We start from the raw sequence: 57,671 nt of genomic DNA on the forward strand, positions 1-57,671 counted from the left end.
CGAAGGCCGGGTTCTCGAACTTGTGTTCCAGGCCGCCGTCTGGCTTCTTGCGCCAGATCTGCTGGCAGCCGAACAGCTGCTGCACCACGTCGAAGACGCTGCCGAAGGCCCACACCCCCTTGGCCGGGTCGGTGGCCTTCTTGCCGATCTCATACAGCTCGTCGGGGGTGGTGGGGGTGGCCAGGCCGGCGGCGTCGAACAGGTCCTTGCGGTGGAACATGGCCCACGCGAACGGCCCGTCGGTGGGGAACGGCACGGCGTAGAGCCGTCCACCCCAGACCGAGTACTCCCAGGCGCCGCTGGGCAGCGAGGCGAGGTACGGGTACTTCGCCGCGTTGTCGCCCTGGAGGTGGTCGGTCAGGTCGGTGAACAGCGCCTTGACCGCGTCGGAGAACCGGGCGACCTTGTCCACCTCCCAGTTCGGTGCGCAGAGCAGGTCCGGCACGTCCCGGGCGCCGAGCATGGCGTTGAGCTTGTCGGAGTAGGTGTTGCCGTCCTGCAGGCTCGGGCTGACCTCCACGCCGAGCTTGCCGTTGACCGCGGCAAGGTACGCGTTGCGCCCCAGCGGCGGCGGGGTCGGGCCCCACCACGGGGTCATCGTCTGGATCGGGGGGCCGCCCCGGCCCGGCTGCTCGGTGACCGCGTCGACGAGTTGGCGCGGGTAGCTGAGATAGCCGTCCGGGATCGGGCCCTCGCCGGGGATGTCCGGCTTGAGCAGTTCGACCCGCTGGTAGGTGGGCAGCACCGCCTTGATGGCGTCGGCGCCGGTGGCGCTGCCCTGGCTGCCGGCTTCCTTGCTGCATCCGGCCAGGGCGCCGCCGCCCACGGTCGCGGCGGCGCCGAGGCCGACCAACCGCAGCATGGTCCGGCGGTCGGTGGATGTGCGCGTAAGAGGCGTCACGGCGCACTCCCTTCGTCATCGATAACGGTTTGCGGAGCGGGGGACTCCGGCTAGGATTAGTTGGGGTTCTAGCCGAACAAACTAATCGACGGCTATCCCGTCCCACAAGACAGGGCGTGCCGGCGGCCCGGACGGCGTGGCCGGTCCCGCCACGGCGGTACGCGATGATGGACGCGCGCGCCACGACACCGGCGCAGGGAGCGGGCAGATCGTGATCAGCATCCAGAACGAACCGCAGCCGACCGACCTCGGTGACGTGCGGGTCGCCAACCGCGCGGTGGTCCTGCGGCACGTCCGCCTGCACGCCCCCTGCTCCCGTGCCGACATCGCCGCCCGCACCGGCCTGAACAAGGCCACCGTCTCCAGCCTGGTCAGCGAACTGATCGACCAACGACTGGTGCGCGAGACCGGGCTCACCGAGAACCGGGTCGGCCGCCCGGCGACGATGCTGGTGCTCGACGGCGAACCGTACGCCGCGCTCGGCCTGCAGATCGGCGCCGACGAACTCGTGGCGGTCGCCATCGACCTCGGCGGCAACAGGCTGCTCACCTGGCGGCGGGCCTTCGCTCCCGGCACGGTCCCCCCCGCCGAGACGCTACGCGCGCTGACCGCCCTGGCCCGCCGCGCGATCGGCCGGGTCACCAGCCAGGGCCGCACCGTGCTCGGCCTCACCGTCGGGGCGCCCGGGCTGGTGGACGCCGCCGGGACGGTCCCGCTGTCCGACGCCCTGGGCTGGCGGGACGTGCCGGTCGCCGCAGACCTGCGCGCGGCCCTGCGCGAGCCCGCCTTCGCCGTCGGCGTGGACAGCGTCGCCAACCTCGCGGCCCTGGCCGAACAGCGACACGGCCCGCACGCCGGCACCACCGACCTGGTGCACCTGACCGGCGGCATCACCGTCGGCGCCGGGATCATCGCCGCCGGCCGGCTGCTGCGCGGCGGGCGCGGCCTCGCCGGCGGGATCGGCCACCTGCCGGTGGACCCGTCCGGGCCGCCCTGCGACTGCGGCGCCCGGGGCTGCCTGACCGCGCTGGTCGGGCTGCCCGCCGTGGTACGCCGGCTGTTGCCCGACGCCGAGGCCGACGGCCCGGTCACCGACTACCTGCCGGAGCTGACCCGGATCGTGGCCCTGGCCCGCCAGGACGACCCCACCGTGCGCAGCGGTCTGGCCGAGACCGGCCGGCACCTCGGCCAGGGCGTGGCCGTCCTGGCCGACCTGCTCAACCCGGAGGCGGTGGTGCTCGGCGACCACTTCGCGACCCTGGCGCCCTGGCTGCTGCCGGCGGCCCGGTCGGAACTCGCCGCGCGCGCCCACGCCCCCGCGGCCGGCGGCGCGCGGCTCGACGCCTCCACCCTGGACACCGCGGCGGCGCTCGGCGGGGCCACCGCGGCCCTGGCCGTCGTCGAGGCCGGGCGGTTACCGACCCGCTGACCTGGGCGCCGCGCACCGAGTCTTGACCGGACCGGTCGATGGCGCCAACCTCGAAGCGAGCCGCCCCGTTCGGGCACCCGGGGCGGCTTGTTCTCCGCGGTTCGTCGAAGCGCTTCGCCTGCGTCCGGGCCGGCGACCGTCACCCCACCGTCACCTGCGATGCCGCTCGGCCATCCGCCGTCGAAGCGCTTCGACCTCCGGCGCGCCGGGCACTGGAAGGCGATCCACCATGACCGACCGCACCCTGCCCGCATCCCGGGACCGGATCGATGACCTGCTGGCCCGGCTCACCCTGCCGGAGAAGATCGGCCTGCTGCACCAGTGGCAGGCCCCGGTCCCCCGGCTCGGCCTGCCCCCGTTCAAGACCGGCACCGAAGCGCTGCACGGCGTCGCCTGGCTCGGCCCGGCCACCGTGTTCCCCCAGGTCATCGGCCTGGCCAGCAGTTGGGACCCCGACCTGGTACGCGCCGTCGGCGTGGCCGTCGGCACCGAGGTACGCGCCAAGAACCACGCCGACCCCGACCGCGTCGGCCTCAACGTCTGGGCCCCCGTGGTCAACCCGCTGCGCGACCCGCGCTGGGGCCGCAACGAGGAAGGCTGGTCCGAGGACCCGTGGCTGACCGGGCGGCTCGCCACCGCGTACGCGCAGGGGCTGCGCGGTGACCATCCCGAGCGGCTGCGGACCGCCCCCACGGTCAAGCACTTCCTCGGCTACAACAACGAGACCGACCGGGCCACCACCTCCAGCGACCTGCCGCCCCGGGTGCTGCACGAGTACGAACTGCCCGCGTTCCGCGCCCCGATCGCCGCCGGCGCGGCGGTCGGCGCGATGGCGTCGTACAACCTGGTCGACGGGGTGCCGGCGCACCTGAGCCCGCTGATCGACGCCGAGCTGCGCAGGTGGGCGCCGGACGAGGTGCTGGTGGTCGGCGACGCCGGCGCGATCGGCAACCTCGCCGACCTGCAGGGCCACGCCCCCGACCACGTCCACGGGTTCGCCGCCGCGCTGCGCGCCGGGATCGACAGCTTCACCGAGGACCACACCGACAGCGCACCCACCCGGCGGTGGCTGACCGAGGCACTGGACCGGGGCCTGATCTCCGAGTCCGACGTGGACCGGGCGGTACGGCGCATCCTGTCCGTGCGGCTGCGCCTGGGTGACCTGGACCCGCCGCACGACGACCCGTACGCCGCGACACCCGCCGACGTCGTCGACTGCCCGGCCCACCGCGACCTGGCCCGGCAGGCCGCCCGCGAGTCCGTGGTGCTGCTGCGCAACACCGGTCTGCTGCCCCTGGCGGCCGGTACGCGGGTCGCCGTGCTCGGTCCGCTGGCCGACGCCGTCCACGAGGACTGGTACAGCGGCACCCTGCCGTACGCGGTGACCACCTACCAGGGGCTGGCCGGACGGCTGCCGCAGGTCACCACCCACTCGGGCGCCGACCGTGTCGCGCTGCGGGTCGGCGACCGGTATGTGGGCTGCCCGGACACCGCCGACGGCGGCCCGCTGACGCTCGGCGCCGACGCCACCTGGTTCGACGTGTTCGACTGGGGTCGTGACACGGTGGCGCTGCGGGCTGTCGGCAACGGCCGGCACGTCGGCGCCGACGACGACGGCGCCCTGCGCAACGACCGGCCCGGCCCGGGCGGCTGGGTGGTGCGCGAGACGTTCCAGTTCGACCCGCTGCCCGCCGGCACCGTGCTGCTGCGGCACCTGGCCACCGACCGGTACGTCACCGCCGACGACCAGGGGCGGCTGCGGGTCGACGGCGACGACCGGCAGGCTGCCACCGCCTTCGGTATCGACCTGGTGATCGACGGCGCCGCCGAGGCCGCCGCGCTGGCCGCCGACGCCGACGTGGCGGTGGTGACGCTCGGCAACCACCCGATGGTCAACGGCCGCGAGACCGAGGACCGGGTGGACCTGGCCCTGCCCGCCCGGCAGGAGGCCATGCTGCGCGCCGTGCACGCCGCCAATCCCCGGACGGTGCTGGTGGTGACCAGCAGCTACCCGTACGCGATCGGGTGGGCGCAGCAGCACCTGCCGGCGGTGCTGTGGTCCGCCCACGGCGGGCAGGAACACGGCCGGGCCCTGACCGACGTGCTGCTCGGCGACGCCGACCCGGCCGGCCGGCTCACCCAGACCTGGTACGCCGACACCGCCGACCTGCCCGACCTGCTCGACTACGACGTGATCGGCGCCGACTCCACCTACCTGTACTTCCGGGGCGATCCGCTGTACCCGTTCGGTCACGGGCTGTCCTACGCCCACTTCGACTACGCCGACCTGCGATTGAGCACCACCACCGCGACCGTCGGCGACACGGTGGAGGTGAGCGTGGACGTCACCAACACCGGATCCCGGCCCGGCGTGGAGGTGGTGCAGCTCTACACCCGGCAACGCCGCTCCCGGGTCAAGCAGCCGCTGCGGCAACTGCGCGACTTCGGCCGGGTCACCCTGGCCCCCGGCGAACGCCGGACGGTGACGCTGCGGCTGCACACCGCCGAGCTGGGCTGGTGGGACGCCGAACGCGACGGTCTCGTGGTCGAGGACACCACCCACACCGTGCTGGTCGGACGCTCCGCCACCGACGTACGGCTGGTCGGCGCGGTGGACGTACGCGGCGACGCGGCGGCACGGTCGGCGCGGCTGCACAGCACGAGCGGGGTCCGGTGAGCCGGCGCGGTCGGGTCGCGTCGGGCCAGCCCACCATCGCCGACGTGGCCCGGCACGCGGGTGTCGCGGTGAGCACCGTGTCGTACGTGCTCAGCGGCAAACGGGCCATCTCCGAGCTGACCCGCAACCGGGTGCTGGCCAGCATCCGGGTCCTCGGCTACCACCCGAACGCCGGGGCGCGGGCACTGGCCAGCCGCCGCTCCAACGTGATCGCCCTGGTGCTGCCGCTGCGCCCGGGCATCCAGGTGCCGGTGGTGATGCAGTTCGCCACGGCGGTGGTGACCTCGGCCCGCCGCCACGACCACGACGTGCTGCTGGTGACCTCCGACGAGGGGCCGGAGGGGCTGCGTCGGGTCGCCGCCGGGGCGCTCGTCGACGGGGTGCTGGTGATGGACGTGGAGCTGCACGACGTACGGGTGCCGCTGCTGCGGGAGCTGGGGCGCCCCAGTGTGCTGATCGGCGTACCCGCCGACACCACCGGCCTGACCTGTGTGGACCTGGACTTCCACCGGGCCGGTCAGGTGTGCGTGGAGCACCTGGCGGGGCTCGGCCACCGGCGGGTGGCGCTGCTCGGCGCGCCGGCCGCCGTCTACGACCGGGGCACCGGGTTCGCGCACCGCACCCGGGCCGGGGTGGTGGAGGCGGCCGGGCGTCACCGCGTCGACGCGGTGACGCTGCCGTGCGAGGAGAACGCCGCCGACGTCCGCCGACGGGTGGTGGAGCTGTTCGCCCGACATCCCGACCTGTCCGGCCTGGTGATGCAGAACGAGGCGGCCGTCGGTGCGGTGCAGGCCGCCCTGGCCGGGCTGGGGCGGCGGGTGCCGCACGACGTGTCGATGGTGGCGGTCTGCCCGGACCAGTTCGCCGAGCACGCCGGTCCCCGGCTCACCTCGGTGCCGGTGCCCGCCGAGGAGATCGGCCGGCAGGCGGTGGCGGTGCTGATGCGCAAGCTGGCCGAGGAGCCGGTGCCGGAGACGACGCTGCTGGAGCCCCGACTGACCGTGCGGGACAGCACGGCCAGCCCGGTGGTCGACACCGCGACGTACGGTGGCCCGACGCCGGTGCGGTGACGCCGCCGGTGGGGCGGCCCGGCGCGGCTCACTAGACTGCCGGTTCGATGGACGTCCAGCCCGCCCCCACCGCTGACACCCGCCCCTGCGCCCACTGCGGACGTGACGTGCCGCAGCGCGTCGGCGCGGGTCGCCCGTTCCGCTACTGCCGGGACAACGACGGCGCCTGCCAGCGGGCGTCCCGCAACACCCGGATGCGGCACCGCAACGCCCCCGGCCTGCCCGGGCAGGTGGCCCGCACGTGGGAGGCGGTGGACCGGCTGGACCAGATCGTCGAGACGCTGACCGAGGCCCTGCACGCCGAGTTGTCTCCGTCTGGGGTGCAGCGCCAGGTGGCGCAGGTCCGCGCGGAGACCGCCGGTGAGGTCGCGGCGGCGCAGGCCGAGCGCGACGAGGCGCTGCGGGCGGCCGAGGACGCCGCCGCCCGCGCCGAGCGGGACCGCCGGGCAGCCGAGTCCGCCGCCGCCGACCGGCACGCCGCGCGGGCCGAGTCCGCCGAAGCCGCCGCGCGGGCTGCCGGCGCCGATCAGCGGGCCGAGGCTGCCGAGTCGGCCCGCGACGAGGCCCGGCGCGCGGCGGTGGCCGCCCAGGCGCTGCGGGCGCAGGCCGAGGCCGACCGGGACCTCGCCCGGGCGCAGGCGGCCACCCTGCGGGCCGAGCGGGACACCGCACACCGCCGGGGCGCCGACCTCACCGCCGAGCGGGACACCGCGCGCGCCGACGCCGAACGGGCCACCCGTGCCCTCGGCGAGGCCGGCGCCGAGGCCGAGCGGTCGCGGATCGAGGCGGAGCGGTCGCGGGCCGCCGCCGACCAGGCCCAGGCCCAGCTCGTCCAGGCCCGCGCCGACGGGGAGCAGTACAAGGCCGAGGCGGCGCAGGCCCGTGCCGCCGCCGACCGGGACCGGGCCCAGGTGGCGGCGGCCCAGGCGGAGCTGGCGGCGGTGCAGGCCGAGATCGAGCGGACGCGTACCCAGGCCGCCGCCGACCGGGACCGGGCCCAGGCGGTGGCCCGGCAGTCCACCGGGGACCTGGCCGCGGCCCGCGCCGACGTCACCACGCTGCGCGCCGACCTGACCGCCGCCCGCGCCGCCGCGAGCGTCGCCGAACGCGGGCTCGACGACGCGACGGTACGGCTGCGCGCGACGGAGGCCGACCGTGACGACGCCCGCCAGCGCGTGGCCCAGCTGGCCGCCCAGGTCGCCGACCTGGCCACCGCCCTGACCCGCCGCGCCACCTCCTGACCTCCCCGCTCCGCGTCCTCCCGCCGGCCTTCCGGTCCCGATGGGCGACGATCCGACGCCCCGCACATCCCCGGTTGATCAATTTGGGCGCGGATGCCGGGGAGACCACAGCCGAAACCTCTTGATCAACCGGCCTGGGTCTTCACCGCCACCGCGCCGCCGAGACGACCCGGCGGGCGGACCCGACCGGGTGCGCGCTGCGGCCCGCTACCCTTGACCACGCACCCGCCGTGCTGCGGGACGTCAGGACTTGGCCGCGGGAATGGCTCGGCGACGGCGGACCGTTACACCGATAGGACCAGCACCACCACAGAGGGGAAGTCGATCATGGGCGAGCGCATGCTGCGCGGTAGCCGACTGGGCGCGGTCAGCTACGAATCCGATCGCAACACGGAGCTCGCGCCGCGGCAGACCCGCGAGTACCTGTGTGCCAAGGGTCACCAGTTCGAGGTGCCGTTCGCCGTCGACGCCGAGGTGCCGACCACCTGGGAGTGCAAGTTCGACGGCAGCGTGGCCCGGCTGGTCGACGGCAACGAGCCGGAGCAGAAGAAGGCCAAGCCGCCGCGCACCCACTGGGACATGCTGCTGGAGCGGCGTTCCATCGCCGAGCTGGAGGACATCCTCGCCGAGCGGCTCCAGGAGGTCCGTACCCGCCGCGGTCGCGCCTGACCCGTCAACCACCGGCGCCCCGGGAGGTCATCTCCCGGGGCGCCATCGTGCCTTGAGGTGTCGCTCGCGGTCAGCGCGGCTCCACGATCTCGCCCTCGATGGCGCGGCCGTCATCCACCACCGGCGGCGCCGCTGCCGACGGCTGCTGCGGCGCGGGTTGCGGTGCGGGGGCGGACTGCTCGCCGGCCGGCTGCTGCGGCGCACCCCGGTACACGTGCACCCGGCGTGGCCCGAACAGGTCACCGGCGGCCATCGACGACACCCGGCGTTCGGCGGAACGCTGGATGCCCCCGCGTGCGATCCGACGCACCGGAGGCAGCAGCAGCACCAGCCCCACCACGCCGCTGACCAGGCCCGGCGTGGCCAGCAGCAACGCGCCGAGCAGACCGATCAGCCCGTCGGTGACCTGGCCACCGGGCGGCCGGCCGGACTGGGCCGCGTCCCGGAAGCCCCGCCAGGCGCGGATCCCCTCGCGGCGCAGCAGGACCAGCCCCAGCAGTGAGGCCGCGAACACCAGCAGTGTCGCCGCGCCGAAGCCGATCGCCCGGCCCACCACCACGAACACGGCCAGTTCCGCTGTCAGAGACAGCAGCAGGGCCAACGGTACGAACTTCACTGTCCGGCGCATATCACCCCATCCGCCTCGCGGCGCTCGTCATCGGACGGCGCACCCGGCGGGGCGCAGCCGTCCCGTCCGTCCAGCATGACACGCTCCTGCTCACGGCCACCGGGCCCGCCCCGTCGTCGCCCCCTGCCAGCCCTGCCGCACCGCCGTACGCCGGTCGCGTACCGCCCAGCCGGTGATCCGCCACAGCGCCTCGGCCACGATCAGCGGGCTCATCTTGCTGTCGCCGCGTTCCCGCTCGGCGAACGTGATCGGCACCTCGACGATCCGCGCCCCCGCGCGATGCGCCAACCGGGACAGCTCCACCTGGAACGAGTACCCCTGCGAGCACACCGACTCCAGGTCCACCGCGTCGAGCACACCCGCCCGGTACACCCGGTAGCCGCCGGTGGCGTCGGCCACCGGCATGCCCAGCGCCAGCCGCGCGTACAGGTTGCCGCACCGCGACAGCAGCAGCCGCCGCAGCGGCCAGTTCAACACCCGGGCGCCCCGCGTCCACCGCGACCCGATCACCACGTCGGCGTGCCGGGCGGCGGCCAGCAGCGCCGGCAGGTCCTCCGGGGCGTGCGAGCCGTCGGCGTCCATCTCCACCACCGCGTCGTAGCCGCGCTTCCGCGCCCACGCGAACCCGGCCAGGTACGCCGCGCCGAGGCCCTGCTTACCCTCCCGGTGCAGCACGTGCACGTGACCGTCGGCGCGGGCCAGCCCCTCGGCGACGCGGCCGGTGCCGTCGGGGCTGTTGTCGTCGGCGACGAGGATCTCCACCTGCGGCGCGGCGCCACGGACCCGCCGCACGATCGCGCCGACGTTGTCAGCCTCGTTGTAGGTCGGGATGACCACCAGCACCCGACCCACGCCGGGCACCCCGGTCGCCGCCGGGCGGATGTCGGTCCTGCGCATCACCGCTGCCCCTCTCCGGGCAGCCGCCGGCTATCCGGATCGGCCGCCCCACCGGCGCCGCACCAGTGCCGCCCCGACCAACGTGGCCACGGACAGCCCGGCCAGCACCACCTCGGGCAGCACCCCGACCCGGGTGGCGAGGGTGCGCCCCTCGGTCAGCCGCAGCTCACGCACCACGACCGCCTGGGTGTTGAACCCGGTGGCATCGCTTACCCGCCCGTCGGGGGCCACGAACCCGGACACTCCGACCGTGGAGGCCATCAACGCGGGGCGACCGTGCTCGACCGCCCGCAACCGGACCATGGCCAGCTGCTGTCGGGCCTCGGCCACGTCGAAGGTGGCGTTGTTGGTCTGCACCACCAGCAGTTGGGCCCCACCGACCACGGTGTCGCGCACCAGCCCGTCGTAGGCCACCTCGAAACAGATCACATCGCCGAGCACCGCCGCCGGGGTCCGCACCACCCCCGGCTCGGTGCCGGCCACGAAGTCGGCGCGGACCCGGTCGACCTGGTCGCTGACCATCCGGGCGATGCGGCGCAGCGGCACGTACTCGGCGAACGGCACCGGATGCCGCTTGATGTAGAGCTGCTCCAGGTCGGGGCCGCTGCCCGGCCGCCACAGCAGCCCCGCGTTGCGCACCTGCCCCTGCCCGGGGCCGGTCAGCACCGCACCGACCAGGATCGGTACGCCGATCGCGTCGGCGGCCTCGGAGATGCGTATGTTGGCCGACTGGTTGCGCAGCGGGTCGATGTCGCTGGAGTTCTCCGGCCACACCACCAGGTCCGGTCGGGCCCGGGTGCCGGCGGCCACCTCACCGGCCAGGGCGATAGTGGCGTCCACGTGGTTGTTCAACACCGCCTGCCGTTGGGCGTTGAAGTCCAACCCGAGGCGCGGCACATTGCCCTGCACGATCGCCACGGTCACCGTCTCACCGGTCCCCGCAGTGCTCACCGGCACCAACAGTCCCCCGCCGAACAGCAGCACCAGCACCGCCGCGCATCCGGCGGCCGGAGTCCACCACCGGGTGTCGGTGGCGGCCCGGCGGGCCCGCAGCGTCCACCACACGCCGGCCACCAGCAGCCCACCGGCCGCCGCCACCGCGAACGTCACCAGCGGGGCGCCGCCGACGGATGCCAGCCGCAGCAGCGGCGAGGTGTCCTGGCCGAACGCCAGCCGCCCCCACGGGAACCCCCCGAACGGGGTCCGGTCCCGCAGCGCCTCCTGCCCCACCCACAGCACACCGGTCACCGCCGGCCACACCGCCGGGTACCGGTCGGCCAGCGGCGACACCCACGCGGTGGCCACGCCCAGCAGCGCCAGGTAGCCGGCCTGCAACAGCGACAGCAGCACCCACGGCAGGTAGCCGGTGTGCAGGTTCGTCCAGGACAGCAGCGGCGCGAACAGCGCCAGCCCGGTCAGGAACCCCAGACCGGCGCCGGCCCGCAGCCGCCGCCGATGCGTCGCGGCGGCCAGCAGCGCCACCCCGACCGGCGCCAGCGGCCACCACCCGTACGGCGGAAACGCCACCAGCAGCGCCAGCCCGGCGGCGACCGCCAGCACCACCGCCACCGGCAGCCGCAGCGGCCGGGACGCACCGTCGGGCCGGCTCGCGTCGGCGGGCACGGCGGCGCGGTCCACGGTCGTCACGGTGGCGTCAGGCGGGGTCACGCGCCGAAGGCTACCCGCCCGGCGGACCCCGACACCGGGGGCGGTCACCGGCCGGGCGATCCTCCTGTCGACGTCCGGGACCGGTACCGTTCCTCCCAGGCCGCCTCGGTGAACATCTCCTCCCGCTGCTGGCGGCGCGCGGCCAACCGCTCGGCCCGCTCGGCGTCCGGACCCGCGTGCCGCACTCCGTCGCCAACCCCGACCCCGCGCCCGCCGAGGTGCTCAACCTGCACGTCCGGGCCCGACCCGCCACCGACTGAGCACACGAAATCGGGGCGCGGCATACGCCGCGCCCCGATGCTCCCAGGCCCTTCCCAGCCGGTGCGGCGGGAATGAGGCACGCCGACCTTCGGACCGACCAGACGGTGACTGGCTGTCCCCGTCGGGCCGTTGTCTACTGGCCGTGCACCCCACCCTGCCCGTACACCGGTAACCGCAGCCGGTTCGCGCCGCCCCGCCGACCCCCGCCCGCTGGACCTGGCCGCCGCGACAACCGTCGCTCGGCCAGCGGACGAAGGGACGAAGCGAACAACAGCCGCTTCCCGTGGTAGGACTCAAAGACGGTACGTGGCCCACCCCCGACCTTGTCAACCCACCCCGGACGAGTCGCCACACCCCCACGGCGTGTCGCGCTCACCGTCACCGTCCGAAACCGACCCGACACCGGTCACGCCGAGGTCAGCGGCCCCACCCTTGCCGGCCGAGAACCCACCACCTCAGTCACGACGCCCCTTCCTCATAGATCACCTCACCGCGCAACACCGTCGCCCGGCACTCCGGCAACGGCGTCGGATCCCGCACCCCCCGCACCTGCGGATCCTCGGCCGCCAACACCGGCAACCCCCGCTGGACCCCCGCCGGCGACGACCACACCGCGAACGTCGCCGGCGCCCCCAACGCCAACACCCCCTCACTGTCCCGATGCACCGCCCGCCAACCACCCCGCGTATGCGCCGCGAACGCCGCCCGCACACTCATCCGCTGCACCGGGTTGTGATGCGCCACCGCAGCCCGCACCGACCCCCACGGATCCAACGGCGTCACCGGCGAATCCGACCCGAACGCCAACGCCACCCCCACCCCGTGCATCGCCCCCATCGGATTCGACGCCAACGACCGCGCCAACCCCAACCGCGCCTCGTACATCCGACCCGCGCCACCCCACAACCGGTCGAACGCCGGCTGCATCGACGCCACCACCCCGAACTCCACGAACCCGGCGATCAACCGCCGATCCACGATCTCCGCGTGCTCGATCCGATGCCGCGCCGCACGCACCCGCTCCGTCCCCACCTTCTCCGCCGCCCCCGCGAACCCCGCCAACACCGTCGAGATCGCCGCATCCCCGATCGCGTGGAACCCGCCCTGCATCCCGTGCGCCGCACAGTCCAACAAATGATCACGAACCTGTTCCGCCGTCAGATACCCGTGACCACACCCCTGCCCGTCCACGTACGCCGCCGACACGTGCGCCGTCCGCGACCCCAACGCCCCGTCCGCGAACAGATCCCCACCCGCACCCACCGCACCCAACTCCCGCGCCCGCGCCGCACCACCCAACTCACCCCAGTACCCGTACACCTCCGGCACCCCCACACCCGACAGCGACAACAGGCCCGTGAAGTCCTCCTCGTCCGAGATCTCCGGCCCGCCACACTCGTGCACCGCCGCGATCCCCAACGACGCCGCATGCCGCAACGCCACCCGGTGCGCCGCCACCCGCTGCGCCCGCGTCACCGACGCCCGCGCCACCGCCCGCACCACGTGATGCGCGGCCCGCCGCAACCACCCCGACGCGTCGTACCCGGGCGCCGCCACCGCCTCCGGACACGCCGCCAACAACGCCGACGACACCACCGCCGAATGGATCGACGCCTGCGACAGATACACCCGCCGCCCACCGGCCGCCCGATCCACCTCCGCCGCCCCCGGCGGCACCGGCACCGACCACGTCGACTCGTCCCACCCGTGCCCCAGCACCACCGCGTCCGCCGGCAACCCCGCCGCGAACGCCGCCACCGCCGCCAGCAACGCCCCCGCCGAGCGCACCCCGGACAGATCCAGCCCCGACAACGCCAACCCGGTGTCACTCACGTGCACGTGCGCGTCCACGAACGCCGGCGTCACCAACGCCCCGCCCAGATCCACCACCCGGTCCGCGGCCGGCGCGTCCGCCCCGGCACCCAACCAGACGATCCGCCCGTCCCGCACCAACAGCGCCGTCGCGGACGGATCCGCCGGGCAGTGCAACACGCCGGCCCGGTACAACGTCGAGGGGTTCTTCGTCATGGCCTCAGTCTGCCGCCAGCCGGGCCTCGAAGAGCCCACGCACCCCCGGCACGTCACGCAGCAGCCCCAACGCCAACTCCGCGTGACTCGGCACGTACCCGTTACCCACCAGCATCGTCACGTCCGCTTCAGCCGCTCGACCGAGATCCGCACCTCGTTTGCAGACCTACTGGTGACGTCACGCCAACCTCCCTGTCCGACCGCCCAAAGCCCCGACATCAACTCGCATGACGGGAAAACTTCCGGCAGAATAATTCCTGTACCGAATATTTTCCAGTAACCTTCGGTCCGCCGACGACCCCGGATCGACCGACACCCAGGTCGGACGACCACCGACACACCCGCAGGAGGGGCCGTGACCCAGACCCAACCGCCGGTGCACACCGCCCCGGCAACACCCGAGCCGGCCCCCACCACCGCACTGACCGGCCAACCGTACGAATACCGCCGCCACCGCCTCGTCGAACCCGACTGGACCCGCTTCCCCGGATGGCGTCACGTCACCCGCGACCAGTGGGAAAGCGCCCAGTGGCAGCGCGTCAACTGCGTCAAGAACATCAAGCAACTCCGCACCCTGCTCGGCGGCACCGTCGACGAGCACTTCTATGCCGACCTCGAAGCCGACCAACGCGCCCTGGCCACCATGTCCATGCTCGTACCACCCCAAATGATCAACACCATGGTGCCGGACGCCCCACCCACCACCGAGGCGTTGCTGGCCGACCCGATCCGGCGCTACATGATTCCCGTCGCCTCGGACCGCCGCACCGACTGGCCCTCCCACCCGTACGCCACCCGCGACTCGCTGCACGAACACGACATGTGGGTCGCCGAGGGCCTCACCCACCGCTACCCCACCAAAGTCCTCGCCGAACTGCTCTCCACCTGCCCGCAGTACTGCGGGCACTGCACCCGCATGGACCTGGTCGGCAACTCCACCCCCGCGGTCGACAAACTCAAACTCACCCTCAAACCCGTCGACCGGTACGACGCGCACATCACCTACCTCAAGGCCCACCCCGGCGTACGCGACGTGGTGGTCTCCGGCGGCGACGTGGCCAACGTCCCGTGGCGCAGCCTCGAGTCGTACCTGATGCGCCTGCTGGAGATCGAGACCATCCGCGACATCCGGCTCGCCACCAAGGCGCTCATGGGCCTGCCCCAGCACTGGCTGCAACCAGACGTCGTGGAGGGGCTGGAACGGGTCGCCCGAACCGCCGCCCGACGGGGCGTCAACCTGGCCATCCACACCCACGTCAACCACGCCCAGTCGCTCACCCCGCTGGTCGCCAAGGCCACCCAGACCGCCCTCGACGTCGGCGTACGCGACGTGCGCAACCAGGGCGTGCTGATGCGCGGCGTCAACGCCAGCACCACCGACCTGCTCGACCTCTGCTTCGCGCTCCAGGGCGAGGCGGGCATCCTGCCGTACTACTTCTACATGTGCGACATGATCCCCAACGCCGAGCACTGGCGGGTCCCGGTCTGGCACGCCCAGCAACTCCAGCACGACATCATGGGCTACCTGCCCGGCTACGCCACTCCCCGGATCGTCTGCGACGTGCCCTTCGTCGGCAAGCGCTGGGTGCACATGGTCACCGAGTACGACCGCGAACGTGGCATCTCCTACTGGACGAAGAACTACCGCACCTCCATCGAGTCCGCCGACCTGGAGGCCCTCAACAAGCGGTACGCGTACCACGACCCGATCGACACCCTGCCGGACACCGGCCAACAGTGGTGGCGGACCCACCGCGACGACTGACCCGACCGGGCGTAGCCCGGTCGGTACCTCCTCCACCGACTGACGCCACGCCGCGAAGCGGGCCACCGGAGCTTTTCCGGTGGCCCGCTTCTGCGTGCGGTCACTTGGTGAAGGCGTCCTTGGCGTTGCGGCCGGCGTCCTTCACGTTCTCACCGGCCTTGCGGGCACGGGCCTCGGACTGCTCGGTGGCGCCCTCGGCACGCATGCGCTCGTTGTCGGTCATGTCGCCGACGCGCTCCTTGGCGGCGCCGCTCAGTTCCTCGACCTTGTTCTTCGCCTTGTCGGTGAAGCTCATGTCGCCTCCCTGCCTGCCTCGGCGGCGCAGCGATCCGCTGCGCTCCTCGCGGTTGTGTCCCCGCACCCGATCATCTGAAACTGTTCTGGGAGCGGTGGTGCCGTGCATATCCGCTAGGGTGTCCTAGGAAGCTAGGTATGGTGAACTTCGCTGGTCGCGCCCACCTCTGCGGTCCCCTGCCTACCGGTTGAGCCGCTGTCGAGCTGAGCCGTTCCTGCTGTCACCGGACCTTCTCTGCGGGGACCTCCTGTCCCGGCGCCTGCACCGGCGCCTGTGACGACGGGCCGCCCCGGGCTCGCCGTGCCAGCCGACGACGCAGCACCGGGGCGAATGTGCTCGCCCGCGCCGACCAGCGACGAAAGTGCCAGCAGGGACGACCAGTGACAACAGAAACGACCAGGGGACAGCAAGGATGCCTTCGGCCCCGCAGCAGGCCCCTCACGAGCCGCCAAGACCGCACAAACGCAGGGTTTGCACATCTGTGCAAACCCTGCGTGGATCGCACGGACCCGCCGGTCGCACGATCCGTCCATGCCGTCAGCTCGACAGCGCCCGAACCCGACAGGTATAGGCCGGTCCGGTAAGGCGCCGACGCCCGGGCACAGACGGCACCGTCCGGTGGAGAGCAGGCCGCGACGGCCGGTGGTTTTCACCCGCGCCGTGATGCCCACCGACCCACCGCAGGGCACGGCGACCCGACTCGACGTCGTCGGCGTGTTGCTGGTCGCCCCGCTCGGTATCGGCGGCGCACTCGCCGCGCCACTGGCCGGACGGGTCAGCGACCGCATCGGTTCCCGCAACCTCGCACTGGCCGGTGGATTTCATAACCCGCGCTGTCGGGTGCCCGGCTCGCCCCTCAGGGCGACTCCTCGGCGGCTCGCAGCGACAGGATCGGCCAGTCCGCCAGGTCGGCGAGCATCTGGCGGTCGTGCGTGGCGACCACCACCGCCGCCGAGGTCTCCCGCAACGCGTCGGTCAACTCGGGTCCGCAGCTCGGGCCAGCGCAGGCGCGGCGGCGGCTCGGGCACAGTGAGCCGGTGCGCGTCGAGGTCCTCCTGCCTGCGACGCAACGCCTGCACCACCCCGGGAGCCCGGGACTGACGCTGGTGCTTGCCGTGCCCCTTCTCCGGCCGCCAACCGGTGCGAGGAAGGCCAGGCTGTCGGCGTCGAGATGGTTGGTCGGCTCGTCCAGCATCAGCAGGTCGTGCCGCGCCCCCAGCAGGCAGGCCAGACGGACCCGGTAGCGCTGGCCGACCGACAGCGTCGACAGCGGGCGCTGCCGGTCCGGGCAGGCGTCGGCCGCCTCGTCCAGCGCCCGCACCGCCTCCAGCGCCTGCCGGGCCACGCCGATCGTGCCCGTTCGTTCCACCGTGTCGTCTTGCCCTGGCCGTTCTCGCCGATCACGGCAAGCCGCGAACGGGCGGAGACGGTCACGCTGACGTCGGACAGCACCACCCGTCCGCCCAGCACCACGCGTACGCCTTCGGCCCGGACGTGCGCCCGGTCACCTGCCGGCAGGACGGTGGACGGGGTCTGGGTGGGATTCAACTCAAGATTGTTCACTCTGCTCTTCGGCTCGTCATGGAGCCGGGCAGCACGAACACGCCGCCCGGCGGGAACACCAGGACGACGGAACAGAGTGGATCTTAGGAAAAGCCGGTCAACCCTGCCGCCGTCAGCGGCGGAACCAGGGCTTCATCGTGAAGGCGCGGCAATTCATGGCGCCATCCTAACGCATCGGGCGGCGGGTCATCCTCCGGTGGAACCAGCCGTCTCCCCCGCCGGCCGGGACCGCTGCCGGGTCGACGGCTCGCCACTGATCTTGGGAGGACGCCCCTCGTACGGGGTGGAGAGCACCACCGTCGTGCGGGTGGTGACGTTCGCCGATGTCCTGATCTCCTGGAGTACGCGTTCCAGGTCGACCGGACCGGCCACCCGCACCAGCAGCAGATAGAAGTCCTCCCCCGCCACCGAGTAGCACGAGTCGATCTCGGGCAGGTGCGCCAGCCGTACCGGGGCGTCGTCCGGTTGCGACGGGTCGAACGGCCGGATCGCCACGAACGCGGTCAGCGGCAGGTCGAGCGCCTCGAACGAGACCCGGGCGGTGTAGCCCTTGACCACACCGCGCTGCTCCAGCCGGCGTACCCGTTGGTGCACGGCCGAGACGGAGAGGCCCACCTTCTCCGCGAGATCCGTGTACGACTGTCGGCCGTCCGTGGTCAGTGCGGCGACGATGGCCCGGTCGATCTCCTCCACGGCGTGCAACCTACCGGGAAAGGCCCGTCCGCGCGACGACGAAACCACCGGAGGTCACGCGCGGTCAGTCCTTGGCCAGGGCGCGAGAGATCACCAGGCGCTGGATCTGGTTGGTGCCCTCCACGATCTGGAGCACCTTCGCCTCCCGCATGTAGCGCTCCACCGGGTGGTCGGCCACGTAGCCGGCGCCACCGAGCACCTGCACCGCGTCGGTGGTCACCCGCATCGCCATGTCGGTGGCGAACAGCTTCGCCTTGGCCGCCTCGATGGAGTACGGCCGACCGGCGTCGCGCAGTCGGGCCGCGGTGAGGGTCAACGCGCGGGCGGCGGAGATCTGGGTGGCCAGGTCGGCGAGGGTGAAGCCGAGTCCCTGGAAGTCAATGACGGCGCGGCCGAACTGGCGGCGTTCCCGCGCGTAGCCGACCGCGTAGTCCAGCGCCGCCTGGGCCAGCCCCACCGCGCACGCGGCGATACCGAGCCGACCGGAGTCCAGAGCGGACATGGCGATGGTGAAACCGGCCCCCTCGCCGCCGATCAGCCGGTCCGCCGGCACCCGGGCGTCGTCGAACGCGAGCTGCGCCACCGGTGACGACCGCAGTCCCATGGTGCGTTCGGCGGCCTGCGGGTGGAGACCGGGAGTGGCCCGGTCGAGCAGCAGGCAGGAGATGCCCCGGGCGCCGGGTCCGCCGGTACGGCAGAAGACGTTGTAGAAGTCGGCCACCTGGGCGTGGGTGATCCAGGCCTTGGTGCCGGTGACGACGTACGCGTCGCCGTCGCGGACCGCCTTCGTGGTCAGCGCGGCGGCGTCCGACCCACCCTGCGGTTCGGAGAGGCAGTACGCGCCGAGCAGCTCGCCGCCGATCATGTCGGGCAGCAGCTTGCGCTGGGCGTCGTCGCCGAACGTGGCGACCGGGTGGCAGGAGAGCGTGTGCACGCTGACCGCCTCGGCGACCGCCAACCAGCGGCTCGCCAGGATCTCCAGCACCTGGAGGTAGACCTCGTACGGCTGGGCGGCCCCGCCGTACTCCTCCGGGTAGGGCAGGCCGAGCAGGCCGGCCCGGCCCAGGGTCCGTAGCAGCTCGCGGGGGAACTCGGCGCGCTGCTCGAACTCGACGGCCTTGGGCGCGAGTTCCCGGTCGGCGAGTTCGGTGGCCAGCTCCAGCAGGTCGTGGGCCTCTTCGGTGGGCAGGATCCGGTCGACAGTCATAGCGCGGTGAGCTCCGTGGGATGGTGGTGAGCCGTCGTACGCCGTGGCAGCTTCTGGCTCCCACCCGCCCAGCTTAACGCTCGTTCGGGTGACGGGCGCGGACGGTGCGGGTCGTGTCGGCCACCGACCGGCCTCGCGGTCAGTCCATCAGCCACAGGCAGAACGGGTGGCCGTCCGGGTCCAGGCAGACCCGCACGTCGTCCTGCGGCTGGAACTCGGCCAGCGTGGCGCCGCAGGCCAGCGCGTGGTCCAGGGCGGCGGCCAGGTCCTCGACGCCGATCTCCAGGTGCATCATCATCTGCTGCCGGTCCGCCTCGGCGGGCCAGGTCGGCCGCACGTACGCCCGCTCGCGCTGGAAGGAGAGGCCCACCCCGCCCTCGGGCGCGCGCAGGATGACGTCGTCGGCCTCCTCGACCTCCACCGTCCAACCGAGCAGGCACGCGTAGAAGCGGGACAGCGCCGCCGGGTCGGGCGTGTCCAGGTTGACCGTGGTCAGCGCGAGTCGGGTCGTCGTGGTCATCGCGTCCTCCTGGATTGCGGCATCGACGTGCCGTCGACCGCGAACGTCGGTGGGATGTGCCAGGCTGTCGGGCGTGGCACAGCAGACCCCGATCATGCTCGTCGACGCGCCCAGTCTCTACTTCCGGGCCTACTTCGGCATTCCCGAGTCGGCCGCGCGGACCGCCGACGGACAGCCGGTCAACGCCGTACGCGGGTTCCTCGACATGCTCGCCCAACTGGTCCGCACCCGTCGACCGGGCCGGATGGTGTGCGCGATGGACCACGACTGGCGACCGGACTGGCGGGTCGCGCTGCTGCCGTCGTACAAGGCGCACCGGGTGGCGCCCGAGGGCGGCGAGGTCGTGCCGGACACCCTCAGCCCGCAGGTGCCGATGATCCTCGACGTGCTCGACGCACTCGGCGTCACCGTGGTCGGCGCGGCCGGTTACGAGGCCGACGACGTGCTGGGCACCCTCTCGGTCACCCAACCCGGTCCGGTCGAGGTGGTCTCCGGCGACCGTGACCTGTTCCAGCTCGTCGACGACGCCCGTGGGGTGCGACTGCTCTACATCGGGCGGGGCGTGGCCAAGCTGGACGACTGCGACGACACGGCGGTCCGGTCCCGCTACGGGGTGGCCGCCGACCGGTACGCCGACTTCGCCGCGCTGCGTGGCGACCCCAGCGACGGGCTGCCGGGGGTGGCCGGTGTCGGCGAGAAGACCGCCGCCCGACTGATCGAGCGGTACGGCGACATCGACGGCATCCTGGCCGCTCTGGACGATCCGGCCTCCGGTTTCGCGCCCGGCCTGCGCACCAAGCTCGACGCCGCCCGCGACTACCTGGCGGTGGCGCCGAAGGTGGTCCGGGTCGCCCTGGACGTGCCGCTGCCGCCGCTGCCCACCGAGCTGCCGGCCGCGCCGGCCGACCCGGAGCGCCTGGTCGAGCTGGCCGAGCGGTGGAACCTTGCCGGTTCCACCCGCCGCCTGGTCGACGCCCTCGCCACCCGCACCACGACGGCTTAGCGCTTGGCCGACGTCCTCAACACCAGCAGGTCCATGCGGGCACCCCACGGAGTCGTCGTATCGCCCACCTGCACCCAGCCTGCTCGTGCGTAGATGGTGCGGGCAGCCGAACGCGGATTCGACGCGAGCGTCGCCACCGGCTCCGATCGGGCATCGAGTAGTCGCCGCATCAACTCGGCACCCACGCCCCGACCGCGCTGTGCCGGGCGCACGATCCACTCCATCACGGCGAACTTGTCCGCCTCACGCACGTCGGCGGGCGGGTCCTGCCCGGCGCGTCTCCACCAGCGCCCGGAGCCCATCGTCCACCCGTAGGCGGCCCCCACCAACACACCCTGGTCGTGGGCCGTGATCAGGGTGAAGCCGGGCCGACGCGCCTCCTCGGGCAGACCGTTGCGGAATCCGGCCACTTCCTCCGGGCCCTCCCCGTACGGCGGCTCGGCATAGACGATGCCGTACAGGTCGGCCAAGGCGTGAACTTGTTCGGGCGTCATCGAGGTGTGGAGGCGGTAGGTCACGGCCACGGTCCGCAGCCCTTTGCGCCGACGATGGCAGTCAGGTCCCCGTACGCGGGCCGCCGACGTTCACTCCCCGGAACGGCGTCCACTACTTGACGGGCCACCGTCAGTAACAGCTCGTTGCGGTGCTCGCCAGGCAACGCGTCGAGCAGGTCTGTGGCGAGTCGCAGCCCGTCAGGGATGTCGCCTTCGCGGATCAGGCAGACCGCCTGGTGCAACTGCACCTGAGCGCGGAGCCGCGCCTGAGACTGCGGGTACAGGGCGAGCGCCAGGGACTGCGCCCGTGTCGCGTCAGCGAACCGACCAGCGTGCGTAAACACCCACGACGCCGTGTAATGCAGCCGGTGTTCCGGCCAGCCCCAGACCGATTCCACATCGGTGATGACCGACCTGGGTAGCTGAGATGCGAGGTCCGAAAGCCGTTCGACCGTGGCGACTGCTTCCGTATGGCGGCCGGCCAGGGAAAGCGCTTGTGCCCGTCCGGCCAGTAGGCCACACGTAGCCGCCGACGCCCGCTGATGCAGCAGCGGCAGGGCTTGGTCGGACATTTGCACGACCGTGTTAGGGTCCCGGCCGTCGTAGCAGCCATTGACGACATCCCACGCCCACCCCGCCACGACCGAGTCCGGGTCTCCGGAGTTGTCCGCGAGTTCGCGCGCCGACCGCCACCATCGGGCGGCTGCCCAGCCTTGCCCTGCGGCGACCATTCCGAATGCGACCATCAGCGAGAGCTTCGACGCGGCCCGCAACAACCCTGCCCGCTGAGGCCCGTCAGCCGCCGCGAGTTGATGTTGCAGGACGGTCATGTCGACGGTGAGCTGGCGGTCCAGTTGGTCTGCGGGCAGCCGGTAGTAGTCGTAGCCGTAATCTTCGACGATCCTGTCCCATTCATCGGCGTGCCCGGCGGCGACACCGAAGCCATGACGGAGGGATTCCAGGCCGACGAGCGGTGCCACGGCCGGCGCTACGGCGAGGGCGCCCATCGCGCCGAGAATCTTCCGCCTCCGCATGTCGGTCTCACCTGCCTGCCGCTGCCATGCCCGTACGAGCGCACCGGCCGCGCTCAACGCATCGTCGCACGCTTCCGCGAGTGGCCGGGTTGGCGGCCTTACGCCCCGCTCCACCTGAGACAGGTAGGAGAAATCGAGACGAGCAGCCGAACCCAAGGCGCGCAGCGACAACCCGGCGGCGAGCCGGTGTTGTTTCAGTGTCTCCCCAAAACGTCCCATCGGCATCCCTGCGATGTGGGCAATTGTGTGGGCCCACTGCTCACACCTACCCCACACGCAGAGTAGCGACAAAGCTGTGTTTAGGTCCCCCGACGGGCCGGGCGGACCGACTGGGATAACGCGCCAACGGTCACTGACATCGATGTCGAGGCCGGGTGGCCTGCGGTCGTCCCTCGGGCTGCGGGATCGCGACGTCTGCACGGAGGTCTCCAGTCTGGCGGCTATGCGATCCCGCAGCCCTTCCGATTGAGGCAACAAGGGAGTACGAATGCGAGTCGATTCAGCGATCGCCCCTGGCACGTCAGCGCACTGGGTGCCGTACGACAATGGGTAGCGAGTTGTTGCCGATCGGCCGGCGGGTGGCGTACTGGCGGGGGCGGCGGCGGATGTCTCAGCAGGTGCTCGCCGATCGGTTGGGCAAGTCGAAGAGTTGGGTCGACAAGGTCGAACGTGGCGTCCGATCACTGGACAAGGTATCCACGATCGCAGAGGTTGCCGCAGTGCTCCGGATCGACCAGGCCACCCTGCTCGGTCGGGACCGTCAGCGCTCCGCTGTCGACGTCCGAGCAGACGGTGTGGAGCGGATCCGGGCGGCACTGTCGACGTACGACATGACCCTCGGTCGTCGGGCGGCGGCCCGGGATGCCCCCTCGGTAGCTCACGTAGCCCGCAGCATCGGGCATGCGTGGACCACCTACCAGCACGCGCGGTATCCGCAGTTGATCAGTGGGCTGCCGGAGCTGGTGGTCGGGGCGCAGCGCTGCTACACCCTCGATCCGGGAGCGGGGCGGGTGGCACTGGTGGAGGCGTACCGGGTGACGGCCGCTCTGCTCGTCAAACTCGGTGAAGGCGAGCTGGGCTGGCTGGCCGTCGACCGCGCGATGACCATCGCCACGGACGACGCGGAGTTGGTCGCCGCTGCGGCGGTGCAGCTAGGACAGGTGCTACGTGCCACCGGTCGGGCGGGCTCGGCGGTGTCGGCCATGCGGACAGCGGCGTACCGCATCGTCCAGGCCGACCTCGACGGCGACCAGCCGGCGCACCTGTCGCTCTGCGGCACGCTGCTCGTGCAGGCCGCCCTCGCCGCAGCTCGGCAGGGGGACGAGCGCGCCACGGCGAGCCTGCTCGACGAGGCCGCCGACCTGGGTGGCCGGGTGGGCGACGGCCACGACCACCACCGCACCGCCTTCGGGCCCACAGCAGTCGCCGTGGCGCGGGCGGTGGCGGCGCTGGAGTCGGGCGACGCCGGTGAGGCAGCCGCCTTGCACCAGGAGGTCGTACGCCGTGACGGCTGGCGGTGGCTGCCCACCGAGCATCGTGCCGCGTACCTGCTCGACGCCGCCCGCGCTCATCTCCAGGGCGACGACCCGACCCGCGCCGCCCGGATCCTGCTTGAGGCCGATCAGACCGCGCCTTCCGAGGTACGGCACCGGCCCTCCGCCCGAGACCTGCTGAACCAGATGATCCGACACCCGGACGCCCCGATGCCGATCATTCAGCTCGCCACCACCCTCGCGGTGGGTCGAGCATGACCGCGCCGTTCCTGTCCCTGGCCCAGATCCTCAACCGACTCGCCATCACTGCCCGGCAGCCACCGTCGCCCGCGACATCCTCGACACGATCAGGCAGATGCGCTGGCGTGATCGCGGTGACGCATCTGGTCGTCAGACGACCTCGCGCAGGTAGCCGTCGATCGAGGCGGTCAGCACCTCCTCGCCGGGACGTGCCCACACCTGCGCGTTGAAGACCTCCACCTCGATTGGGCCGGTGTAGCCGGCCGCGTCCACCGCCTCGCGCAGCCGGCGCAACTCGATGCAGCCGTCGCCGGGCAGCGCCCGCCCCAGCAGCACGCCCTCGGGCAGCGGGGTGATCCAGTCGCAGACCTGGAACGAGGCGATCCACTCCCCCGCGCGCGTGATCTGGTCGTAGACGGTGTCGTCCCACCACACGTGGTACGCGTCGACCACCACGCCGACCACGCTCGGGTCGAACCGTTCGGCGATGTCGAGGGCCTGGCCGAGGGTGGCGATGACGCAGCGGTCGGCGGCGAACATCGGGTGCAGCGGCTCGATGGCGAGCGTCATCCCGGCGGAGTCGGCGTACGGGGCCAGTTCGGCGATGGCGTCGGCCACCCGGGCGCGGGCCCCGTCGATGTCCTTGCTGCCCGGCGGCAGGCCGCCGGAGACCAGCACCAGCACCGGCGCACCGAGGGTGGCGGCCTCGTCGACGGCGCGCCGGTTCTCGTCCCACCAGTCGTCGGCGGTGAAGAACCCGCCCCGGCACAGCGTGGTGACCGCAAGGCCGGCGTCGCGGACCAGCTTGGCGGCGCGGTCCAGCCCGTACTCGGCGACCGGCTCACGCCACAGGCCGACGCCGGGAACTCCGGTGGCGACACATCCGGCCACCACGTCGGGCAGGGCCCAGTGCTTGGCGGTGGCCTGGTTGAACGAGAAACGGGCCAGCTCCGCCCGCTCCCCGGTCACTGGGCCACCCCGGCCACGGTGAAGAAGGCCCGCGCCCGGGCGGCGGCCAGCTCGGCGTCGGGCAACAGACCGGCGGCGTCGGCCAGGGTGAGCAGGGTGGCCAGGTGCTCCGGTGACCGGCCGGACTGCAGGCCACCGACCATGGTGAAGTGGTCCTGGTGGCCGGTCAACCAGGCGAGGAAGACGATCCCGGTCTTGTAATACCAGGTCGGGGCCGCGAACAGGTGCCGGGCCAGCGGCACGGTCGGCGCGAAGATCTCGTCGTACGCGGTCAGGTCGCCCCGGTCGAGGGCGGCGAACGCGGCCGACGCGGCCGGGGCGATCGCCGCGAAGACGCCCAGCAGCGCGTCGGAGTATCCGACCTCGTCGCCCCGGATCAGCTCCGGGTAGTGGAAGTCGTCGCCGGTGTAGAGGCGTACGCCGGCCGGCAGTCGGCGGCGCAACGCCACCTCGCGTCCGGCGTCGAGCAACGACACCTTGATCCCGTCTACCCGGGCGGCGTGCGTCTTCAGCAGCTCCACCACGGTGTCGGCGGCCAGGTCCAGGTCGGTCGAGCCCCAGTAGCCGGTCAACGCCGGGTCGAACATCGGGCCGAGCCAGTGCAGCACCACCGGCCGGTCGGCGGCGGTCAGCAGATCGTCGTACACCCGCAGGTAGTCTTCGGGGCTCCGGGCGGCGGCGGCCAGGTGGCGGCTGCACATCAGCACCGGCACCGCCCCGGCGGCCTGCACGTCGTCGAGCTGCTCGCGGAAGGCGGCGGTGACCTCGGCGAGGGAGACCGGGCCGGCCGGTAGCTGGTCGGTGGCGACCCCGGCGACGATCCGCCCGTCGGCCGCCCGGGCCTCCGCCGCGCTGCGCCGGATCAGTTCCCGGGTGGCCGGGTAGTCCAGGCCCATGCCGCGCTGCGCGGTGTCCATCGCCTCGGCCACCCCCAGGCCGTACGACCAGAGGTGGCGACGGAAGGCGAGGGTGCTCTCCCAGTCGACGGCGGCCGGCGTACCCGGGGTGTTGTCGGCCTGCGGGTCGGCCACCACGTGCGCGGCGGCGTACGCGATCCGGCGGCGCGGCGGGCCGTCGGGCCTGGGGTGTCCGGCACCGCCGGCCAGCCGCAGTCGCCGGCCACCGGGCAGGTTGACCTCGGCGCTCACAGCGACAGCTCCGGAATCTCGACGCGGCGGCCCTCGCGGGCCGACACCAGACCCAGCTCGGCCAGTTGCACGCCGCGCGCCCCGGCCAGGAAGTCCCACGGGAACGGCTCGTCCGCCACGACGTGCCGCAGGAACGCCTCCCACTGCACCTTGAAGCCGTTGTCGAAGTCCTCGTTGTCCGGGACCTCCGTCCACTGCGCGCGGAAGTCGTCGGTGGCCGGCAGATCGGGGTTCCACACCGGCTTCGGGGTGACGGCCCGGTGCTGCACCCGGCAGCGGCGCAGGCCGGCCACGGCGCTGCCCTGCGTGCCGTCGACCTGGAACTCGACCAGTTCGTCGCGGTGCACCCGGACGCACCAGGAGGAGTTGAGCTGGGCGATCACGCCGCCGGCCAGCTCGAACACGGCGTACGCGGCGTCGTCGGCGGTGGCCGGGTAGGTGCGACCGGCCTCGTCGACGCGCTGCGGGATGTGCGTGGCGATGGTGGCGGAGACGCTGCGTACCTCGCCGAACAGCTCCGCCAGCACGTAGTGCCAGTGCGGGAACATGTCGACCACGATGCCGCCGCCGTCCTCGGACCGGTAGTTCCAGGACGGGCGCTGGGCGGGCTGCCAGTCGCCCTCGAAGACCCAGTAGCCGAAGTCGCCGCGCACCGACAGCACCTGGCCGAAGAAGCCGCCGTCGAGCAGCCGCTTGAGCTTGCGCAGCCCGGGCAGGAATAGTTTGTCCTGCACCACGCCGGTGCGGATGCCGGCGGCGTTCGCGGCACGGGCCAGGTCCAGGGCGGCGGCGGTGTCCTCGGCCAGGGGCTTCTCGGTGTAGATGTGCTTGCCGGCCTCGATGGCCTGCCGGATCGCCTTCTCCCGCTGCTGGGTGACCTGCGCGTCGAAGTAGATCTCGACGTCGTCGCGGGCCAGCGCGGCGGTCAGGTCGGTGGTCCAGTCGGTGAGGCCGTGCCGGTCGGCGATCTCCCGCAGCTTGGTCTCGCTGCGGCCGACCAGCACGAGATGCGGCACGACGGTGGCGCCGTCGGGCAGCCGCACGCCGCCGGACTCGCGGATGGCCAGCAGGGAGCGCACCAGATGCTGCCGGTATCCCATCCGGCCGGTGACGCCGTTCACGATGATGCCGATCGACCTGCGGGTCATGGGGGTCCTTCCGTCACACACGCCTAGGTAAGCGCTTTCCTGCGTAGCCTAGGCCGCGGCGCCGCGCCGAGGCAAGCGCTCTCCCGACCGGGATGATTCCGATCACCGCCATCCGCCGGCCGCTGCCACGGCATCGGGCGCTCCACGCCGATCAGGGCTGTGACCAGCTGCGTGAGCTGCCTGAACGCCCCCCCGGTGAACAACCCTGACTGCGGTACGGTGACGCTGGCCGCCGGGCGCGCGGCCGGCGCGATCTCAAGGGGGCGGTACGTGGCGACTCTGTCCGATGTGGCCCGGCGGGCCGGCGTCTCGCCCGCCACCGCCTCTCGGGTGATCAACGGCAGCAGCAAGCCGGTCACCGACGAGTTGCGGGAACGGGTGCTTCAGGCCGTCGCCGAGTTGCAGTACGTGCCCAACGCCCACGCCCAACTGCTCGCCCGCTCGCATCGGGGCGCCGTCGGCGTCATCGTGCACGACGTCTCCGACCCGTACTTCTCGGAGATCACGCGGGGCCTGCAACGGGTCGCCACCGCCCAGGGGCGGCTGCTGATGATCTGCAACAGCTACCGCGACCCGGGACGCGAGCTGGAGTACGTCGAGCTGCTGCGCGGGCACCAGGTGGCCGCCATCATCCTGGCCGGCTCCGGCTACCACGACGCGGAGTTCACCCGCCTGCTCAACGGAAAGCTGGCCGCGTACGAGGCGACCGGCGGGCGGGTCGCGGTGATCGGCCGGCACGAACACTCCGGCGACGCGGTGATGCCCGACAACCGCAGCGGCGCCCGGCTGCTCGGGCAGGAGCTGTGCCGGCTGGGCCACGAACGGATCGGGGTGGTGGCCGGTCCCCAGGTGTTGACCACCACCACCGACCGGTTGACCGGGCTGCGCGAGGGGCTCACCGCGCACGGCCGGGACCTCCCGGAACACCGCATCCGGTACGCCGAGTTCGACCGCGACGGTGGTGCCGCCGCCACCGCCGCCCTGCTCGACGCCGAACCGGAACTGACCGCGATCGCGGCGCTCAACGACTCGATGGCGATCGGCGCGCTGGCGCTGCTGCGCTCGCGCGGACTGGCGGTGCCCGACCGGGTCAGCGTCGTCGGCTTCGACGACATGCCGATGGCCCGGGACGTCACCCCGACGCTGACCACGATCCGGCTGCCGCTGGTCGAGATGGGCGCCCGCGCGATGGCGCTGGCCCTGGACCCGGGCGCGGACCGCCCCCGGGTGGAGTCCCTCGCCGCCGAGCTGGTCAGCCGGGACAGTTCCGGCCCGCCCCCGGCCTGACCGGACGCCTAGCCTGGTCCGGTGCCGCCGAAGCGGCCCAGCGGGTTGGGCAGGGCGCCGACGAGTTGCAGAGCGGCCGACGGGTCGGACAGGTCGACCATCTGCTGGTTGTCGCGCAGTTGCAGCCGGTTGAGGCAGGACAGCGCGAACTCCGGGGCGAACAGGTCGTAGCGGGCCAGCCGGTCGGCCAGGTGCGGCACCTGGTCGGCGTACTCGGTGGCGCAGTCGGCGACGGCCCGCCAGAACGTCTCCTCGTCGACGACGCCCTGCGCGACGAGGGTGGCGCTGAGGAAGCGGAAGAAGCAGTCGAAGACGTCGGTGAAGATGGAGAGCAGCTTCATGTCCTCCGGGATGTCGGCCCGGACCCGCTCCACGGCCGCCGGCAGCTCCGCCTCGGCGCTCATCACCACGATCTCCTCGGCGATGTCCTTGAAGATCACCCGTTCGACCGCGCCGTCCCGCAGCACCATGATGACGTTCTCGCCGTGCGGCATGAACGCCAGGTCGTAGGCGTAGAAGGCGTGCAACAGCGGGGTCAGGTAGGCGTTCAGATAGCGACGCAGCCACTCGGTCGGGGCCAGCTTCGAGGCGGCGACGAGTTCGGCGGCGAACGAGCGGCCGTCGGCGTCGACGTGCAGCAGCGACGCCATGGTGGCCAGCCGTTCGCCGGGGGCCAGGCCGGGCACCGGGCTCTCCCGCCAGAGCGCGGCCAGCATCTTGCGGTACGGCGAGTAGCGGTCGGTGGCCGCCTCGTACTGCCGGTGCCGGTAGCCGACGGCGGCCCGCTCCCGCAGGAGCGTCAGGCCGGTGGCGCCGAACACCGCGTCACCGGCGACCAGCTCGGCTAGCCAGTCGTTGATCGCCGGGGTGGCCTCCATGTACGCGGCCGACAGCCCCCGCATGAAGCCCATGTTCAGCACCGACAGGGCGGTCTTGACGTAGTGCTGCTGCGGTGCGCTGACGTTGAAGAAGGTCCGGATGGACTGCTGGGCGAGGTATTCGTCCGGCCCCTCGCCGAGGTGCACCAGGCGGCGGCGGGCCACCTCACCGGCGAAGGTCACCGACAGCTTGTGCCACCACTGCCACGGGTGCACCGGCATGAGCAGGTAGTCGTCCAGGTCCAGACCGAGCTCACGCATCGTCGCGGCGAACCGGTCAAGGGTCGCCTCGCCCAGTTCCGCCCGCAGGAAGCTCGGGTACTCCAGGTCGGCGGCGCAGGTGAAGGCGGCGTGGTCGCGGTGCGCGGCCACCCAGACGAGCCGTACCGGGTGGGCGGCCTCCGGGGCGTATCGGTGGTACTCGTCGACACCGAAGCCGAGCCGGCCGTTGTTGGCCACGAAGCACGGATGGCCCTCGGTCATCGACGTCTCGATCACCTGGAAGTCGGCCTCGACCAGCTCGGCCGAGGTCGGCAGCGCGCGGTCCAGCTTGTACGCGGCACCGGCCAGGGTGGAGGTGATCTCCTCCAGGTAGACCGGCAGGATCCGGTCGGCGAGCCCGAGCGCGTCGCGCAGTTCCAGGCAGAGGTCGACGGCGTCCAGCGGCAACGACTCGTCGCCCCGATGCCGGGTGATGCTCTCCGGGTCGATGTCCCAGTGCTCCAACGCCAGTACCCTCGCCGCGAAGCGGTAGCGGACCGCGCCGGAGTCGCCGGTCACCGCGTACCACCGGCGGCCGTCGGCGTCGGCGGGCCCGGCAGTCGGGTCGACCGGTTCGGGGGTCAGCAGCCGCTCGTGGGTGAACTCCGCGAGGGCCTTGCGCACCAGCAGCCGGTTGACCCGCTCCCAGGTCTGCGGCCGGAGATGGGCCACCGGTGACGCGGTCGGCGGGGCGGGGGTGGTCACGATGATGCTCCTTCGCTACGCGTCGCGGCGACGAACCGCTCCCGGGTGCAGATGCTCAACAGGGCCGTCTTCTCCGGCTTGGCGATCGGGCCGACCGCCTCGAACCCGACCGCCGCGTTGAGCGCGTGCACGGCGGTGTTGCGCACGTCCGGCTCGACCACGACCCGACGGGTGGCGGGGTCGGTGAAGAGCCAGGCCATCACGGTGGTGATCACGGCGGTGGTGAAGCCGTGCACGGGGGTGTCGGTGGGCGCGCAGAGGAAGTGCATGCCCACGTCACCGGGCTGCGCGTCGTGCAGGCCGACCAGCTCCACCCGGGCCGGGTCGTACCGTTCGGCGAGGAACGCCGGTGTGTCACGCCACAGCCCGAGGTAGGCGTCGTGGTGCGGGTGGGCGGCGAGGGCGCCGTACTCGGCCGCGACCCGGTCGAGGTCGGCGTCCTGCATCATCCAGAAGGCCGCCTTGGGGTGGGTGACCCAGCGGTGCAGCAGGGGTGCGTCGGCGGCCACGTCGAGCGTGCGCAGGGCGAACTCGCCCAGCCCCGGATCGTGGCGGGTGAACACCACCTCGGTCACGAGGGCACCCCGAACTCCTGGAACGTGATCGACTTTTCTATCGGGTACGGCTCCCGGCCGAGCAGCTCCCGGATGATCCAGGCGTTGCGGTACGGACCCATCCCGAGGTCGGGCGAGGTGATGCTGTGCGTGTGCGTACCGCCGTTCTGGAGGAAGACGCCGCGCCCGGTGTGGTCGATGCTGTAGTTGCGGGCGACGTCGAGCCGACCGTGCCCGTCGAAGCGCAGCCGGTCGCGGATCGGGTCCAGGTACGCCGGCACCCGGAAGTGGTAGCCGGTGGCCAGCACCAGTCCCTCGGTCTCCAGGGTGCAGTTCCGTTCCTGCTCGACGTGGCGCAGCGCGAGCGTGTGCACCCCGGCGGCCTCGTCGTAGGTGACCTCGGTCAGCTCGGTGTTGGTCAGCAGGCGGGTGTTCACCGGACCGTGCACGCTGGTGGCGTAGAGCAGGTCGAAGATGCCGTCGATCAGGTCGGCCGAGATCCCCTTGAACAGGCCCTTCTGCTCGGCCTCCAGCCGGTAGCGGGTCGCCTCGGGCAGGGCGTGGAAGTAGTCCACGTAGTCCGGTGAGGTCATCTCCAAAGTGAGCTTGGTGTACTCCAGCGGGAAGAACCGGGGTGAGCGGGTCACCCAGTTCAGCCGGTAGCCGTGGGTGTGTATGTCGCCGAGCAGGTCATGGTAGATCTCGGCGGCGCTCTGTCCACTGCCGACCACGGTGATGCTCCGCTTGGCCCGCAACGCGTCCCGGTTCTCCAGGTAACGCGAGTTGTGCACCGCGTCGGAGGTCAGCCCGGCGCAGGCGGGGGGCAGGTGCGGCGGGGTGCCGGTGCCGAGCACCACGTGCCGGGCCCGATGCGTGACGGTGCCGCCGTCGACGGTGGCGCTCACCACGTACCTGTCATCGGCCGGGTCGTACTCGACGGCGGTCACCTGGTGGCCGAAGCGCAGGTTGGACAGCTTCCCGGCGGCCCACCGGCAGTACGCGTCGTACTCCACCCGCAGCGGGTAGAAGTTCTCCCGGATGTAGAAGGGGTAGAGCCGGCCGATCTCCTTGAGATAGCTGAGGAAGGTGTACGACGAGGTGGGGTCGGCCAGGGTCACCAGGTCGGCCAGGAACGGGGTCTGCAGGCGGGACGACTCCAGCAGCATCCCGGGGTGCCAGGACACGTCGTCGCGGGCCTCCAGGAACAACCCGTCGAGGTCGGCTATCGGCGCGGTCAGGCAGGCCAGGCCGAGGTTGTACGGGCCGAGGCCGATCCCGATGAAGTCGTAGCTGGACATCCGGCCCTCTTTCTCCGGTGGCGTGGTCAGCCGACCGGGCAGGTCAGGTCAACGGCGGGCGTGCCGGCGTGGGTGTGCACGTACCGGCCGGCGTGCTCGGCGATCAGGTCCAGCACGTACCCGACATCCTCGCGCGTGGTGCGCGGATTGAGAACGGTGAACTTGAGGTACTGCCGACCGTCCACCCTGGTTCCGGCGACGATCGCCAGGCCGGAGGCGGCCAGCGCCTCCCGGGCCCGCAGGTTGGCCGCGTCGGCCAAATCCCGGCCCGGGCCGGTGGGCCGCCAGCGGAACACCACCGTGCTCAGCGGCGAGCGGGTCAGCACCTCGAAGCGGGGGTCGGCGGCGACCAGGTCCCAGGCGTCGTCGGCCCGGTCGCAGACCTCGTCGAACAGCTCGCCGACCGCGTCCGGGCCCATCACGCGCAGGGTGAGCCAGAGCTTGAGGGCGTCGAAGCGGCGCGTGGTCTGCATGCTCTTGTCGACCTGGTTGGGGATGCGCTGGGCGACCATCCGGGCCGGGTTGAGGTAGTCCGCGTGCCAGGTCACGTGCCGCAGCGTCCGCCCGTCGCGGACCAGCACGGCGCTGGAGCTGACCGGCTGGAAGAACGACTTGTGGTAATCGACGGTCACCGAGTCGGCCCGCTCGACGCCGTCGAGCAGGTGCCGACGGGTGGGCGAGACCAGCAGTCCGCAGCCGTACGCGGCGTCGACGTGCAGCCACACCCCGGCGGTGGCGCACACCTCGGCGATCTCGTCGAGCGGGTCGATGGTGCCGAAGTCGGTGGTGCCGGCGGTGGCGACGACCGCCATCACCGGCAGTCCGTCGCGACGGCAGCGGGCGATCTCGTAGCGTACCGCGCCGGACCGCATCCGCCGGTCCGGGCCGGTCTCCACCAGCACGATCGCGTCCGGGGCCAGGCCGAGCAGCTTGGCCGCTTTCTGCACGCTGAAGTGGCCGGCCGCGGAGGCGATGATCCGCAGCCGGGGCAGCAGGATGCGCCGGTCGGCCGGGGTGGCCCCGGCCAGGGCCTCCTCCCGGGCCAGCAGCAGCGCGTGCAGGTTGGACTGGGTGCCGCCGCTGGTGAACACCCCGTCGGCGGTCGGACCGAACCCGATCCGGGTGGCCGTCCAGTCGATCAGCCGGCGTTCGATGAGGGTGCCGCCGGCGCTCTGGTCCCAGGTGTCCATCGAGGAGTTGACCGCGCTGAGCACCGCCTCGCCGAGCAGCGCCGGGATGACCACCGGGCAGTTCAGGTGGGCCAGGTAGCGGGGGTGGTGGAAGTAGACCGCGTCGCGCAGGTAGACCTCCTCCAGCTCGTCCAGCGCGGCGGTGGCGTCACCCAACGGGCGGTCCAGGTCGACCGCGCCGACCAGCGGCGCCAACTCGTCCGGGCGTACGCCGGTGCAGGGTCCGGTCGCCTCGGTCACCCGCCGGGCCACCCGGTCGACGCCGGCGGCCACGGCACGCCGGTAGTCCTCGACTGTGCCCTCGTGGAGCAGGTGGGACCGGGCTGTGGTGGGCCCGGGTGTCGGCCGGGTCGGCGTTGCCTCGGCGGTGTGCACCGGCAGGGTCATGGACGTCCTCCACGCTCGGCGGTTCGGTTGTCGGGCAGCCGGAAGCCGCCGCTCGCACGGGAGCGGCGGGTGCTGCGGTCTCGGCGGGTGGTGGGAGGGGCGGACCGGCGGGGTGACGCGCGGATCGCCCGGAGGCGTCAGGTGAGCTTTCTCGCACCCGGGGGTGCCGGGGCGGAGGTCGTCTGGAGGCCGGAATACGGTGCACGCGAAGCGAGGTCGGCCTACGCTCCGGCGCGCCGGAGTCCGAAAGTGATCAGCGTGTCGTCTCCGCCACGACCGGCGGGCACGGCGACCGCGACGGCAGGGTCGACGGCGACCGGGCCCCGGCGCACGGCACGGCGAGTGGAGACGGGATCAGGCATCACGTCGTCTTTCGATCAGGGTCGAGGGGACCTTGGACAACGCGGTTAGGCTAACCTAACTTAACCCCCTGTCAAGTCCCGATCCGCGTTTCGCGCCACACTGGAGCTCGCACTGTCCGTTATCGAGTCACCACCCCACGAGACGGCGAACCGCCGCCCCGCCCGGCAGCTTCGGTCATCGTCGGCCGGCACCCGCCCGACTGCCGGCGAGTCGCGAACCGGTCCCCCACCGCCGGCCCCCGCCGGCCCGCTGCGTACCGGTACGGTTACACCGTGAACGAGCGGACGGCTGCCGGATCATCCGCACACAGTGGACGGCGCTACCGGGACCGCCACGGCATCCCGCACCTGCGCGCCGACGACCCGGGCTCACTGGCATACGCGCAGGGCCTGGTCACCGCGCTGGACCGGGCCTGGCAGATCGAGGTGGAACGACACCGCTCGCAGGGCGCCAGCGCCGCCTTCCTCGGGCTGGACGCGCTGGCCTGGGACCGGTTCGCGCGGCAGGTCCGGCTCGCCGACACCGCGCAGCGCTGCTACGCGGCGCTCGACCCGGCGACCGCCGAGTGGGTGGGCCGCTACGTCGACGGCGTCAACAGCGGTCTCGCCGCAGGCGCGGCGCGGGCCCCCGAGTTCGCCGCCACCGGCCTGTCCCCCGGCACCTGGCAGCCGTGGACACCGCTGGCCGTCTGGCTCGGCCACCACGTGCTCTTCGCCGGGCTGCCCACCAAGCTCTGGCGCGAACACGTGGCGCGGCGGCTCGGTGCGGCGGCGGCCGGCCTGTTCGCCGTCGACGGGCAGGTGACCTCCGGCAGCAACGGCTGGCTGGTCACCGGGGACCGCACCGCCACCGGCGCGCCCCTGATCGCCGGCGACCCGCACCGGTTCATCGAGGCGCCCGGCATCTACCAGCAGATCCGCCTGGCCTGCCCGGAGTACGACGTGCTGGGGTTCGCCGTGCCCGGCGTGCCGGGCCTGCCGCACTTCGGGCACGCCGGTGCGGTGGCCTGGGCCATCACCAACGCGATGTCCGACTACCAGGACCTGTACGCCGAGCGGCTGCGCCGCCGGGGCGACGCGGTCGAGGCGTACGGGCCGGACGGGTGGCGGCCGGCGTACCAGCAGGTCGAGACCATCGAGGTGGCCGGCGCCGACCCGGTCGAGGTCGAGGTGATCGAGACCGAGCGGGGGCCGGTGGTCTCCGGCGGCCCCGACGACGACCCGGAGCTGACCGTCAGCCTGCGTCAACCGGCCCGGGTCGCCGGTGACCTCGGCTTCGCCGTGCTGCCCGCGCTGCTGCGCGCCCGTACCGTCGACGACCTGGACGCCGCCCTGGACGGTTGGGTCGAGCCGGTCAACGTGGTGCTCGCCGCCGACACCGCCGGTGGGCTGCTGCACCGGGTCGCCGGCCGGGTGCCGCGACGGCACCCGGACAACGGGCTGCGGGTGGTGCCCGGCTGGTCGGCGGAGCACACCTGGCAGGGCTGGCACGACACCCCGGAGTCCCCGGTCGACGGGATCGCGGTGATGGCCAACGAGCGCGGCATCTCCGCCGAACTCGGGGTGGAGTTCGCCCCGCCGTACCGCGCCGACCGGATCCGCGCGCTGCTCACCGCCGGCACCGGCTGGCGCGCGGCGCAGATGGCCGCCGTACACGCCGACACCCACCTGGGCGCGGCCGAGCCGCTGCTCACCGTGCTCGCCGGCCTGGACGGGCTGAGCGCCGACGCCGACGCGCTGCGGACCCGCCTGCTGGCCTGGGACCGCCGGATGGCGGCCGACAGCGTCGACGCGGCGGCTTTCGCCGACCTGCGCGCGGCGGTGGCGCGGCGGCTCGCCGCCCACCCGACGCTGGCCGTGCTGGCCGAGCCGCCCGCCCACCCCGAGGTGTTCCAGCCCTGGCTGGCGCTGGTGCCCCGGGTCGGGTACGCGGTGGCCCCACTGCTGCACGCCGACCTGCCCGGCGTGGACCGGGACGCGCTGGTGCGGGCGGCGGCCGAGGAGGTCGCCGCGACCGGCGACACCCGCCGGTGGGGCGAACGGCACCGCCTCCTGCCCTGGCAGGCGCTGCCCGACCCGGCCGCCCCGCCCGGGCCGGAGCTGCACGGCGACAGCGACTGTGTGCTGGCCACCTCCAGCGTGCCCGGGGTCACCGACCTGTGCCTGCGCGGGCCGACCGCCCGCTACGTGTGGGACCTGGCCCGGCGCGAGGACAGCCGGTGGGTGGTGCCGCTCGGCGCCACCGGTGCCGGCCCGCACCGCGACGACCAGCTCCCGCTCTGGCTGCGGGGCGAGCTGGTCGAGGTGACCTGCGACTGGGACCACCTCACCGAGGAGCACGATGACTGATCCGCACCACCACCAGCGGCACGTCCCCGGTTTCGGCACGATCACCTTCCGGCCGGTCGACCCGGAGGCCGACGCGGACGTGATCCACGGCTGGGTCAGCCAGGACCGGGCCCGCTTCTGGGGGATGCGCGACGCCGACCGGGACCGGGTCGTGGAGGTCTACCGGTACGTCGACTCGCTGCCCACCCACCACGCGTACCTGACCCTGCGCGACGGGGAGCCGGTGGCGCTGTTCCAGGGCTACCAGCCGGAACACGACCCGGTCGGCGAGTGCTACCCGGTACGCCCCGGCGACTACGGCGGCCACCTGCTGATCGGCACACCGGTACGCCCCGAGCGGGGCTTCACCGGCGCCCTGCTCGCCGAGTTCGTCGCGTTCGTCTTCACCGACCCCACCCGGCGGCGGCTGATCATGGAGCCGGACGCCCGCAACGACAAGGCGATCGCCCGGCTGCGGCGGGCCGGTTTCGTCGAGGGCCCACTGATCGACCTGCCGCACAAGCAGGCCCGCCTGATGTTCCTCGACCGCCCCACCTGATCCGGGCGACGGGCAGATGTGTGCATGTGCTCAAGGCTCACCGGCCCGGCCCGGCGACGGCTGGTGACGGAGCCGGACGCCTCCACGACAACTCGACCACACGCTCGCGCCAGGCGGCCGGCGGAACGTGTCATGAATTCGCGCCCCGTGAACCTGGGCGGCAGATCAGGGAACGATCACCACGCTGGCAGCGCTCCGACAGGGCGTAGCGGGTGAGCACCACGTCCCCGATCTGGCGTGCTTCCATCACCCGGGCCCGCCGCCCCGGGTGCCAGGGGAACCGGCCGTCGCCGACGAACCGGGGTGCCCGCCGGTCCCCCACGAAGAACGGCGCCACCACCAGGTGCAGTTCGTCGGCGAGCCCGGCGGCGAGGAACTGGCCGTGCACCACCGCGCCGCCCTCCACCAGGAGCCGCTGTATCCCCCGGTCGGCGAGGTCGGCCAGGGCCCGCGACAGGTCGACCGGGTCACCGGCGTCGACGACAGTGGCCAGGTCACCGAGGCGGTGCCGGGTCTTCTCCAACGCGCCGCTGGCACTGTAGACGATCCGGTCGGTGTCGCCGACGGTGAAGAACCGGGCGGTCGGGTCCAGGTCGCCGCAGCCGGTCAGGGTCACCCGGGTCGGGGACTCCGGCAGGCCACGGGCCACCCGCTCGGCCCGGCGCCGGTCACAGCGGACCAGCAACCGGGGATCGTCCCGGCGGACCGTACCGGCGCCGACCAGGATCGCGTCACAGTCGGCACGGACCGCGTCGACGCGGTCGAGGTCCGCGTCGTTGGAGAGCAGGAGCCGCTCCTCGGTGGCGTCGTCGATGTAGCCGTCGATCGAGGTCGCGCAGCTGAGCAGCACGTACGGGCGCTGCGCCGTCGCCGGGCCGGTCACCGGACGAAGGGAAGATCGACGGTACGGGCGGCGCGGCTGGCCTTGGCCGCGAGGTAGTCGGCGTTGGCCGGGGAGAGGAAGACACCGGTGGGCACCTGCTCGGTGACCGTCACCCCGAGGCGCCCCAACTGCTCGGTCTTCTCCGGGTTGTTGCTGAGCACCGCGATCGGCCCGACGCCGAGCGCGGCGAGCATCTGCGCGGCCGCCGTGTAGTCGCGCTCGTCCTCGGAGTGCCCCAGCGCCACGTTGGCCTCGTAGGTGTCCAGCCCGCCGTCCTGCAACGCGTACGCGTCGAGCTTGGCGTACAGGCCGATGCCCCGGCCCTCCTGCCGCAGGTAGAGCAGGTACCCACCGATCTCGGCGATCCGTTGCACCGCCTCCCGCAACTGGGGGCCGCAGTCGCAACGCTGGCTGCCGAAGACGTCACCGGTGAGGCACTCGCTGTGCGGGCGGACCAGCGGCACTGCCCCACCCTGCTCGGCGTCGCCGAGCGCGAACGCGAGATGTTCCCGACCGTCGACCAGGCCGTCGAAAGTGAACAGCCGAGCGGTGGTGGCGTAGCCGTCGGGGAACCGCAGCGGCACGGTGACCTGCGTCCGGATGGTGGCGAGAGGCAGTGAGTCGGACATGGGTCTCCTCGTCATACGGTGGCGGGTACACGAACACGTCGAGCCAGCAGCACGGCCGCCCCGGGCAGGCTCGCGACGAGCACGAGAGCTCCGTACACGGTCGCGGCAGCCACCCCCTCGGCGGCGGTCAGGCCGGCGGCGGCGAACGCCCACGCGGCCACCCCCTCGCGCGGGCCGAAACCGGCGACGTTGGCCGGTACCGCCATCGCGAGCAGGGCAAGCAGGGTCAGCGGCAGCAGCAGGGTCAGCGGCGCGGTGGAGCCCGCCGTCCGCGCCGCCACCAGAAACGTCGCCAGGTGTCCGCCGACCGCGAGCGCGGAGGCGAGCAGCACACCCAACCAGGTGCGCCGGCCCAGCAGGCCGTGGCGCACGTCGGAGACGGCCGTACCGATCGCGCGGGTGATCCGGGTGGCACCCGAGCGCGGCAGCACCCGGGCCGTCAGCACCACGCCGGCCAGCACCGCGACCGTCACCGCGGTCGCCACCGGCAGGTACGGCCGCACCGGGGAGGGGAACACGAACAGCAGCACCACCGCGACCGCGACCAACACCACCTGACCGGCGACGCGCTCCCAGACCACCGCCCGGATGCCGCGTCCCACGTCACCGACGTCGCGGCCGTGGCGTACCGCCCGGTGCACGTCGCCGAGGATCCCGCCGGGCAGGGTGGCGTTCAGGAACACCGCCCGGTAGCAGTGCGCGACCGCCTCGCGCAGCGGCAGCCCGACGCCGAGACCACCGGCGACCAGGCTCCACCGCCAGGCGACACAGACCGTGGTGAACAGGCCGATGGCCAGCGCGGCACCCAACGCGGGTGCGTCGATCAGCCGCAGCCCGGCCAGGAACGGTCCCGTTCCCAGCCAGCACAGCAGCCCGACGAGCACGGCGAGCCCCAGCGCCAGTCGCGCCCAACCCCAGAACGACCGACCCGCCGGGGCGGCCGTGGACACGGCGCCACCAGCTTCATCCCCCACGCGTGCCTCCCCGGCATGGCGATCTTCCCTGACTGTACGCACGTAGCCGGCCGGCCAGCGGTTCAATGGCACAGCGCAAGCAGGTCAACGTGATCGACCTGTACCCCGAGACGACCGGTTCCAGCCTCTTCCCGCCGCCGACGCTCGTACTCGGCGGTGCGGTCGGTCAGCTCGGGACGCTGCTCGCGGGCGGCGCCCAGCCAGCCGGTGAGCCACTGCTCGGCCAGGTCGGCCTGCTCCGGCCCGAGTCGCCACGGGCTGGGCTGCACCCGTACCGGCACCCCGTGCCGGGCGAAGGCGGCGGTGCACGCCTCGACGGCGTCCGGGCCGAGCAACCTCCGACCCTCGACGGCCCGCCGCTGATGGGCGTTGAACGCCGCTGCGACCTCGTCGTCCAGCGGGTCGGACGGGGTCAGCCGCACCCCGCCGGTCACCGAGATCAGGAACAGCGTCCGGGTACCGGCCCCGACGCAGGCCGCCACGATATGGTCGATTTCCTCTGCGGTCAGCATGTCGAGCAGCGCCGACGCGGTGACCAGGGTGACGCCGGCCAGGTCGGCGGCGGTCAGCCGGGTCAGGTCCCCCGCCTGGGCACGTACCGTCACCGCGCTGCCGTCGGCGGCGGTCGTGGGCATCCCGGCGCAGGCCCGGGCCAGCAGGTCCGGATCCTGGTCGTGGAGCACCCAGTGCTGGGGGCCGGGCAGCAGCGGGGCCAGCCAGCGGCCCAGCGATCCGGTGCCGGCGCCGAGGTCGTGCACGACGAACGGGCCGTCGGTCAACGTGGCCCGGACCGCGTCGACCAACTCCGTCGAGCGGGCCGCCACGTCGGCGGGTTCGCGCAGCGAGAGCCACTGCGCGAAGTCCGGCGGAAGTGTGATGCTCATGCCACCACCCTGCACCGATGCTGATTCACTCGCTGACGCATGACGCCAATGCCTCCTTGAGGGCGGTGGTGATCCGGGTGGTGGTGGTCGTCCAGTCGTCAAGGGTGTCCCGGCGACGCAGGGCGGCCTCGCGCAGACGCGCCCGCAGACGCGCGTCGTCCAGCCAGTGCCGCAGTGCCTCGGCCAGCGCCTGCGGGTCCTCGGACGGCACCAGCAGGCCCGGCCGTACGCCGTCGGGGGCGTGGCCGAGGGCGTCGGGCAGCCCACCGACGGCCGAGGCGAGCACCGGCACGCCTCGGGCCAGCGCTTCGGTGACCACCATCCCGTACGTCTCGCCCCGAGACGGGTGGACCAGCAGGTCGGCGGCGTGATAGGCGGCGGCGAGCCGGTCGCCGGTGAGCGGGCCGGTGAGCCGTACCCGGTCGGCGAGACGGTGTGCGGCGAGCCGCGCCCGCAGCCGGTCGACGAAGGGCGGGTCCCGGTGCAGCGGTCCGGCGCAGGTCAGCGTCCAGTTCTGGTCGGCGACCGCCGTGAGGGCCTCGACCAGCACGTCGTGGCCCTTGTGCGCGGCGACGGCCGCGACGCAGAGCAGCGCCGAGCCGCCCGGCGAGCCGGGTGCGGATGGGGCCGGGTCGGCCCCGGGCGCGGCCACGTGCACCCGGTCGGCGGGCAACGCGTACCGGTGCAGCAGCCGGTCGCGCGTCCAGGCGCTGGTGGCGACGACGGCGGTGGCCGCCGCCAGCGCCCGGGCCTCGGCGTCGTCGTCGCGGGGCAGGTGCACCAGCGGGACCAGGCGCAGCCGCCCGGCGTGTGCCGTGAGAGCGTCCGGGACCACCGAGGCGACGAGGCCGTCGACGAGCACCGGCGCACCATCGGGCAGCCCGGCCAGCACCTCGGCCAGCGCGGCGTGCTCGGCCGGGGACGGCTGCGGCCAGCCCCCGGGCACGGCGTACTCGCGGACCGACCAGCCGGCGGCGGCCAGACCAGCGCAGATCCGCCGGTCGTAGCCGTTGCCGCCGCTGGGTGCTGCCGGGTCGTCGATGTCGCCGGGCAGGACCACGTGCACGGTCGGCACGTGAGTGTCGCCCGGCGCGATCACGTGCGGGGCGGGCACGTCAGGCGGCGCCGCCGGGCAGTGACCGCTCGTAGGCGGCCCACGCCACGTGCGACTCGTGCAGGGTGACGACGATCCCGGTCAGACCGTGCGCGCCCGGGCCGAGGGCACCGGCGGCCACCCGGTCGGCGAGCCGGTCGGCGATGGTCCTGGCCAGCACCTCGGTGGTGGTGTTCGTGCCCGCGAAGGCGGGCTCGTCGTCGAGGTTGCGGTAGTTCAGCTCGCCGAGCACGGCCTTGAGCTGGTCGGTGGCCAGTCCGATGTCGACCACGATGCCGTCGGCGTCGAGATCGGGCCGGCGGAAGGTGGCGTCGACCACGAACGTCGCGCCGTGCAGCCGCTGGGCGGGGCCGAAGACCTCACCCCGGAAACTGTGGGCGACCATGATGTGGTCCCGGACGGTCACGCTGAACACGGATCACTCCCCGTCGTAGGTGATGAGGTGACAGAGCGCGGGCAGGCTGCCCGTACTCAGGCGGTGCAGGACATCGGGCAGTTCCGCGAACGGTGACCGCCCGGTGATCAACGTGTCGAACGCCGGGTCGGCGAGCAGGTCGAGCGCCAGGGCCATCCGGTCGGCGTAGCTGCGACTGCCGCGCCGGGCGGGGGCGACCGTGCCGACCTGGCTGCTGCGGACGGTGAGTCGTCCCGAGTGGAACGCGCCGCCGAGGGAGAGCTGCACCTGGCGGTCGCCGTACCAGCTCAGTTCGAGCACGGTGCCCTCGGGTGCGAGCAGGTCCAGGCCGCGTTGCAGTCCGGCGGCGGTGGCGCTGGCGTGCACCACGAGGTCGCGTCCCCCGGTGGCGGTCTCCGGCATGGCGAAGTCCACGCCGAGCGCGGCGGCCACCTCGGCCCGGGTCGGATCGGTGTCGACCAGTTCCACCCGCACTCCGGGGAAGCGGGCCAGCAGGGCGGTCACCGCGCAACCGACCATGCCACCGCCGATGACGGTGACCTTGTCGCCGACCAGCGGAGGCGCGTCCCACAGCGCGTTGGCCGCGGTCTCCACCGTGCCGGCCAGCACCGCGCGGGCCGCCGGCACGTCCTCCGGTACGACGGTCACCGCGTCAGCCGGCACCACGTACGCGCTCTGGTGCGGGTGCAGGCAGAACACCGTCCGCCCGCGCAGTCGCTCCGGCCCCTGCTCCACCGTCCCGACGCTCAGGTAGCCGTACTTGACCGGGGCCGGGAAGTCGCCCTCCTGGAACGGAGCGCGCATGGTGGCGTACTGACTGTCGGGTACCGCGCCGGTGTAGACGAGCGTCTCGGTGCCCCGGCTCACACCCGAGAAAAGGGCCCGGACCAGCACCTCCTCGGGGCCCGGCGCCGGCAGCGTCACCGAGCGGATCTCACCCTGGCCTGGCACCCTGAGCCAGAAGGCGCGAGCCGTTCGGGTCACCGAGTTCTCCTTTGCCTAGGTCCGGACCGAACCGATCCGTGATGTTTTCCGTACATCTCTGACAGGGTCGTCGATCATAAACACGGAGGCACGGTGTCCACAGTTCGAACCGGTCCACAAATCGGGCTGATCGTTCAGATCGTCTTGCTGGCGGGGCTCGCCGCGACCGTCGGTCTCGGGGCCGTCGGCTGGGTGGCCGGGCTGACGTACGGCGCAGTGACCTGCGTGGTTCTCGTACGCGGCCTGCGGCGATCCGGTTCGGACCGGCTCGGACCGGCCGACTGGGTGACCATGGGCCGGGGGCTGCTGGTCGGCGGCGTGACCGCGCTGATCGCCGACGCGCTGATCGCCGGCCGCCCGGCGCCGATGCTGGTGCTGGTCACGATGACCGTGGTGGCGCTGGCACTGGACGCCGTCGACGGCAAGGTGGCCCGACGCACCCGCACGGTCAGCGCGCTCGGCGCCCGGTTCGACATGGAGGTCGACTCGTTCCTGGTGCTGATGCTGAGCTTCTACGTCGCCCCGTCGGTCGGGGTCTGGGTGCTCGCCATCGGCCTGATGCGGTACGCCTTCCTGGCCGCGAGCTGGGCACTGCCCTGGATGGACCGGCAACTGCCGCACCGGTACTGGCGTAAGGTGGTCGCCGCGGTCCAGGGGATCATGCTCGCGGTCGCCGCGTCCCAGGTGCTGCCGGGGCCGTTGACCATCCTCGTGCTGGTCGCGGCGCTCGGCATGCTGGTCGAGTCGTTCGGGCGGGACGTCGGGTGGCTGTGGCGGCGACGCGCGCCTCGGATCGTGCCCGCGGTGGTGGTCCTGCCGGCGCCGGTCGTCGCCCGCCGGGTCGATCGGATCGAGGACCGCGACATGCCACCCGCGCCCGTCCTGTCGCTGCGCTGACCCGGGAGAAGCAGTTGTCGATCTCCGACCCGGCCCCCACGCCGGGCACCGACCAGGCCCGCACCATCGAGCCAGCCGAGCGATCGGACCACACACCAGCGGCCCCGAACGAACCGCAGGCCACCGCCGACCCCGAACCGGTCGACGGGCCGGCAGCGGCGCCCAGCCGGCGGCGGGCGGTGCTGGCCCGGGTGGTGACCGTGCTGGCCGCCGCGCTGGTGCTGGCAACGCTGACGCTGCCCAACCGGCCGTGGCAACTGGAGCCGGGCACGTTCCTGCGGCTCCCGCTGGAGGCGCTGCTGCTGGCCGCACTGCTGCTGGCGCTGCCCGGCCGCCCCCGCCGGATCGTGGCCGCCGTCTCCGGTGTGCTGCTCGGTCTCGTCGCCATGGTGAAGGTCGGTGACCTGGGCTTCTATTCGTCGCTGGGTCGCCCCTTCGACCTGGTGCTGGACTGGTCGCTGCTCGGCCCGGCGTTCGCGTTCGTGGCCGAGTCGATCGGTCGGCCGGGTGCCATCGCGATCGCCGCCGGGGTCGGACTGCTGCTGCTGGGCATCCCCGTGCTGACCGCGCTGTCCACGGTCCGGCTGTCCGGGGTGCTGGCCCGCAACCGCACCGGTACCACCCGGGCCGTCGCGTCGCTGGTGGTGGTCTGGGTGGTCCTCGCCGCCTTCGGGGCCCGGATCGTGCCGGGCGTGTACGTGGCCGACACCAACGCGACCACCCTGGTCCAGGACCACGCAGTCGAGGTGCACGCCCGGCTGCACGACCGGAGGGCGTTCACCAACGAGATCAACGTGGACCCGTTCCGCGACGTGCCCGGCGACCAGTTGCTGACCGGGTTGCGCGGCAAGGACGTGCTGCTCACCTTCGTGGAGAGCTACGGCCGGGACGCGGTCGCCGACCCCGAGTTCGCCTCGATCCAGCGGGTGCTCGACGAGGGAGCCGAGCGCCTGTCGGCGGCCGGCTTCACCTCCCGCAGCGGCTTCCTCACCTCGCCGACCATCGGCGGGGCGAGCTGGCTGGCGCACGCCACCCTGCTCTCCGGGCTCTGGATCGACAACAACCAGCGACACCGCAACCTGCTCGCCACCGACCGGTTCACCCTGGGTGACGCGTTCCAGCGCGCGCAGTGGCGTACGGTCGGGGTGATGCCGGCGGTCAACCAGGCCTGGCCGGAGGGAGCGTTCTACGGGTACGAGCAGTTCTACGGCGGGCCGGACCTCGGCTACCAGGGCCCGAGGTTCGCCTTCGCCCCGATGCCCGACCAGTTCGCCATCCACACGTTCCACCAGCGGGAGTTGGCCGCCCCCCGGGACCGCCCGGTGATGGCCGAGTTGGCGCTGGTCTCCAGCCACTCCCCCTGGACCAAGGTGCCGTCGGTGGTGGACTGGGACGACATCGACGACGGCGAGGTGTTCCAACGGGGCATCATCGGCACCCCGGCCGCGCAGGCCCGCACCGGTTACCGGCACTCGATCAACTACACGCTGCGTACCCTCATCTCCTACCTGGAGCGGTACGGCACCGACGACACGGTGATGGTCATCGTCGGCGACCACCAGCCGGCGCCGGTGGTGACCGGGGAGAACCCCAGCCCCGACGTGCCGATCCACATCGTGGCCAAGGACCCGGCGGTGTTCGCGCAGATCGAGGACTGGAACTGGCAGGAGGGCCTGACCTCAGGCGCCGATGCCCCGGTCTGGCGGATGGACACCTTCCGCGACCGGTTCCTGACCGCCTTCGGCCCCGGCAACTCCCGCGCCCAGGCGCAGGGCCGCTGACCTGCCCGCGTTCCCGCACCGGCCGCTGACGACCGGGGCGGGAGCGCGACTCAGCCGGGTTTGCGGGCGACCAGGACGTCGCGGACGATCGCCTGGTCGACCCGGTGGGACAGCGCCCGCCAGGGGCCCTCGTCGAGCACGTCGAGGCCGGCTGCGGCCAGCCGCTCGGCGGCGGCCTCCCGCCGGGCCACGTTGGTGTTCCAGGAGATGCCGAGGGCACCGCCGGGGCGCAGCAGCCGCGCCCAGCCCGGCACGGCGGCGGTGAGCAGCGCGAGCGGGTCGCGGGCCAGCCCGGTCTCGGCGGTACGGCTGCCATGCTGCACGCCGTACGGGGCGTCGGCCACCACCACGTCGACAGTCTCCGGGCGGAAGAACTCGCCGACCCGGGTGGTGTCGGCGTTGACCACGTCCACGGTCTGCACGTCGCCGGCCTTCTGCGCCTCCTTCGAGGCGGCCACCTCCACCCGCAGCCGCCGGCCGACCACCTTGCGTTCCCGGCGTACCGGACCGGACTCCAGCACCCGGTGCTTGACCCGCTTGCGCTTGAGCCAGGTGCTGAGGAACGTCTGGTAAGCCTCGAAGTCCTTGCTGTCGCGGTCCAGGCCGGCGGCGTCGAAGCCGTACATCATCGCCTGGTTGACGCCTGTACCTCGGCCGCAGAGCGGGTCGAGCACCCGGAACCGCCGGGTGAGCAGGTCGTCGGCCCAGGCCGAGGCGAGCAGAGTGACGTTGAGCAGCAGCTTGGTGAACTGCTCGTTGGTCTTTCCCGGGTACTTCTGGATGGTGACCAGGTCGTCGTCGAAGCGGTCCAGCCGACTCGACGGCACCGGGCGCAGCAGGTCCCCGACGAACGCGAAGAACGCGTACGCACTGGACAGGTTACCCAGCAGCGCGACGTCCCGCTCGCTCAGCCCGCCCTTGACCTCGAACGTGACGTACGGGACCCCGCCCACGGCGACCGTCTCCACCGCCCCGAGCCGTCCACCGAGCACGCTGCCGCCGAAGATCTCCAACTCGGCCCGCGTCAACTCCACCGCCGCCCCCGAGTACACCCGGTTACTCGAAGGCAGGATCAACACCCCATACCGCTCCACAACCAGGCACTATCCCACGCCCCCGCCCAGCCGGCGCCGCCCCGGGTCCCCCTACGCGATCATGGAGTTGTGGTACCACGGACGCCGCACCTCGCGGCCTTCCGGGCACCACAACTCCATGATCACGGGACTCGTCAGACGGGGAGGCCGCCGACCTGGGTGTTGATCCAGGAGCGGATGGAGGGGAGGTCACCGTAGATGGAGGGGGCAGTGGCGCAGGTGGAACTGTTGTTGCCGGCCCGGCTGGTCGCGCCGATCACCTGCCACACGCCGTTGACCCGGCGCACCTGCGGGCCACCCGAGTCGCCGTAGCAGGCGCCGGCGTTGCCGTTGGTGTTGTTGGTGCAGATCTCGTACGGACCGTTGATGCCGCTGCACCGGCTGTCGGCCACGATCGAGGTGTCCAACTCGTTCGCCACCACTGGCGCGGGGCCGCAGCCACGGGGTGCGCAGGTCTGGCCCCAGCCGATGATGCGGGTGGCGGTGCCGACGGCGCCGGAGGTGGTCGGGATCCGGGCCGGTGCGTAGCTGACCGAGCTGGCGAGCTGGAACAGCTTGACGTCGATGGTGGGGTGGTTGACGGCCCGGCTCACGCCGACCACGACGCCACCGCTGCTGCGGTTGACGCTGCCCACCCGCACCGACGACGGGGTCGGGCAGTGCTTGGCGGTGACCACCCAGTTGGCCTTGATCAGGGTGGCGGTGCAGCCGGAGGTGTAGACCAGCCACGGGTAGTTCTCGGTGGCCGGCCGACCACCGACCACGAAGGTGCCGAAGTCCGTGTCCTCGGTCCGGAGTTCGCCGGCCGGGCCGGCGTCGTGGTCGGCGGGTCGGGCGGCGGAGGCACCGGCGGTGGCCACCTGCACACCGGTCGCCGCCAGCACCGCCGCCAGCGCGACGGTGGCCGCACGCAGCAGTTGTCGTCGGATCATCAGGCACTCCCCTGCGGACTGCGCGGCGCGCCGATACGCCGCAATCGATACTCGTGAATGCTAGTGGCCATCCACCGTGCGATGTCATCACGAAAGCGTCATACCGCCCGAGAGCTGTTACTCGGGTGTTACGTAAGAGCGAAGGCGCGGTGGCACATCGTCACGACCGTGGACGCGAGGTCACGCCCGCGCCCCATGCGGTGCCGGGTGGACGGAGAGGAGACGACGATGAGGATCAGAAGGACCCTGGCCACACTGGTCCGCACCGCCTGGCGCGGGTGCCTGGCCGCGACCCGGTGACCTCTCAGTCGAGGATGCCCTCGTGCAGGGCGCGCAGCACCGCGTTCGTCCGGTCCCGCGCGCCGAGCTTGGTGAGGATGGTGGAGATGTGGTTCTTCACGGTCCCCTCCGCCAGGAACAGCACCTCGGCGATCTCCCGGTTGCTGTAGCCCTGTGCGACGAGCCGCAGCACCTCCTGCTCGCGTTCGGTGAGGCCGGGCACGTGCCCCCCGGGCGGCCCGACCGGTGACGGCCCGGAGCGGATCGCCCGCAGCATCCGGTCGGTGATCGACGGGGCGATCAGCGTCCCGCCGTCGGCGAGCGTCCGAATGGCCCGGGTGAGCTGGTCCAGCGTCACGTCCTTGAGCAGATAGCCGCGGGCGCCCGCGCGGAGAGCCGCCAGCACCAGTTCGTCGTCGTCGAACGTGGTCAGCACCAGCACCGGGATATCGACGTCGGCGGCGCGGAGCCGTTCGAGCGTCCAGATGCCGTCGAAGCGGGGCATCCGCAGGTCGAGCAGGATCACGTCCGGCGTGGTCTCGGCGACGACCGCCAGCGCGGCCCGACCGTCGTCGGCCTCGCCGACCACGTCGATGTCGGCGACCTCCAGCAGCCCCCGGATGCCCTGCCGGATGAGCGTCTGGTCGTCGACGACCACCACCCGGGTCATGCGGCCGGCACCCGTGCGGTCACCCGGAACCCGGTCCGCCCGTCGACGGCCAGGTCGCCACCGAGTGCCTGGAAGCGTTCGCGCAGCCCCCGTAGTCCGTTGCCGAGCACCAGGTTCGGCGCACCGCGTCCGTCGTCGCGGGCCTCCAGCACGGTGCCGCGGGTGTCGGCGGTCACCGAGATCCACAACTCCCGCGCCCCGGCGTGCCGGATGGTGTTCGTGACGATCTCCTGGGTGGCCCGCACGAACGCCGCGCTCTCCTCCTCGTCCACCCGTACGGCCGGCGAGACGTCCACCGACACGTCGAGTCCCGGCAGGTCGCGCGCCATCCGCCGTAACGCTCGCTCCAGGTCGGGCGGCTCGGTGCGCAGCCGCCCGACCGTGGTGCGTACGTCGCCGAGCAGCTCGCGGGCGACCCGGTTGGCCCGCTCCACGTGGGTACGCGACGCCTCGCCGTCGAGGTGCCGGGCCGTCTCCAGCTCCAGCGTCAGGACGGTCAACTGGTGACCGATCTGGTCGTGCAGCTCCCGCGAGATCCGCAGGCGTTCGGCCGTCCGGGCGGACTCGGACAGCAGCACGCTCGCGGCCTGCAACTCCACGTGCGCCTCGGCCAACTCGCGGCGCATCCGCTGCTCACGCACCAGGGTGGTCGAACTGAGCATGCTGGCCAACTGGATGAGCAGGTAGAAGCCGATCACCACGACGGCCTCCGGCGACCGGAACGCGGCCGCCGGCAGACTCACGGCGATCACCACGGTGTTGAGGGCGACGATGGCCAGCCCCACCCGCAGTGGCACCAGGTACACGCTTACCGCTGCGGTGAACACCAGCAGCACCGGCAGCAGCCCCGCGTTCGGCAACGCGAGAACCACCGCCCAGGACGCCAGCACGGCCACGGCGAACGCCCTGTTACACAGCGGACCGGCCCGCTCGACGGCGACAGCGGTGAGCAGCGCGGCGAGGTGGAGGACGAACAGCGCGATCCACAGGAGCCGGGGGACATCGGTGTCGACGGCCCCGAACAGGACGGGCGCAGCGACGGCGATCGCCACCACGAGCAGGGCGATGGCGGACCACTCCTCCGTTCCGACGCGTCGCACGCTCCCACTCTAGGTCGGCCCGCGCCGGGCGTACCCGTGCCGAAAGTCATGCCCCCAGGAGGTGACTTCTGGGACAGGTGACCAGGCCGGGGCGTCCGTAGCGTCGAGGCATGACCAATGCCGAACCGGCGATCCTCGCCGAGAACCTCGCCAAGAGTTACGGATCGACCCGGGCGGTGGCCGATGTGAGCCTCCGGGTCGACGTCGGGGAGGCGGTCGGCGTCCTCGGCACCAACGGCGCCGGGAAGACCACGGCGGTCGAGATGATCGCCGGGCTACGCGTACCCGAACGGGGGCGGGTACGCGTGCTCGGCCTCGATCCCCGGGCCGACCGGCGGCGCGTGCGGCAGGTGCTCGGTGTGCAGCTCCAGCACGCGCACCTGCACGGCGCGCTGCGGGTCACCGAACTGGTCGACCTGTACCGCAGCTTCTATCCCGACCCTCGCCCGACCGACGAGTTGCTGGACATGGTCGACCTGGCCGGACAGCGGAAGGCGTCGTTCGACAAGCTCTCCGGCGGCCAGCAGCAGCGGCTCTCGATCGCTCTCGCGCTGGCCGGACGCCCGCGCGTGGTGATCCTCGACGAGCTGACCACCGGCCTGGACCCGAAGGCCCGCCGCCGCATGTGGGCGACGATCGAGCAGCTCCGCTCCGAGGGGGTGAGCGTGCTGCTGGTCAGCCACGCCATGGAGGAGGTGGAGCGGCTGTGTGACCGGGTCGCCGTCCTCGACGCCGGCCGCGTCATCGCGCTGGGCACCCCTGCGGGCCTGGTCGAGCAGACCGGCACCGCCAACCTGGACGACGCGTTCGTCGCGCTCACCGGCAAGGAACTCGACCTGGAGGAAGCCGCATGACCACCATCGTCGCCCACCGACCGGGGATGCGCTCGCTGCTGACGTTGATCCGCTGCGAGGCGAAGATGGTCATGCGGGACACCCCCGGGCTGGTCGTCCCGCTGTGCCTTCCCCTGCTGATCATGCTGACCAGCGCCGGTTCGGCGAACGAGCAGGAAGTCTCGGGTGGGCTGACCGCGCTGGACCTGTTCGTCCTCCCGCTCGTGCTCACCATGGTCATCGCGCTCATCGGCATCATCAACATGCCGAGCTTCCTGGCCTACTACCGGCGCTCCGGCATCCTGCGCCGGCTCGGCGTGACGCCCGCCTCACCGGCCATGGTGCTGGCCGCGCAGGTGATCGTCAGCCTGCTCCAGGCGGTCGTCGGCATCGCCGCCGCCGTCGCGCTCGCCTTCCTGGTGTTCGGCGCGAACGCCCCGGTCGACGTCGGCGCGGCGCTCGGCGTGACGGCCCTGGCGATTGCCGCCATGTACAGCGCCGGCATGATCGTCGCGGCGGTCGCGCCCACCCCGAACTCCGCCGTCGCCATCGGCCTGGTCGCGTTCTTCCTCCTCGGTGCCCTCGGCGGGATGTTCGGCGGACCGGACTCGCTGCCGGGCCCGCTCGCCGACATCGGTCGCTGGCTGCCGTTCGGCGCCACCGTCGAAGCCCTCGGCGCCGCCTGGGAGGGCACGCCGGTCGGAGTCGGTCAACTGCTCGGCCTGGGCGTGACGGTCGTGCTCGGCGCGACGATCGCGGGCCTGCTGTTCCGCTGGGAGTGACCGGCATCGCCGCTCGCGGCGCTGCGGGCGGCTGACGTCACCGCCGTTTGCGGCGGGCCCTCGTCCGGGCCCGCCGCTGCGGTGGTGCCGGCGGCAGGACGAGCGTGCCGACCTCCGGCGCGGCGTCGGCCCGCACGGCCGGCGGACCGGCCGGGACACGGTCCGGCAGCCGCCGTTCCAGGTCGGTGATGATCGCCTGTACGCGGGCCAACTGCTCCCGCACCGACGGCTCGTCCTCGGCGTGACCGCCGGTCGGCCGACCGGCCCGCTGCGCGGCGACCTGCTCGTCCTGGTGCGCCTCCTGCAACGCGGTCAGCACCAGTCCGACCAGCAGATTGGTGAGCAGGTAGCAGGCGGCCACCATGTAGGAGACGTAGTAGAGCACCGCCCACTCGGTGACGTCGCGGCCCGCCTGGAGCGTGTCGGTGATGCCGTCCAGCGACAGCAGCAGGAACAGCGTGAGCATGGCCTGCCCGACCGTGCCGTACTCCTCCGGGTAGGCGGTGCCGAACAGCATCCATCCGAGCATCGCGTACCCGTACAGCAGCAGCGCGGTGACCAGCAGGAAACTGGCCAGACCGGGCAGGCTGCGCCGGATGCCGACCAGTATCACGCGCAGGCTCGGGAAGAGCCGGAACGCGCGCACGATCCGGGCCAGCCGCAGCAGCCGGAGCAGGGTCACGTTCTCCCGCACGCCGGGCAGCAGCGGCGCAGCCACGATCACCAGGTCGAACACGTTCCACCGGTCCCGGAAGAAGCCGCCGGGGGCCGGCGCGTGGGCCCCGAACCGTACCAGCAGTTCCAGCACGAACAGCGAGAGGCAGACGTACTCGACGGCCCGCAGCCCGGTGCCCACGGTCGCCACGACGTGCCCGTACGTCTCCAGGCCCAACGCCACCGCGTTGACGATGACCACGGCGAAGCTGGCCAGGTTGAACCAGGGCGCACCGACGACGGCCTGGCCGCGTACGGCGAGCCGATACAACGGACCACGGACAGTGCGCGTCATGCTACTCCTCGACCGGCTCACGACCGGACGGCAGCCTATGACATCCCGGGACAGGCCGGACGGCCGGACCGGCCACATAGGACGAGTGCCTGGTCACCACGGCGCGCCGCCCGGCACGGCCGCATGGCGGTGGAATCGGCCGCCATGTCCTTGCTGAACGTCCGCTTCGCCGGTGTCCGGGACATCCGCCGTCCCGCGCCGTGCGAGGCCGAGCAGTACCCCCAGTCGTTGCCCGTGCCCCGCACGATGAACGAACCGGTGCCCATCGACCCGGGGATGATGCCCAGGTCGCCACGTCCCGCCCGGATCGCGCCCTTGCCGTGGTGCACGTCCGGCATCACCGCGACACCTTGCACCCACGGCAAAGCACCGATGTTGCGCAACTGCCTCGCGGCCTGCGGCTCGATGCCGTACGGGTCGGTCCAGACCCGTACCGGCGCCCGCGTTCCCGCGAGCAGGCTGAATCCCATGACGTACCCCCGAAGTGTGTGGTGCTCATCGCCCGGCACGGCCCTGCCTCGGGCGACGCCGGGCAGGGGTGCGCGACCGGTGCGGTCCGGCACCGGTGCGACGAGAGGAGACCAGGTAGGTAGGACGAAGCCGCCCCGACCCGTGACGGGTGGGCGGCCTCGAAGAACGGGCGGGCGCGCTAGCTGCGGCGCTCCGATCGCCGAGGCGGGAGGCGGCGGGCGCTGGTCAGCGCCGCCGGGTCCCCGGGCCGACAGGGTTCGCCCCAGGTCGACCAACCGGCCTGCGGTCTGGCGTCTGTCGACACGGCGTACTCCTCTCGGCTCCGGTCCGATGTGACCTGATGCCGAGAAGAGTAGGGACGGCCGCCGGTGGGCCGCAAACGATATTGGGCGGCGCTCAGACGCGGGCGCCCTCGCCCTGGTCGCCGCCGACCCGGTCCAGGTGGGCGGCGAGTTCGTCGGTGAGCAGCAGATCGGTCCGGATGTCGTCGTGCGGGTACGCGGCCCGGCCGACCATGTGCGCCGCCACCGGCGCGGTGGCCAACTGGAAGACGCCGACCAGCACCAGGGTGGTGATGTCCACCCCGGTACGCAGCCGCAACGCGCAGCCGACCAGCACCAGCAGCAGCCCGAGGACCTGCGGCTTGGCCGCGGCGTGCATCCGGGTGAGCAGGTCGGGGAAGCGCACCAGCGCCACCCCGGCGGCGAGGCTGAGCAGCGCGCCGCTGATCAGGCAGACGGCGGCGACGATGTCGAGGATGGCGTCCAGACTCATTTGGTGTTTCTCCGCGCGGCGAATCGGGCGACGCTGACCGACCCCACGAAGCCGAGGACCGCGAGGACCACCAGCACCGGCAGGGCGGTGGCGTCCCGGCTGTAGGCGGCCTCGGCGGCGATCGCGGTGACGATGATGGCCAGCAGGACGTCGGTGGCCACGGCCCGGTCGAGGATCGACGGGCCCCGGATGATGCGGGCCAGGGTGAGTCCGCCCGCCACCGCGAGCAACACGGTGACGGTCACGGCGACGGCGGTCATGTCGCTGCCCCTTCCAGGTCGGCCGGTGGGGTCGGATCGGGATTGGCGCGGACGCGGCGCAGCTCGTCGGCGGAGCCGATGGCCTCGATGATGCGGGCCTCCAGCGCCAACACGTCGCGCCGGAACCGCTCCACCCCATCCAGGCTGCCCACGTTGATCACGTGGACGAACAGGGTGCCGGTGTCTCGGTCGGCCTCCAGGATCAGGCTCCCCGGCACCAGCGACAACGCCTCGGCGGTGAGGGTGAGGTTGAGGTCCGTGTTCACCCGGAGCGGCACCGCGATGATGGCGCTGCGCGGGACGTGGCCGGGCCGGAACGCCAGCCAGGCGATCTGGGCGGAGGCGACCACCAGGTCGCTGAGGAAACGCACCCAGAAGCGCAGCATCCCCACCGGGTGGAGCCGACCGGCGAAGGTCACCGGCGGCAGCGGGAAGACCGCGATGAGGATCGCGGCCACCACCAGTCCGCTGATGATGTTGGCTACGGTGAAGTGGCCCCAGAGGAGCACCCATACGGCGACCAGCACGGTCACCGCGACGACACGGTTACGCCATCGCGCCGCCCGGGTCAGTGGTGGGTTCGGCGGGTCGGTCGGCGGGGCTGGGGTCATCTGGTCGAGGCTCACGGCGTACCCCCTGGGAAGACGGCCTCGACGTAGGGTGTCCGCCGCAGCAGGTCGTCGGCGGCGTCGGTGCTGATGTCGAAGAGCGGACCGGCCACCACGGTCAACGCCAGCCCGAGCGCCACCAGCGCCACGGTCGGCGCGATCATCAGGCCGGGCAACACGGCGCCGCTCTGGCCGGCGGTGCTCACCTGCGGCTGGACCGCCCCCTCGGTGCGGGACGCCCGGTCGGAGTCACCGGAGTCCGGCATGTCCGGGTGCGGCGCCCGCCAGAACGCGAGGTTCCACACCCGGGCCACCGCGTACAGGGTGAGCAGGCTGGTGACCAGGCCACCGGCGACCAGGATCCAGGCCAGCACGCCACCGTCGGCGATACCTGCCTGGACCAGGCCGACCTTGCCGAGGAACCCGGAGAACGGTGGGATGCCGGCGAGGTTCAACGCGGGCACGAAGAAGAGGATGGCCAACACCGGCGACAGCCGTGCCAGGCCGCCGAGGCGGTCCATGGCGGTGCTGCCGCCGCGGCGTTCGACGAGGCCGGCGGCGAGGAACAGGGTCGTCTGGATGGTGATGTGGTGCACCACGTAGAAGATCGCCGCAGACAGGCCCAGCGACGAGGTGAGCCCGACGCCGAACAGCATGTACCCGATGTGGCTGATCAGGGTGAACGACAACAACCGCTTGATGTCGGACTGGGCCACCGCACCGAGGATGCCGACCAGCATGGTCAACACGGCTACCACCAGGAGCAGGGTTGCCGTCCGGCCACCGGGGAACAGCAGCGTCTCGGTCCGGATGATCGCATACACACCGACCTTGGTGAGCAGGCCAGCGAAGACCGCGGTGACCGGGGCCGGCGCGGTGGGATAGCTGTCCGGCAACCAGGCCGACAACGGGAACACCGCCGCCTTGATGCCGAAGGCGAGTAGCAGCATGCCCTGCAACACCAGCCGCATATCGTCGGGCAGGGCGTCCAGCCGGTCGACGAGCTGGGCCAGGTTGAGCGTACCCGTCGCGGAGTACACCAGGCCGATGGCGACCAGGAAGATCACCGAGGAGAGCAGGCTGACCACGACGTACGTGGTGCCGGCCCGGATCCGGGTCTCGGTGCTGCCCAGCGTCAGCAGCACGTAGCTGGCGACCAGCAGGATCTCGAAACCGACGTAGAGGTTGAACAGATCGCCGGAGAGGAACGCGTTGCACACGCCGGCGGTCAGCACCAGATAGGTGGGGTGGTAGACCGACAGCGGCGTCTCCTCGTTGCCGTCGGCCATGCCCTGCCCGATGGAGTAGACCAGCACGCAGAGGGTGACCGACGCGGAGACCACCAGCATGAGCGCGGCGAGCTGGTCAGCGACCAGCACGATGCCCAGCGGGGCCACCCAGCCGCCCACCTCCACCACGAGCGGACCGTCGATGCTGGACCGCACCAGCAGCATCGCGGCGACCGCGACGGTGGCGGTGAGCACGGTGAGGCTGACCCACCGCTGGGCGCGCGGACGGCCGAGCAGCAACAACGTCAGTGCCGCGCCGAGCAGTGGCATCACCACCGGCAGCGGAACGAGGTAGGTCATCCGGCCCTCCCCGTGTCGACCGCGGCGGTTCGAGACCGCTCTGTCTCGGTCTTCGCGTCGTCATCGTCATCGTCGTCGCCGGTGCCCGCGTCCGCGTCACCCGGACCCTCGTCGCGTTCCGCGAGATCCATGATCCGGCGGTCCTCGACGTCGTCCTGCACCTCGTCGTGCCCGTTGAGGTGCCAGCTCCGGTAGGCCAGGGCGAGCAGGAAGGCGGTCATGCCCAGGGTGATCACGATGGCGGTGAGGATCATCGCCTGAGGCAGCGGATCACTCATCTCCTCCTGCGGCCCGACGCCGACGATCGGCGCGGTGCCGGAGCGGCCGCCGGTGAGCAGCAGCATGTTGGCACCGTTGCCGAGCAGGATGACGCCCATCAGGACCCGGGTCAGGCTGCGCTCCAGCAGCAACGTCACGCCTGCGGCGACGAGGACGCCCACCACGATGACGTAGGTGAGGTTGGGTGTCACACCAGCTCCTTCTCGCGGATCTCGGCGTCCTCGGTCTCGTGTTGGCGGTCCATCTCGGCGCCCAGGCTGCGCAGGATGTCCAGCACCAGCCCGACGACGATCAGGAAGACGCCGACGTCGAAGAAGGCCGAGGTGACGAAGTGGATGTGCCCCAGCACCGGCAGGTGGAAGTCGAGCAGGGCGCTCTGGAGGAACTCCCCACCGAACAGCATCGCGGCCACGCCCGTGCCGACCGCGACGAAGAGTCCGGCACCGAGGACCGCGCCGGCGTCGACCGGTGCCGCGCCGTTGAGCTCGGTACGCCCACCGGCCAGGTAGCGCACGGCCAGGGCGAGGCCGGCGACCAGACCGGCGGCGAAACCACCGCCCGGGGCGTTGTGGCCACTGAACAGCAGGTAGATGGAGAACAACAGCATGGCGTGGAACAGCAGTCGGGTGACCACCTGGAGGATGACCGACTGGGAACGCGCGGTGGCGCCGGTGGTCAGCCAGCGGGGCCGGGCCGACTCGGTCGGGCTCCCGCCGGGGATCTGGCCACGCCGGTCGAGGTCACGGGCGTGGCGGAAGATCAGGCTGGCCACACCGGTGGCGGCCACCACCAGCACCGCGATCTCGCCCATGGTGTCCCAGGCCCGGATGTCGACCAGGGCCACGTTGACCACGTTCTTGCCGCCGCCGTAGGAGACCGCCTCGTCGGGGAAGTCCACCGAGATGGGGATGGCCTGGCGGGCGCCGGTCGCGACGTACACCATGCCGGCGGTGACCGCTCCGACCGCGATGCCGATGGCGACGCGTCCCCGACGGCTGGACCGGATCGGCCGTTCCGAGAACTTCACCGGCAGACGACGCAGCACCAGCACGAACATCACGATCGTGACGGTCTCCACCAGGAACTGGGTCAACGCCAGGTCCGGGGCACCGTGCAGGACGAACAGCAGCGCGATGCCGTAGCCGGCGACGCCGACAAGGATCATCGCGGTGAGCCGGCGCAGCGCGCGGGCGGCCATCACGGCGGCGATCACGACGACCGCGGCGGCGACCCCCTGCAACGGCGTGTCCCACAGGTGGAAACGCTGCGGCCAGGGGCCGCCCGCGATCAGCGCTCCACCGGGCAGCACGACCAGCACCACCAGGATGACGCCGAGGTAGAACGGCAGCGAACCACGCTGGGTGGCACCGGTCAGTTCGACGGCCAGGCGGTCGATGCCGCCGATGGCCTTCTTGTAGAAGGTGGCGCCGTCGAACGGCAGTCGCAGCGTCGCCCGGACCCGTTCGCGCCGCATCAGGTGGAACAGGCCGGCACCGGCGGCGATCGCCAGCACCGACAGGCCCAGCGCCGGTGTCAGGCCGTGCCAGAGCGCCAGGTGGTAGCCCGGTTCGGCGGTGCGG

General features: G+C 72.5%; 52 protein-coding genes and 3 pseudogenes (2 of these 55 only partly in view). 15 read left to right on the plus strand and 40 right to left on the minus strand.

What is annotated here, in order from left to right:
• Positions 1-901, minus strand: partial view of an extracellular solute-binding protein gene (locus tag ID554_RS28990; protein WP_223884324.1) — the 5' portion only. The gene continues 764 nt to the left of window position 1, outside the view; only the first 901 of its 1,665 coding nucleotides appear in the window; it begins with the start codon at positions 899-901; its stop codon lies off the left edge, out of view.
• A gap of 211 nt (positions 902-1,112) precedes the next feature.
• Between ID554_RS28990 and ID554_RS28995 the strand changes: the two genes are divergently transcribed.
• From ID554_RS28995 to ID554_RS29015, 5 genes are all read left to right on the plus strand, one after another.
• On the plus strand, positions 1,113-2,330 hold the full coding sequence (locus ID554_RS28995; RefSeq protein ID WP_117227744.1) for an ROK family transcriptional regulator: 1,218 nt from the start codon (positions 1,113-1,115) through the stop codon (positions 2,328-2,330).
• A 229-nt stretch (positions 2,331-2,559) separates the two neighbouring features.
• Entirely contained in the window at positions 2,560-5,007 is a 2,448-nt protein-coding gene (locus tag ID554_RS29000; protein WP_117227659.1) for a beta-glucosidase family protein, read from the plus strand.
• Entirely contained in the window at positions 5,004-6,077 is a 1,074-nt protein-coding gene (locus ID554_RS29005) for a LacI family DNA-binding transcriptional regulator (protein ID WP_117227660.1), read from the plus strand. Before ID554_RS29000 ends, ID554_RS29005 begins: the two co-directional genes overlap by 4 nt.
• A gap of 47 nt (positions 6,078-6,124) precedes the next feature.
• On the plus strand, positions 6,125-7,318 hold the full coding sequence (locus tag ID554_RS29010) for a coiled-coil domain-containing protein (protein WP_117227661.1): 1,194 nt from the start codon (positions 6,125-6,127) through the stop codon (positions 7,316-7,318).
• A 327-nt stretch (positions 7,319-7,645) separates the two neighbouring features.
• Positions 7,646-7,987: an RNA polymerase-binding protein RbpA gene (locus ID554_RS29015; RefSeq protein WP_007460094.1), complete on the plus strand. Its 342-nt coding sequence runs from the start codon at positions 7,646-7,648 to the stop codon at positions 7,985-7,987.
• A gap of 70 nt (positions 7,988-8,057) precedes the next feature.
• Here ID554_RS29015 and ID554_RS29020 read toward each other — a convergent pair whose 3' ends face one another.
• The 6 genes and pseudogenes from ID554_RS29020 to ID554_RS29045 form a co-directional block, all read right to left on the minus strand.
• Positions 8,058-8,615, minus strand: a complete 558-nt coding sequence (locus tag ID554_RS29020; protein WP_117227662.1) for an FxsA family protein — start codon at positions 8,613-8,615, stop codon at positions 8,058-8,060.
• A gap of 90 nt (positions 8,616-8,705) precedes the next feature.
• Complete coding sequence (locus tag ID554_RS29025; RefSeq protein WP_117227663.1) at positions 8,706-9,512, minus strand: polyprenol monophosphomannose synthase; 807 nt, start codon at positions 9,510-9,512, stop codon at positions 8,706-8,708.
• 30 nt (positions 9,513-9,542) lie between these two features.
• The gene (lnt, locus tag ID554_RS29030) at positions 9,543-11,180 is read right to left on the minus strand and encodes an apolipoprotein N-acyltransferase (protein WP_396888431.1); all 1,638 of its coding nucleotides are present in this window, start codon (positions 11,178-11,180) and stop codon (positions 9,543-9,545) included.
• A gap of 44 nt (positions 11,181-11,224) precedes the next feature.
• A complete protein-coding gene (locus ID554_RS29035; RefSeq protein WP_147333441.1) occupies positions 11,225-11,413 on the minus strand; it encodes a hypothetical protein in 189 nt (62 codons plus the stop codon).
• Between the two features lie 487 nt (positions 11,414-11,900).
• Positions 11,901-13,469, minus strand: a complete 1,569-nt coding sequence (locus ID554_RS29040) for an amidohydrolase (protein ID WP_117227664.1) — start codon at positions 13,467-13,469, stop codon at positions 11,901-11,903.
• A gap of 4 nt (positions 13,470-13,473) precedes the next feature.
• A pseudogene (locus ID554_RS29045) lies at positions 13,474-13,623 on the minus strand (zinc-binding alcohol dehydrogenase); the annotation flags it as partial.
• Positions 13,624-13,824: 201 nt separating this feature from the next.
• On the opposite strand from ID554_RS29045, the gene ID554_RS29050 reads away from it, so the two are divergent.
• The gene (locus tag ID554_RS29050) at positions 13,825-15,234 is read left to right on the plus strand and encodes a KamA family radical SAM protein (protein ID WP_117227665.1); all 1,410 of its coding nucleotides are present in this window, start codon (positions 13,825-13,827) and stop codon (positions 15,232-15,234) included.
• Between the two features lie 100 nt (positions 15,235-15,334).
• Here ID554_RS29050 and ID554_RS29055 read toward each other — a convergent pair whose 3' ends face one another.
• From ID554_RS29055 to ID554_RS29075, 5 genes and pseudogenes are all read right to left on the minus strand, one after another.
• Positions 15,335-15,529, minus strand: coding sequence for a CsbD family protein (locus ID554_RS29055; protein ID WP_117227666.1), 195 nt, complete (start codon positions 15,527-15,529; stop codon positions 15,335-15,337).
• An 856-nt stretch (positions 15,530-16,385) separates the two neighbouring features.
• A pseudogene (locus ID554_RS33320) lies at positions 16,386-16,907 on the minus strand (ATP-binding cassette domain-containing protein); the annotation flags it as partial.
• A gap of 371 nt (positions 16,908-17,278) precedes the next feature.
• Positions 17,279-17,785: an Lrp/AsnC family transcriptional regulator gene (locus ID554_RS29065; protein WP_117227667.1), complete on the minus strand. Its 507-nt coding sequence runs from the start codon at positions 17,783-17,785 to the stop codon at positions 17,279-17,281.
• A gap of 64 nt (positions 17,786-17,849) precedes the next feature.
• The gene (locus ID554_RS29070; protein ID WP_117227668.1) at positions 17,850-18,992 is read right to left on the minus strand and encodes an acyl-CoA dehydrogenase family protein; all 1,143 of its coding nucleotides are present in this window, start codon (positions 18,990-18,992) and stop codon (positions 17,850-17,852) included.
• Positions 18,993-19,131: 139 nt separating this feature from the next.
• Complete coding sequence (locus ID554_RS29075) at positions 19,132-19,512, minus strand: VOC family protein (protein ID WP_117227669.1); 381 nt, start codon at positions 19,510-19,512, stop codon at positions 19,132-19,134.
• Positions 19,513-19,606: 94 nt separating this feature from the next.
• Here ID554_RS29075 and ID554_RS29080 point away from each other — a divergent pair, with 94 nt between their 5' ends.
• Entirely contained in the window at positions 19,607-20,515 is a 909-nt protein-coding gene (locus ID554_RS29080; protein WP_191088941.1) for a 5'-3' exonuclease, read from the plus strand.
• Here the strand turns inward: ID554_RS29080 and ID554_RS29085 are convergent.
• Both ID554_RS29085 and ID554_RS29090 read right to left on the minus strand, forming a co-directional pair.
• Positions 20,512-21,033 carry a GNAT family N-acetyltransferase gene (locus ID554_RS29085; protein WP_223884325.1) on the minus strand — a complete coding sequence of 174 codons (522 nt, stop codon included), beginning with the start codon at positions 21,031-21,033 and terminating at the stop codon, positions 20,512-20,514. The two genes, ID554_RS29080 and ID554_RS29085, sit on opposite strands and share 4 nt — an antisense overlap.
• Positions 21,030-22,268 (minus strand): helix-turn-helix domain-containing protein, encoded by a 1,239-nt coding sequence (locus ID554_RS29090; protein WP_223884326.1) that lies wholly within the window; start codon positions 22,266-22,268, stop codon positions 21,030-21,032. The genes ID554_RS29085 and ID554_RS29090 overlap by 4 nt, the downstream gene beginning before the upstream one ends.
• A 320-nt stretch (positions 22,269-22,588) precedes the next feature.
• Between ID554_RS29090 and ID554_RS29095 the strand changes: the two genes are divergently transcribed.
• Positions 22,589-23,794 (plus strand): helix-turn-helix domain-containing protein, encoded by a 1,206-nt coding sequence (locus ID554_RS29095; protein ID WP_117227671.1) that lies wholly within the window; start codon positions 22,589-22,591, stop codon positions 23,792-23,794.
• A 132-nt stretch (positions 23,795-23,926) separates the two neighbouring features.
• Here the strand turns inward: ID554_RS29095 and ID554_RS29100 are convergent, their stop codons facing one another.
• Genes ID554_RS29100 through ID554_RS29110 form a run of 3 tightly spaced genes read right to left on the minus strand, consistent with a single transcriptional unit; the run spans position 23,927 to position 27,041 of the window.
• A complete protein-coding gene (locus ID554_RS29100) occupies positions 23,927-24,745 on the minus strand; it encodes a sugar phosphate isomerase/epimerase family protein (RefSeq protein ID WP_117227672.1) in 819 nt (272 codons plus the stop codon).
• A complete protein-coding gene (locus ID554_RS29105; protein ID WP_117227673.1) occupies positions 24,742-25,893 on the minus strand; it encodes a dihydrodipicolinate synthase family protein in 1,152 nt (383 codons plus the stop codon). Before ID554_RS29105 ends, ID554_RS29100 begins: the two co-directional genes overlap by 4 nt.
• A complete protein-coding gene (locus ID554_RS29110) occupies positions 25,890-27,041 on the minus strand; it encodes a Gfo/Idh/MocA family protein (protein ID WP_117227674.1) in 1,152 nt (383 codons plus the stop codon). The genes ID554_RS29105 and ID554_RS29110 overlap by 4 nt, the downstream gene beginning before the upstream one ends.
• Before the next feature lie 270 nt (positions 27,042-27,311).
• Here ID554_RS29110 and ID554_RS29115 point away from each other — a divergent pair, with 270 nt between their 5' ends.
• Positions 27,312-28,328 (plus strand): LacI family DNA-binding transcriptional regulator, encoded by a 1,017-nt coding sequence (locus ID554_RS29115; RefSeq protein ID WP_117227748.1) that lies wholly within the window; start codon positions 27,312-27,314, stop codon positions 28,326-28,328.
• 8 nt (positions 28,329-28,336) lie between these two features.
• Here the strand turns inward: ID554_RS29115 and ID554_RS29120 are convergent, their stop codons facing one another.
• The 4 genes from ID554_RS29120 to ID554_RS29135 are packed head-to-tail and all read right to left on the minus strand — an operon-like array spanning position 28,337 to position 33,601.
• Positions 28,337-30,172 carry an IucA/IucC family protein gene (locus ID554_RS29120; RefSeq protein ID WP_317985204.1) on the minus strand — a complete coding sequence of 612 codons (1,836 nt, stop codon included), beginning with the start codon at positions 30,170-30,172 and terminating at the stop codon, positions 28,337-28,339.
• On the minus strand, positions 30,169-30,738 hold the full coding sequence (locus ID554_RS29125) for a GNAT family N-acetyltransferase (protein ID WP_199489172.1): 570 nt from the start codon (positions 30,736-30,738) through the stop codon (positions 30,169-30,171). Before ID554_RS29125 ends, ID554_RS29120 begins: the two co-directional genes overlap by 4 nt.
• A gap of 5 nt (positions 30,739-30,743) precedes the next feature.
• Positions 30,744-32,024, minus strand: coding sequence for a lysine N(6)-hydroxylase/L-ornithine N(5)-oxygenase family protein (locus tag ID554_RS29130; protein ID WP_117227676.1), 1,281 nt, complete (start codon positions 32,022-32,024; stop codon positions 30,744-30,746).
• A gap of 26 nt (positions 32,025-32,050) precedes the next feature.
• On the minus strand, positions 32,051-33,601 hold the full coding sequence (locus tag ID554_RS29135) for a pyridoxal phosphate-dependent decarboxylase family protein (RefSeq protein ID WP_117227677.1): 1,551 nt from the start codon (positions 33,599-33,601) through the stop codon (positions 32,051-32,053).
• A gap of 635 nt (positions 33,602-34,236) precedes the next feature.
• Between ID554_RS29135 and ID554_RS29140 the strand changes: the two genes are divergently transcribed.
• Positions 34,237-36,312, plus strand: coding sequence for a penicillin acylase family protein (locus ID554_RS29140; protein WP_117227678.1), 2,076 nt, complete (start codon positions 34,237-34,239; stop codon positions 36,310-36,312).
• The gene (locus ID554_RS29145) at positions 36,305-36,850 is read left to right on the plus strand and encodes a GNAT family N-acetyltransferase (RefSeq protein WP_117227679.1); all 546 of its coding nucleotides are present in this window, start codon (positions 36,305-36,307) and stop codon (positions 36,848-36,850) included. Before ID554_RS29140 ends, ID554_RS29145 begins: the two co-directional genes overlap by 8 nt.
• Before the next feature lie 130 nt (positions 36,851-36,980).
• Here the strand turns inward: ID554_RS29145 and ID554_RS29150 are convergent, their stop codons facing one another.
• The 7 genes from ID554_RS29150 to ID554_RS29180 all read right to left on the minus strand — a co-directional run bounded on the left by ID554_RS29150 (position 36,981) and on the right by ID554_RS29180 (position 42,733).
• Positions 36,981-37,733: a RibD family protein gene (locus tag ID554_RS29150; protein WP_117227680.1), complete on the minus strand. Its 753-nt coding sequence runs from the start codon at positions 37,731-37,733 to the stop codon at positions 36,981-36,983.
• Entirely contained in the window at positions 37,730-38,362 is a 633-nt protein-coding gene (locus ID554_RS29155; protein ID WP_117227681.1) for a GTP cyclohydrolase II, read from the minus strand. The genes ID554_RS29150 and ID554_RS29155 overlap by 4 nt, the downstream gene beginning before the upstream one ends.
• A gap of 11 nt (positions 38,363-38,373) precedes the next feature.
• Positions 38,374-39,312, minus strand: a complete 939-nt coding sequence (locus tag ID554_RS29160) for a lysylphosphatidylglycerol synthase transmembrane domain-containing protein (RefSeq protein ID WP_223884719.1) — start codon at positions 39,310-39,312, stop codon at positions 38,374-38,376.
• Between the two features lie 86 nt (positions 39,313-39,398).
• On the minus strand, positions 39,399-40,220 hold the full coding sequence (locus ID554_RS29165) for a class I SAM-dependent methyltransferase (protein ID WP_117227683.1): 822 nt from the start codon (positions 40,218-40,220) through the stop codon (positions 39,399-39,401).
• Positions 40,221-40,245: 25 nt separating this feature from the next.
• Positions 40,246-41,295 (minus strand): glycosyltransferase family 4 protein, encoded by a 1,050-nt coding sequence (locus tag ID554_RS29170; protein WP_117227750.1) that lies wholly within the window; start codon positions 41,293-41,295, stop codon positions 40,246-40,248.
• Between the two features lie 40 nt (positions 41,296-41,335).
• Positions 41,336-41,749: a 6-pyruvoyl trahydropterin synthase family protein gene (locus ID554_RS29175; RefSeq protein ID WP_117227684.1), complete on the minus strand. Its 414-nt coding sequence runs from the start codon at positions 41,747-41,749 to the stop codon at positions 41,336-41,338.
• A 3-nt stretch (positions 41,750-41,752) separates the two neighbouring features.
• Positions 41,753-42,733 carry a zinc-dependent alcohol dehydrogenase gene (locus tag ID554_RS29180; protein ID WP_117227685.1) on the minus strand — a complete coding sequence of 327 codons (981 nt, stop codon included), beginning with the start codon at positions 42,731-42,733 and terminating at the stop codon, positions 41,753-41,755.
• 93 nt (positions 42,734-42,826) lie between these two features.
• Here ID554_RS29180 and ID554_RS29185 point away from each other — a divergent pair, with 93 nt between their 5' ends.
• Both ID554_RS29185 and ID554_RS29190 read left to right on the plus strand, forming a co-directional pair.
• Positions 42,827-43,630 carry a CDP-alcohol phosphatidyltransferase family protein gene (locus tag ID554_RS29185; protein ID WP_117227686.1) on the plus strand — a complete coding sequence of 268 codons (804 nt, stop codon included), beginning with the start codon at positions 42,827-42,829 and terminating at the stop codon, positions 43,628-43,630.
• A gap of 14 nt (positions 43,631-43,644) precedes the next feature.
• Complete coding sequence (locus ID554_RS29190; RefSeq protein ID WP_117227687.1) at positions 43,645-45,411, plus strand: sulfatase-like hydrolase/transferase; 1,767 nt, start codon at positions 43,645-43,647, stop codon at positions 45,409-45,411.
• Between the two features lie 50 nt (positions 45,412-45,461).
• Here the strand turns inward: ID554_RS29190 and ID554_RS29195 are convergent, their stop codons facing one another.
• The 4 genes from ID554_RS29195 to ID554_RS29210 form a co-directional block, all read right to left on the minus strand.
• Positions 45,462-46,490 (minus strand): TRM11 family SAM-dependent methyltransferase, encoded by a 1,029-nt coding sequence (locus ID554_RS29195; protein WP_223884327.1) that lies wholly within the window; start codon positions 46,488-46,490, stop codon positions 45,462-45,464.
• A 149-nt stretch (positions 46,491-46,639) separates the two neighbouring features.
• Positions 46,640-47,437, minus strand: coding sequence for a S1 family peptidase (locus ID554_RS29200; RefSeq protein ID WP_117227689.1), 798 nt, complete (start codon positions 47,435-47,437; stop codon positions 46,640-46,642).
• A gap of 304 nt (positions 47,438-47,741) precedes the next feature.
• Positions 47,742-48,386 carry a response regulator gene (locus ID554_RS29205; protein WP_117227690.1) on the minus strand — a complete coding sequence of 215 codons (645 nt, stop codon included), beginning with the start codon at positions 48,384-48,386 and terminating at the stop codon, positions 47,742-47,744.
• Positions 48,383-49,486, minus strand: a complete 1,104-nt coding sequence (locus tag ID554_RS29210; RefSeq protein ID WP_117227691.1) for a sensor histidine kinase — start codon at positions 49,484-49,486, stop codon at positions 48,383-48,385. Before ID554_RS29210 ends, ID554_RS29205 begins: the two co-directional genes overlap by 4 nt.
• Positions 49,487-49,596: 110 nt before the next feature.
• Between ID554_RS29210 and ID554_RS29215 the strand changes: the two genes are divergently transcribed.
• Entirely contained in the window at positions 49,597-50,340 is a 744-nt protein-coding gene (locus tag ID554_RS29215; protein ID WP_117227692.1) for an ABC transporter ATP-binding protein, read from the plus strand.
• Positions 50,337-51,101 (plus strand): ABC transporter permease, encoded by a 765-nt coding sequence (locus ID554_RS29220; protein ID WP_117227693.1) that lies wholly within the window; start codon positions 50,337-50,339, stop codon positions 51,099-51,101. The genes ID554_RS29215 and ID554_RS29220 overlap by 4 nt, the downstream gene beginning before the upstream one ends.
• A gap of 37 nt (positions 51,102-51,138) precedes the next feature.
• Here ID554_RS29220 and ID554_RS29225 read toward each other — a convergent pair whose 3' ends face one another.
• The 8 genes and pseudogenes from ID554_RS29225 to ID554_RS29265 form a co-directional block, all read right to left on the minus strand.
• Positions 51,139-52,110 carry an ion transporter gene (locus ID554_RS29225; protein ID WP_117227694.1) on the minus strand — a complete coding sequence of 324 codons (972 nt, stop codon included), beginning with the start codon at positions 52,108-52,110 and terminating at the stop codon, positions 51,139-51,141.
• A 110-nt stretch (positions 52,111-52,220) separates the two neighbouring features.
• Positions 52,221-52,427 (minus strand): annotated as a pseudogene (locus ID554_RS32610) (RtcB family protein); the annotation flags it as partial.
• A 550-nt stretch (positions 52,428-52,977) separates the two neighbouring features.
• The gene (gene mnhG / locus ID554_RS29240) at positions 52,978-53,355 is read right to left on the minus strand and encodes a monovalent cation/H(+) antiporter subunit G (RefSeq protein ID WP_117227695.1); all 378 of its coding nucleotides are present in this window, start codon (positions 53,353-53,355) and stop codon (positions 52,978-52,980) included.
• Positions 53,352-53,615 (minus strand): monovalent cation/H+ antiporter complex subunit F, encoded by a 264-nt coding sequence (locus ID554_RS29245; RefSeq protein ID WP_117227696.1) that lies wholly within the window; start codon positions 53,613-53,615, stop codon positions 53,352-53,354. Before ID554_RS29245 ends, mnhG begins: the two co-directional genes overlap by 4 nt.
• Complete coding sequence (locus ID554_RS29250) at positions 53,612-54,226, minus strand: Na+/H+ antiporter subunit E (RefSeq protein ID WP_117227751.1); 615 nt, start codon at positions 54,224-54,226, stop codon at positions 53,612-53,614. The genes ID554_RS29245 and ID554_RS29250 overlap by 4 nt, the downstream gene beginning before the upstream one ends.
• 11 nt (positions 54,227-54,237) lie before the next feature.
• Positions 54,238-55,812 (minus strand): Na+/H+ antiporter subunit D, encoded by a 1,575-nt coding sequence (locus ID554_RS29255; protein ID WP_117227697.1) that lies wholly within the window; start codon positions 55,810-55,812, stop codon positions 54,238-54,240.
• On the minus strand, positions 55,809-56,282 hold the full coding sequence (locus tag ID554_RS29260) for a Na(+)/H(+) antiporter subunit C (RefSeq protein WP_117227698.1): 474 nt from the start codon (positions 56,280-56,282) through the stop codon (positions 55,809-55,811). Before ID554_RS29260 ends, ID554_RS29255 begins: the two co-directional genes overlap by 4 nt.
• Positions 56,279-57,671 carry the 3' end of a Na+/H+ antiporter subunit A gene (locus tag ID554_RS29265; RefSeq protein WP_117227699.1) on the minus strand. The gene runs 1,430 nt beyond the window's last position, so only the last 1,393 of its 2,823 coding nucleotides appear in the window; its start codon lies beyond the right edge, outside the window; its stop codon occupies positions 56,279-56,281. The genes ID554_RS29260 and ID554_RS29265 overlap by 4 nt, the downstream gene beginning before the upstream one ends.

Source organism: Micromonospora craniellae, assembly GCF_014764405.1.
Lineage (GTDB): Bacteria > Actinomycetota > Actinomycetes > Mycobacteriales > Micromonosporaceae > Micromonospora > Micromonospora craniellae.

Coding starts and splice junctions, on each gene's coding strand:
- ID554_RS29135 (WP_117227677.1), bottom strand. CDS start 33,601: ATGACCCTGCCGGTGCACACCGCCGAGGCAACGCCGACCCGGCCGACA.
- ID554_RS29055 (WP_117227666.1), bottom strand. CDS start 15,529: ATGAGCTTCACCGACAAGGCGAAGAACAAGGTCGAGGAACTGAGCGGC.
- ID554_RS29245 (WP_117227696.1), bottom strand. CDS start 53,615: ATGACCGCCGTCGCCGTGACCGTCACCGTGTTGCTCGCGGTGGCGGGC.
- ID554_RS29205 (WP_117227690.1), bottom strand. CDS start 48,386: ATGACCCGGGTGGTGGTCGTCGACGACCAGACGCTCATCCGGCAGGGC.
- ID554_RS29090 (WP_223884326.1), bottom strand. CDS start 22,268: ATGCCGATGGGACGTTTTGGGGAGACACTGAAACAACACCGGCTCGCC.
- ID554_RS29040 (WP_117227664.1), bottom strand. CDS start 13,469: ATGACGAAGAACCCCTCGACGTTGTACCGGGCCGGCGTGTTGCACTGC.
- ID554_RS29155 (WP_117227681.1), bottom strand. CDS start 38,362: ATGTCCGACTCACTGCCTCTCGCCACCATCCGGACGCAGGTCACCGTG.
- ID554_RS29220 (WP_117227693.1), top strand. CDS start 50,337: ATGACCACCATCGTCGCCCACCGACCGGGGATGCGCTCGCTGCTGACG.
- ID554_RS29080 (WP_191088941.1), top strand. CDS start 19,607: ATGCTCGTCGACGCGCCCAGTCTCTACTTCCGGGCCTACTTCGGCATT.
- ID554_RS29095 (WP_117227671.1), top strand. CDS start 22,589: ATGGGTAGCGAGTTGTTGCCGATCGGCCGGCGGGTGGCGTACTGGCGG.
- ID554_RS29075 (WP_117227669.1), bottom strand. CDS start 19,512: ATGACCACGACGACCCGACTCGCGCTGACCACGGTCAACCTGGACACG.
- ID554_RS29225 (WP_117227694.1), bottom strand. CDS start 52,110: ATGACGCGCACTGTCCGTGGTCCGTTGTATCGGCTCGCCGTACGCGGC.
- ID554_RS29025 (WP_117227663.1), bottom strand. CDS start 9,512: ATGCGCAGGACCGACATCCGCCCGGCGGCGACCGGGGTGCCCGGCGTG.
- ID554_RS29110 (WP_117227674.1), bottom strand. CDS start 27,041: ATGACCCGCAGGTCGATCGGCATCATCGTGAACGGCGTCACCGGCCGG.
- ID554_RS29130 (WP_117227676.1), bottom strand. CDS start 32,024: ATGTCCAGCTACGACTTCATCGGGATCGGCCTCGGCCCGTACAACCTC.
- mnhG (WP_117227695.1), bottom strand. CDS start 53,355: ATGAGTCTGGACGCCATCCTCGACATCGTCGCCGCCGTCTGCCTGATC.
- ID554_RS29145 (WP_117227679.1), top strand. CDS start 36,305: ATGACTGATCCGCACCACCACCAGCGGCACGTCCCCGGTTTCGGCACG.
- ID554_RS29020 (WP_117227662.1), bottom strand. CDS start 8,615: ATGCGCCGGACAGTGAAGTTCGTACCGTTGGCCCTGCTGCTGTCTCTG.
- ID554_RS29015 (WP_007460094.1), top strand. CDS start 7,646: ATGGGCGAGCGCATGCTGCGCGGTAGCCGACTGGGCGCGGTCAGCTAC.
- ID554_RS29255 (WP_117227697.1), bottom strand. CDS start 55,812: ATGACCTACCTCGTTCCGCTGCCGGTGGTGATGCCACTGCTCGGCGCG.
- ID554_RS29250 (WP_117227751.1), bottom strand. CDS start 54,226: ATGACCCCAGCCCCGCCGACCGACCCGCCGAACCCACCACTGACCCGG.
- ID554_RS29200 (WP_117227689.1), bottom strand. CDS start 47,437: ATGATCCGACGACAACTGCTGCGTGCGGCCACCGTCGCGCTGGCGGCG.
- ID554_RS29000 (WP_117227659.1), top strand. CDS start 2,560: ATGACCGACCGCACCCTGCCCGCATCCCGGGACCGGATCGATGACCTG.
- ID554_RS29165 (WP_117227683.1), bottom strand. CDS start 40,220: ATGAGCATCACACTTCCGCCGGACTTCGCGCAGTGGCTCTCGCTGCGC.
- ID554_RS29070 (WP_117227668.1), bottom strand. CDS start 18,992: ATGACTGTCGACCGGATCCTGCCCACCGAAGAGGCCCACGACCTGCTG.
- ID554_RS29215 (WP_117227692.1), top strand. CDS start 49,597: ATGACCAATGCCGAACCGGCGATCCTCGCCGAGAACCTCGCCAAGAGT.
- ID554_RS29010 (WP_117227661.1), top strand. CDS start 6,125: ATGGACGTCCAGCCCGCCCCCACCGCTGACACCCGCCCCTGCGCCCAC.